At 47.6% G+C, this 57,671-nt stretch carries 46 protein-coding genes (1 of these 46 cut by a window edge); 23 read left to right on the forward strand and 23 right to left on the reverse strand.

Annotated features, from left to right (window positions below; translation table 11 throughout):
• Nucleotides 1-773: hypothetical protein (locus B3A20_RS14300; RefSeq protein ID WP_290766187.1), on the reverse strand; the 773-nt coding region annotated here is incomplete at its 3' end.
• Nucleotides 774-1,069: 296 nt separating this feature from the next.
• On the opposite strand from B3A20_RS14300, the gene B3A20_RS14305 reads away from it, so the two are divergent.
• Nucleotides 1,070-2,347 (forward strand): O-acetylhomoserine aminocarboxypropyltransferase/cysteine synthase family protein, encoded by a 1,278-nt coding sequence (locus tag B3A20_RS14305; RefSeq protein WP_290766190.1) that lies wholly within the window; start codon nucleotides 1,070-1,072, stop codon nucleotides 2,345-2,347.
• 119 nt (nucleotides 2,348-2,466) lie between these two features.
• Complete coding sequence (locus B3A20_RS14310) at nucleotides 2,467-3,468, forward strand: bile acid:sodium symporter family protein (protein WP_290766192.1); 1,002 nt, start codon at nucleotides 2,467-2,469, stop codon at nucleotides 3,466-3,468.
• Nucleotides 3,469-3,565: 97 nt separating this feature from the next.
• On the opposite strand, the gene B3A20_RS14315 is transcribed toward B3A20_RS14310, so the two are convergent.
• From B3A20_RS14315 to B3A20_RS14330, 4 genes are all read right to left on the reverse strand, one after another.
• Complete coding sequence (locus B3A20_RS14315) at nucleotides 3,566-4,498, reverse strand: Rpn family recombination-promoting nuclease/putative transposase (protein ID WP_290766194.1); 933 nt, start codon at nucleotides 4,496-4,498, stop codon at nucleotides 3,566-3,568.
• 363 nt (nucleotides 4,499-4,861) lie between these two features.
• Nucleotides 4,862-5,110, reverse strand: coding sequence for a hypothetical protein (locus B3A20_RS14320; protein ID WP_290766196.1), 249 nt, complete (start codon nucleotides 5,108-5,110; stop codon nucleotides 4,862-4,864).
• Complete coding sequence (locus tag B3A20_RS14325) at nucleotides 5,107-5,739, reverse strand: hypothetical protein (RefSeq protein WP_290766199.1); 633 nt, start codon at nucleotides 5,737-5,739, stop codon at nucleotides 5,107-5,109. Before B3A20_RS14325 ends, B3A20_RS14320 begins: the two co-directional genes overlap by 4 nt.
• Nucleotides 5,740-6,251: 512 nt before the next feature.
• Nucleotides 6,252-6,998, reverse strand: a complete 747-nt coding sequence (locus B3A20_RS14330) for a hypothetical protein (RefSeq protein ID WP_290766201.1) — start codon at nucleotides 6,996-6,998, stop codon at nucleotides 6,252-6,254.
• A 169-nt stretch (nucleotides 6,999-7,167) separates the two neighbouring features.
• On the opposite strand from B3A20_RS14330, the gene B3A20_RS14335 reads away from it, so the two are divergent.
• Nucleotides 7,168-8,376, forward strand: a complete 1,209-nt coding sequence (locus tag B3A20_RS14335) for a hypothetical protein (RefSeq protein ID WP_290766203.1) — start codon at nucleotides 7,168-7,170, stop codon at nucleotides 8,374-8,376.
• A 151-nt stretch (nucleotides 8,377-8,527) separates the two neighbouring features.
• Here B3A20_RS14335 and B3A20_RS14340 read toward each other — a convergent pair whose 3' ends face one another.
• Nucleotides 8,528-10,192, reverse strand: a complete 1,665-nt coding sequence (locus B3A20_RS14340; RefSeq protein WP_290766205.1) for a putative transporter — start codon at nucleotides 10,190-10,192, stop codon at nucleotides 8,528-8,530.
• Between the two features lie 199 nt (nucleotides 10,193-10,391).
• On the opposite strand from B3A20_RS14340, the gene B3A20_RS14345 reads away from it, so the two are divergent.
• The 5 genes from B3A20_RS14345 to B3A20_RS14365 all read left to right on the forward strand — a co-directional run bounded on the left by B3A20_RS14345 (nucleotide 10,392) and on the right by B3A20_RS14365 (nucleotide 15,210).
• Nucleotides 10,392-10,940 carry an NUDIX hydrolase gene (locus B3A20_RS14345; RefSeq protein ID WP_290766208.1) on the forward strand — a complete coding sequence of 183 codons (549 nt, stop codon included), beginning with the start codon at nucleotides 10,392-10,394 and terminating at the stop codon, nucleotides 10,938-10,940.
• A gap of 65 nt (nucleotides 10,941-11,005) precedes the next feature.
• Nucleotides 11,006-11,872 carry a patatin-like phospholipase family protein gene (locus tag B3A20_RS14350; protein WP_290766210.1) on the forward strand — a complete coding sequence of 289 codons (867 nt, stop codon included), beginning with the start codon at nucleotides 11,006-11,008 and terminating at the stop codon, nucleotides 11,870-11,872.
• 379 nt (nucleotides 11,873-12,251) lie between these two features.
• Nucleotides 12,252-13,118 (forward strand): TIGR02147 family protein, encoded by an 867-nt coding sequence (locus tag B3A20_RS14355; RefSeq protein ID WP_290766213.1) that lies wholly within the window; start codon nucleotides 12,252-12,254, stop codon nucleotides 13,116-13,118.
• The gene (locus tag B3A20_RS14360) at nucleotides 13,115-14,407 is read left to right on the forward strand and encodes a carboxypeptidase-like regulatory domain-containing protein (protein WP_290766216.1); all 1,293 of its coding nucleotides are present in this window, start codon (nucleotides 13,115-13,117) and stop codon (nucleotides 14,405-14,407) included. The genes B3A20_RS14355 and B3A20_RS14360 overlap by 4 nt, the downstream gene beginning before the upstream one ends.
• Before the next feature lie 89 nt (nucleotides 14,408-14,496).
• On the forward strand, nucleotides 14,497-15,210 hold the full coding sequence (locus B3A20_RS14365; protein ID WP_290766219.1) for a methyltransferase domain-containing protein: 714 nt from the start codon (nucleotides 14,497-14,499) through the stop codon (nucleotides 15,208-15,210).
• Nucleotides 15,211-15,328: 118 nt separating this feature from the next.
• Here B3A20_RS14365 and B3A20_RS14370 read toward each other — a convergent pair whose 3' ends face one another.
• Together B3A20_RS14370 and B3A20_RS14375 are read right to left on the reverse strand one after the other, a co-directional pair.
• Entirely contained in the window at nucleotides 15,329-16,543 is a 1,215-nt protein-coding gene (locus B3A20_RS14370) for a hypothetical protein (RefSeq protein WP_290766221.1), read from the reverse strand.
• 79 nt (nucleotides 16,544-16,622) lie between these two features.
• Nucleotides 16,623-18,284 carry a hypothetical protein gene (locus B3A20_RS14375; protein ID WP_290766224.1) on the reverse strand — a complete coding sequence of 554 codons (1,662 nt, stop codon included), beginning with the start codon at nucleotides 18,282-18,284 and terminating at the stop codon, nucleotides 16,623-16,625.
• 328 nt (nucleotides 18,285-18,612) lie between these two features.
• Here B3A20_RS14375 and hisE point away from each other — a divergent pair, with 328 nt between their 5' ends.
• The 9 genes from hisE (at nucleotide 18,613) to B3A20_RS14420 (ending at nucleotide 25,508) form a co-directional block, all read left to right on the forward strand.
• Nucleotides 18,613-18,873, forward strand: coding sequence for a phosphoribosyl-ATP diphosphatase (gene hisE, locus B3A20_RS14380; RefSeq protein WP_014545870.1), 261 nt, complete (start codon nucleotides 18,613-18,615; stop codon nucleotides 18,871-18,873).
• Nucleotides 18,870-19,709: an ATP phosphoribosyltransferase gene (hisG, locus tag B3A20_RS14385; protein WP_290766227.1), complete on the forward strand. Its 840-nt coding sequence runs from the start codon at nucleotides 18,870-18,872 to the stop codon at nucleotides 19,707-19,709. The genes hisE and hisG overlap by 4 nt, the downstream gene beginning before the upstream one ends.
• Before the next feature lie 202 nt (nucleotides 19,710-19,911).
• The gene (locus B3A20_RS14390; RefSeq protein ID WP_290766230.1) at nucleotides 19,912-20,775 is read left to right on the forward strand and encodes an EAL and HDOD domain-containing protein; all 864 of its coding nucleotides are present in this window, start codon (nucleotides 19,912-19,914) and stop codon (nucleotides 20,773-20,775) included.
• Entirely contained in the window at nucleotides 20,730-21,368 is a 639-nt protein-coding gene (gene recR, locus B3A20_RS14395) for a recombination mediator RecR (RefSeq protein WP_290766233.1), read from the forward strand. Before B3A20_RS14390 ends, recR begins: the two co-directional genes overlap by 46 nt.
• Complete coding sequence (gene yihA, locus B3A20_RS14400) at nucleotides 21,365-22,018, forward strand: ribosome biogenesis GTP-binding protein YihA/YsxC (RefSeq protein ID WP_014545874.1); 654 nt, start codon at nucleotides 21,365-21,367, stop codon at nucleotides 22,016-22,018. Before recR ends, yihA begins: the two co-directional genes overlap by 4 nt.
• Nucleotides 21,999-22,877 carry an MlaE family ABC transporter permease gene (locus B3A20_RS14405; RefSeq protein WP_290766238.1) on the forward strand — a complete coding sequence of 293 codons (879 nt, stop codon included), beginning with the start codon at nucleotides 21,999-22,001 and terminating at the stop codon, nucleotides 22,875-22,877. Before yihA ends, B3A20_RS14405 begins: the two co-directional genes overlap by 20 nt.
• A 1-nt stretch (nucleotide 22,878) precedes the next feature.
• Complete coding sequence (locus B3A20_RS14410; protein WP_290766242.1) at nucleotides 22,879-23,712, forward strand: ABC transporter ATP-binding protein; 834 nt, start codon at nucleotides 22,879-22,881, stop codon at nucleotides 23,710-23,712.
• An 8-nt stretch (nucleotides 23,713-23,720) separates the two neighbouring features.
• Nucleotides 23,721-24,722, forward strand: a complete 1,002-nt coding sequence (gene pyrC, locus B3A20_RS14415; protein WP_290766245.1) for a dihydroorotase — start codon at nucleotides 23,721-23,723, stop codon at nucleotides 24,720-24,722.
• 168 nt (nucleotides 24,723-24,890) lie between these two features.
• Nucleotides 24,891-25,508: an OmpA family protein gene (locus B3A20_RS14420; RefSeq protein ID WP_290766247.1), complete on the forward strand. Its 618-nt coding sequence runs from the start codon at nucleotides 24,891-24,893 to the stop codon at nucleotides 25,506-25,508.
• A 124-nt stretch (nucleotides 25,509-25,632) separates the two neighbouring features.
• Here the strand turns inward: B3A20_RS14420 and B3A20_RS14425 are convergent, their stop codons facing one another.
• The 4 genes from B3A20_RS14425 to sbcD form a co-directional block, all read right to left on the reverse strand.
• Nucleotides 25,633-27,279: a hypothetical protein gene (locus tag B3A20_RS14425; RefSeq protein ID WP_290766250.1), complete on the reverse strand. Its 1,647-nt coding sequence runs from the start codon at nucleotides 27,277-27,279 to the stop codon at nucleotides 25,633-25,635.
• Nucleotides 27,280-27,327: 48 nt separating this feature from the next.
• Nucleotides 27,328-30,102, reverse strand: coding sequence for an InlB B-repeat-containing protein (locus B3A20_RS14430; RefSeq protein ID WP_290766253.1), 2,775 nt, complete (start codon nucleotides 30,100-30,102; stop codon nucleotides 27,328-27,330).
• Between the two features lie 68 nt (nucleotides 30,103-30,170).
• Nucleotides 30,171-33,719: an AAA family ATPase gene (locus tag B3A20_RS14435; protein WP_290766256.1), complete on the reverse strand. Its 3,549-nt coding sequence runs from the start codon at nucleotides 33,717-33,719 to the stop codon at nucleotides 30,171-30,173.
• 11 nt (nucleotides 33,720-33,730) lie between these two features.
• Nucleotides 33,731-35,047 (reverse strand): exonuclease subunit SbcD, encoded by a 1,317-nt coding sequence (gene sbcD, locus B3A20_RS14440; protein ID WP_290766259.1) that lies wholly within the window; start codon nucleotides 35,045-35,047, stop codon nucleotides 33,731-33,733.
• Nucleotides 35,048-35,222: 175 nt separating this feature from the next.
• Here sbcD and B3A20_RS14445 point away from each other — a divergent pair, with 175 nt between their 5' ends.
• Nucleotides 35,223-35,615 (forward strand): hypothetical protein, encoded by a 393-nt coding sequence (locus tag B3A20_RS14445; RefSeq protein WP_290766262.1) that lies wholly within the window; start codon nucleotides 35,223-35,225, stop codon nucleotides 35,613-35,615.
• Between the two features lie 215 nt (nucleotides 35,616-35,830).
• Here the strand turns inward: B3A20_RS14445 and B3A20_RS14450 are convergent, their stop codons facing one another.
• The 10 genes from B3A20_RS14450 to B3A20_RS14495 form a co-directional block, all read right to left on the reverse strand.
• Entirely contained in the window at nucleotides 35,831-40,336 is a 4,506-nt protein-coding gene (locus tag B3A20_RS14450; protein ID WP_290766264.1) for a hybrid sensor histidine kinase/response regulator, read from the reverse strand.
• A 105-nt stretch (nucleotides 40,337-40,441) separates the two neighbouring features.
• A complete protein-coding gene (locus B3A20_RS14455) occupies nucleotides 40,442-40,657 on the reverse strand; it encodes a hypothetical protein (protein WP_290766266.1) in 216 nt (71 codons plus the stop codon).
• A complete protein-coding gene (locus tag B3A20_RS14460) occupies nucleotides 40,654-42,054 on the reverse strand; it encodes a DNA methylase (RefSeq protein WP_290766269.1) in 1,401 nt (466 codons plus the stop codon). The genes B3A20_RS14455 and B3A20_RS14460 overlap by 4 nt, the downstream gene beginning before the upstream one ends.
• A gap of 35 nt (nucleotides 42,055-42,089) precedes the next feature.
• A complete protein-coding gene (locus B3A20_RS14465) occupies nucleotides 42,090-43,463 on the reverse strand; it encodes a sensor domain-containing diguanylate cyclase (RefSeq protein ID WP_290766272.1) in 1,374 nt (457 codons plus the stop codon).
• Nucleotides 43,464-43,707: 244 nt separating this feature from the next.
• Nucleotides 43,708-44,598, reverse strand: coding sequence for a hypothetical protein (locus tag B3A20_RS14470; protein ID WP_290766274.1), 891 nt, complete (start codon nucleotides 44,596-44,598; stop codon nucleotides 43,708-43,710).
• Nucleotides 44,599-44,802: 204 nt separating this feature from the next.
• The gene (locus B3A20_RS14475) at nucleotides 44,803-45,573 is read right to left on the reverse strand and encodes a hypothetical protein (RefSeq protein WP_290766277.1); all 771 of its coding nucleotides are present in this window, start codon (nucleotides 45,571-45,573) and stop codon (nucleotides 44,803-44,805) included.
• Nucleotides 45,573-46,322 (reverse strand): tetratricopeptide repeat protein, encoded by a 750-nt coding sequence (locus B3A20_RS14480; RefSeq protein WP_290766279.1) that lies wholly within the window; start codon nucleotides 46,320-46,322, stop codon nucleotides 45,573-45,575. Before B3A20_RS14480 ends, B3A20_RS14475 begins: the two co-directional genes overlap by 1 nt.
• Before the next feature lie 190 nt (nucleotides 46,323-46,512).
• Nucleotides 46,513-48,261 (reverse strand): ArnT family glycosyltransferase, encoded by a 1,749-nt coding sequence (locus B3A20_RS14485; RefSeq protein WP_290766281.1) that lies wholly within the window; start codon nucleotides 48,259-48,261, stop codon nucleotides 46,513-46,515.
• Between the two features lie 12 nt (nucleotides 48,262-48,273).
• A complete protein-coding gene (locus B3A20_RS14490) occupies nucleotides 48,274-49,917 on the reverse strand; it encodes an NAD(P)/FAD-dependent oxidoreductase (RefSeq protein WP_290766284.1) in 1,644 nt (547 codons plus the stop codon).
• A gap of 26 nt (nucleotides 49,918-49,943) precedes the next feature.
• Nucleotides 49,944-50,396 carry a GtrA family protein gene (locus B3A20_RS14495; RefSeq protein ID WP_290766287.1) on the reverse strand — a complete coding sequence of 151 codons (453 nt, stop codon included), beginning with the start codon at nucleotides 50,394-50,396 and terminating at the stop codon, nucleotides 49,944-49,946.
• 295 nt (nucleotides 50,397-50,691) lie between these two features.
• Between B3A20_RS14495 and B3A20_RS14500 the strand changes: the two genes are divergently transcribed.
• On the forward strand, nucleotides 50,692-52,491 hold the full coding sequence (locus tag B3A20_RS14500) for a S8 family serine peptidase (RefSeq protein ID WP_290766290.1): 1,800 nt from the start codon (nucleotides 50,692-50,694) through the stop codon (nucleotides 52,489-52,491).
• Between the two features lie 93 nt (nucleotides 52,492-52,584).
• Nucleotides 52,585-53,652: an acyltransferase family protein gene (locus tag B3A20_RS14505; protein ID WP_290766293.1), complete on the forward strand. Its 1,068-nt coding sequence runs from the start codon at nucleotides 52,585-52,587 to the stop codon at nucleotides 53,650-53,652.
• Here B3A20_RS14505 and B3A20_RS14510 read toward each other — a convergent pair.
• Complete coding sequence (locus B3A20_RS14510; RefSeq protein ID WP_290766296.1) at nucleotides 53,615-54,970, reverse strand: M18 family aminopeptidase; 1,356 nt, start codon at nucleotides 54,968-54,970, stop codon at nucleotides 53,615-53,617. The genes B3A20_RS14505 and B3A20_RS14510 overlap by 38 nt on opposite strands.
• A gap of 66 nt (nucleotides 54,971-55,036) precedes the next feature.
• Here B3A20_RS14510 and B3A20_RS14515 point away from each other — a divergent pair, with 66 nt between their 5' ends.
• From B3A20_RS14515 to B3A20_RS14525, 3 genes are all read left to right on the forward strand, one after another.
• Nucleotides 55,037-56,047 carry an MlaD family protein gene (locus B3A20_RS14515; protein ID WP_290766299.1) on the forward strand — a complete coding sequence of 337 codons (1,011 nt, stop codon included), beginning with the start codon at nucleotides 55,037-55,039 and terminating at the stop codon, nucleotides 56,045-56,047.
• A complete protein-coding gene (locus B3A20_RS14520) occupies nucleotides 56,041-56,823 on the forward strand; it encodes a hypothetical protein (RefSeq protein ID WP_290766302.1) in 783 nt (260 codons plus the stop codon). Before B3A20_RS14515 ends, B3A20_RS14520 begins: the two co-directional genes overlap by 7 nt.
• Nucleotides 56,824-57,009: 186 nt before the next feature.
• Nucleotides 57,010-57,671: the 5' portion of a hypothetical protein gene (locus tag B3A20_RS14525; protein WP_290766305.1), read on the forward strand. 142 nt of this gene lie beyond the right edge of the window; only the first 662 of its 804 coding nucleotides appear in the window; its start codon is at nucleotides 57,010-57,012; its stop codon lies off the right edge, out of view.

The raw sequence follows: 57,671 nt of genomic DNA on the forward strand, positions 1-57,671 counted from the left end.
AAGCAAATGCCCATGTCCAAACTTTCGGTATGGAGAGCAGAACAGCTTAGCGTTTCTACTCCGAAAGCTTCAAGAGATGCTCTTGCTTCTTTGTTCAACGAATAATCCGTAATAAGCCAAAAACGCCCTGCGGCTTGCGTCATAAGGGAATCATCGCCAAATCTTTTGACCACCGTTTTCTGATCTCGGGATTCCCAGACAATGCCTTCCGCCACCGTTTCATCCGCATCAAATGAGTTGTAGAATTCGTTAATCCGTGAATCGATAGCACTCTTTTGGACATCTTTTTCCGCCTTCATAAGGCAAAGACACATGTACCCCAAATCATCTCGGGAGGGACCATTATAGTCATACAGATAATACCAATAGCCTTCATAGCAACGTTGTCTGTAAATTCCAATATTTTCAAGGGATTCTGTTTCTTTTTGGTTTAGGGGATCCCTCATCACAAGCCAAAAACGCCCCGCGGCCTGAGTTTTAACAGAATCGATGTCAGACATTTGAACAGCTGTTTTCTTGTCACCATTTCGAAAAACAATTCCTTCAAAACGAGATACCGAAGAAGATGAAACCGCAGTACTAGACGTAGCCTCAACCTCGCTACTTGAAGAAATCAAGTTTTCAGACGACAACGCATCACTCGAAGAAACCACACTGTTCCCAGACATTTCGCTAGACGATTCGTTAAACGTTTCACAGCTAGAGGAAATCGCAACAATAGCATCATTTATCGCAACGGAGTCGTCACTACATGCGACAAGACAAAGTGCCAAAACACTTGAGCAAAAAATATTTCTCGAGAAGCGCATTTTTCTTTCTTTGTTCTTAATTTACAAAAAAAACGCGAAACACGACATCTTTTCATAAAATAAACGGCATTAAAAACAAAAGAAGCTGTTCAAAATACATTTCACAGTTATAACGTTTTCCTATTACCATCTATAACTTTTACCTAATTTTGCCAATACTTTCTGTTTTTCCGCCATTTTCGAAAATCTTTTCACTAGACCAAGCTATAGAATCTAACTATATTACAGGCCATAAATAATTTATAAAGGATTCTAAAAAAATGTCCAAGATCGAAACTCTTTGCATTCAGGGCGGTTGGCAGCCGAAAAACGGCGAACCGCGCGTTCTCCCCATCTACCAGAGCACCACGTTCAAGTACGAAACCACCAATGACATGGCCGACTTGTTCGACCTGAAGGCCAGTGGCTACTTCTACACCCGTCTGCAGAACCCGACTAACGACGCCGTCGCTAACAAGATCGCCGCTCTCGAAGGCGGTGTGGCTGCTATGCTCACGAGTTCCGGTCAGGCCGCAAACTTCTACGCCGTTTTCAACATTTGCGAATCCGGCGACCACTTCATCAGCACTTCCGCTATTTATGGCGGTACGAGCAACCTCTTCTCCGTGACGATGAAGAAGCTCGGCATCGAATGCACGTTCGTGGACCAGGACGCCTCTGACGAAGAAATCGAAAAGGCTTTCCGCCCGAACACCAAGTGCGTCTTCGGCGAAACCGTCGCAAACCCGGCTGGTAAGGTCCTGGACCTCAAGCGCTTCGCCGATATCGCCCACAAGCACGGCGTTCCGATGATCGTCGACAACACCTTCCCGACCCCGATTCTCTGCCGTCCGATTGAATTCGGCGTTGACATCGTGACCCACTCCACGACCAAGTACATGGACGGCCACGCCATGGCAGTCGGTGGCTGCATCGTTGACAGCGGCAACTTCGACTGGGAAGCAAACCACGACCGTTTCAAGGGCCTCACCGAACCGGATCCGAGCTACCACGGCCTCGCTTACACCAAGGCATTTGGCAAGGGCGCTTACATCACGAAGGCAACCGCACAGCTCATGCGCGACTTCGGTTCTATCCAGTCTCCGCAGAACGCATTCCTCCTGAACGTCGGTCTCGAAACGTTGCACCTCCGCATGCCGCGTCACTGCGAAAACGCTCTCGCCTGCGCCAAGTTCCTCAAGAACCACCCGAAGGTCGCTTGGGTTAACTACGCTGGCCTCGAAGGCGACAAGTACCATGAACTCGCCCAGAAGCAGTTCAAGGGCGGCCTCCCGTGCGGCGTTCTCACGTTCGGCATCAAGGGCGGTCGTGATAAGTCCATCCAGTTCATGGATAGCCTCAAGATGATCTGCATCGTGACCCACGTGGCCGACGCCCGCAGCTGCGTGCTGCATCCGGCAAGCCACACGCACCGTCAGCTCAGCGACGAACAGCTCATCGAAGCAGGCGTTGCACCGGACCTCATCCGCTTCAGCGTGGGTATCGAAAATGTCGAAGACATCATCGCCGACCTCACGCAGGCTCTCGAAAAAGTCTAATCTTTTACACCTCTATACACCAAAAAACGACACCGACATTCGGTGCCGTTTTCTTATTATCTAGCCACATCCCGCATATATGCCTATATTTAAGGCACCTCAAAAAGAAGGATATAACAATGCTTAATTTAATAAGGGCTGTTTGCCGCTTTTTATCGACATACACATCGCTTTTCGTCATCGCATGCGCGGTCATCGCGTTTTTCATCCCGACGCTTTTTGGCTGGGTTCACGGCAACACAAGCTCGATTATTCTCGGCATCATCATGCTCAGCATGGGCCTCACCATTACCATGGACGACGTCCGCAACTTGATGAAACGTCCCGGCGACATTTTCCTCGGTGCGGTTGCACAATACACCATCATGCCGCTCGTCGCATTTACACTCACGAAAGTCTTCGGGCTTGACCCGTATTTGGCCATCGGCATCATCCTAGTCGGTTGCTGCCCAGGTGGCGTTTCAAGTAACGTTATGAGTTTTTTGGCTAAAGGCGACGTGACCTATTCCGTGAGCATGACCATGGCAAGCACACTTCTCGCTCCGCTCATGACCCCGCTTTTGGTCCTTTGGCTCGCTGACACGAGCATCGAAGTGAACGCCGTCGGCATGTTCCTCAACATCCTTTACGTGACCATATTCCCGATTGCAATCGGCTTCACTTGCAACTACTTCTTCGGCAAGCGCGCAGGCTTCAAGGAATTCCAATCGAACATGCCCGCCGTGAGCGTTATCGGCCTTGCATTGATCGTCGGTGGCGTTATCGTGACCGTTCGCCCGCAACTTTTTGCGAACGGATTTGGCCTTATCGCGCTCATCCTTGCGGTGGTATTTTTGCATAACGGCCTCGGCTACGTGCTCGGCTACAATGTCGGTCGCTTGTTCAAATTCAACACCGCCAAAAAGCGTACTATTTCTATTGAAGTCGGCGTGCAGAACGCAGGCATGGCAACAGTCCTCGCCGGAGCATTCTTCGCCAACCCGGAGAATCTCGCCCTCCACCCGGAAGCAGCCCTCTGCGTTGTGCCGTGCGCCATCAGCTGCGCCTACCATTCCATCAGTGGAACAATCCTCGCCGGTATTTTCGCACACATGGACAAGAAGAAAGCAGAGCAAGGGTAAAAGCTAAAAACACAATCTTTACTTTCAATATTACAAGAAAGAGCTGTTGCATTCTTTGCAGCAGCTCTTTCTCTAAATGCAATTTCAAAACGCCGAATTATTTGACCTTCGACTTTTCTTGCATCGCTTTCGCTTCCTGAATTTTTTCTTCAGGAATTCCAAGCTTGCGCATAGCATCTAAAGCATCGTCAAAGCCTTCTTTACGTCCTTCTTCAAGCCCCTTTTTCAAGCCTTCTTCCCGACCAGCTTTTTCAGCGGCACGGCGGGCATCCCCGGCGCTTACAAAGCCCATTCTCTGTCCGATACTTTTCCATGCCATCTGAAGTTCCTCCACGGTACCTTCGTCAATATACTCTCCTAAATATAGTATGATTTTCTCAACAAGGGTAGCCTGCTCAGCGCTAGACATTTTACGAAGAATAGTTTCGACATTCGAGATAGCCGACTTAAAGCCTTCAGGACTGAAAGCGTATTTCATCGCCATTACCCCGACAGCCGCCGCAGGGGATTCGGATTCAACACAGGCAACATCGTCAGCTGCGCCAAGATTCACAAGCACGCACTCAAAAGGAAGCTCATTACCCTGGAATTTGGCACGAGCCCTTTTGCGAAATTCCGCCAAAGGATCCCATCCGGTAGGACCATTATAAATGATAATCGCCTTCGTCGGAATCCAGCTGAACACTTCGTCTTCGTGATCCAAGATGACTCGAAGAGCGTAACGCCCAACCTGATTAAGCATGCTCTTCTCCTGTTTGGACTTATGTTCCAAAAGAATGCCGACATTAATTTCACCGCCTCCCGAAAGATGCGCCTTGAACGCAATGTCCGCCTCGCCGCGCTCGCCAACTTCGCTGTAGGTGTCCGGCAGACGCACAAGCGTATCCAAGTTTACACCTGCAAGAATCCTATCAAGATCGCTATTGTTTTTACTGCAGATGTTCAACAGCGCCTTGGCATTCTTGGGAATGCTATACACATAGCGGAAGAATCCATCGTGGTCACGCGAGCGTATTTTTTCTTGACTCATTTAGCCTCCTAGTTTTGAAAAAAAGAAAAAGCATCCGATTTTTTTCGGATGCCTGAGGCCTTTTCAAGGGTTATGCATTAATGTATCAATATTTGAATATAGTGGCAAGCGGCGATTTGTAACTTTACTGTAAAAAAGTCTAAAAACGTTCACCCAGCCTCTTCAAAATAATTAGCACCTCCACGTACACCAACATCTGTGCGAAATACCAAATTATTGCCATACCCACAAAAACAATAAAAAGCTTGAAGCGCACTACAGGAGCCAACGGAGGTCTTTTTTTGTTCATTTTAAAATCCTCGTTTTTAAAAGAAAAGCGGGGCCCCCAACCGGAGTCCCGCCCCACAACACATTTATTAGGATTTATTTCGTTTCCGCCATCAATTGACCATCCAATTGCGACAGAGAACGCATCTTAAAAGCCCCAAACGTCCCCGCACGACAATCCAAAGCGATGCACGTGCTAGGGTTTTCTCGAGCCATTCTTTCAATATCTTCGGCAAAGGCACGAACCGCCAAAACGATTTCGTCAACAGAACCAGCACGGATGCAATCCGCAGTCCAGCTATGTTCAACGACTTCATTTTCCACAGTTACATTTCGAGCTGTCATGCAGCCTCCTTTGCGCCAACTTTACCAACTTTATACACAATAGACTTTACTAAAAGCCTCAGCTGCGTTAGCGGATGTTCTGGATAGAGATCATCATAAAACTGATCCTCGCCCATGCTAAAGCAACACCCCTCACGTGGCGTCCTATATATGTAATCATACCCGGTATTCTCTGAGGAGGTTCCGAAAATGTCAGCGACAATTTTGCGATACTCGTCCTCGTGAATAGACCTTCGTTGGTATGAATCACCACGTTCCACGCCAGACACAAACAAGCAAAACATCTTTCGGCCTTTACACACATACAAATTCAGGAAGTAGCACACTTTTTCCTTCGCCTGATCCTTCGTAATGTAATAGCGGCAAAGCACACCGTTTACCACCACATCGCGAAAATCGACGATACAGGAGTCATGTTTTTCCAAAGACCTAAGCCAATCTGCGCCACCAAAGGAACGTATCTCAGGCAGGAAATTCCTACGAGTTATTTTGCACGCCATCGCAAGAATCAAAGATTCCTCCGATTCACGGGCAAAATAGACCTTCTTTTCATCGCAGGTCTCTTTCTCTACCTTACGATACTCGGGAGGCATAAGTTTTTCGAGCCAATTCAAAAGAACCGGATCCACCTTTACCTGCCCTTTCTCCAGCTATACCGGCCAGAAGAATTTAACAGTTCTCGGATTTTCCAGTACTCCGGATTCCCCTTTCGCTGAAAGAATCTACAGGCGTCCGCAACAACACGGTAGAAACCGCGAGCGCCGGCTTGGTACGTTTTACCCTTTCGCGTTCTAAATCCAGCATCATTCGCCATGACCGTTACGTCCGGGATCCTCGTCGGGCGGCCAGAATCAAAACGCTCCTTAGCGATGGAGAAGATGAAATCAAAAATATTTTGTGACATAAAGTTTCCTATAATTAGTTTGTTTAAAAATCCTTTACAGGAGGGCTTTAAGAGCCCCTGCAAAGGCATTTTTGTTGGCTACCTCCTTCCCTTGAAGAGGGCTATCACCTCTGACACATATTGGAGACCTGCAAATACTAAGGTTCCAACGGATATGAATTTATTGAATGTAACCATATTTACTCCTTGATAATTTTTTTCGGTTTGGATTGTTTGTTTAAGTTTTTTTCAGCCACTTTATGCAGCTTTTTTCTTTAAGAATTCTCGTGGCAGGGAGACATCCAGCAACACTTGCTCCCGCGTCAAAAAGGTAGGACAATAAACTTCAGCCCTTCCATGGAATCGAAGAACAAGAAAGATCTCAGAATGTAGTTTATATTCATTATCAAAATCACCAACCACCGGAATTGCCAGCTGAACATCACGGCGATAAATCATTAGCTTAACAGACGACAAGCAGCCAGCAGCACACCGGACGGACTGATAAACGACCCGTTTAATCAGCGCCACAGATTTTTCCCGATTATCAGGGACCTTCAATCCCCAAAGTCGATCGTGGTGTTCCAAAGCATGATGACTTGCGTAAGCTAGGGAATCGCCTTGTACAGCCTTCACTGCAATGTTCATCAACGCCCCAACGTCCACACCCTTAGAAGACCGATTGGGTTCAAAACGACTCCAATCGACATCCTGAAACCTCAGCACGTCTTTCATAATATACGGGAACGGGCCTGAACCTCGTCGTCGGCACGCACGCAAGAACACCTTCTCCCCTAATCCATCAACGGGCAAAATCACCTCAGTCCTATCATTGCTGCAAAGCTGCCGCTCCAATGCAATTGACTGTTGGATTTGCCGCCAACCGATTCGTATCAACGAATCAGTGACCTCGACTGCGGGATTCGCCACTTCAATCACACGACGAGCATAGCAGTTCCACTTCGAACTAAAAACCAAGTCGTCCCATTTACAATTCTGAGCCATTTCAAATCTCCTTGTTTTCACGCTCCAAATGTATACATACATTTTAACTATGTCAATACCTCAAACTGTTAAATTTTAATTACTTTAGATAGTGTTATAATTATTTATCACCTAAAATAGTTCCGTAATTACTATATTCTCCTATAGACTTTGAGCATAGGAAAACGCCATGGAAACAACTACAGGGTTAATTCGCAGTATAGTCGCACAAAAAGAACTCAGCAACTTATTCAATCCCTTCCCCAAATTCATCCCCTATATAGGCGAAAACTACTTCGACTCAAACAAAAGGGTTTTAACCGTAGAATTTGCCTATTCCGAAGATACCCCAAAAAACATTTCTATAGCGAACAATATTTTTTCATCAAAAGAAAGCTTACTTCAGCATGTCGAAGAATTCGACTCTGTTTCTGTACCCCAAAAAACCCTTTTAGGCAACACACCCGCCAGTACAAGATTACGTAAACGAATCCGCATGCACCTTCCCAAGCACAATATAGAGGACATCGCCTTTTACTACTTTCTACCCTTTTCTATAGTTCGAAACAGCACCAAAATCAATCCAAATGACAAGAAAATAGCCACCGAACTATTCGAAGAAATCATCAAGATCCTAAAACCCCAACAAATCGTATTCTTTGGGAACGTAATTCTCAACAACGATATAGCCGCATTTCTCGAACAACAGAAAATATCATTTGAAACAATATCCTTAAGAGCCGACTTTTCAAGTCGAAGTTACAACGCAGAAGACATATCGGATTCACCATCAAAAAAGCATGGTTTGCAAAAACTCGTTCAAATAAGCAGCATCATCAAATCCAAAATAGATTTCATTCCTAACGAAATCAGAGATTCCGTAATAGAATTACTTGACGAAATCGACTTTATGAACAAGGGAACATCCAGAGCAAACGCTTCTGATGTATTGCAAGACAAAAAAATTCAAAAATACATCTTCTTAAAAGACATTGTCCAAGAACTCAAGGCAATAAACAAAAAAATGTATATGAAAGACTTAGGACGGTTGCTCAACGCCAATGATTTCAGAAGCGCAATCGGCAAACAATTTGACCCCTACAGCAGAGGAGTGTATAAACTTGTCGACGCTACAATCAATTACTATAGCACAAATAAAAGCACCAACGATTTGGCACAAGACATAAAGGAACGATTCATCCCCAATACGCAAACAGATGATGGGAACACGATTTCAGCAACGCTTATGGCAATCCCGCTAGAACGAAAATACGGCTACAAATCAGTAAATCTAAATACCAGTTACGGTTACGATAATATACAAGAAGAACGTAATCGTATTTTTGGCGACAATATTCCAAGCGATTACGCACCGAAAAATGCAACAAACAACGATTAAAAACTTTTGACACATTTTTGGATATTGTCTTGAACATTTATGAAAAGGGCGACTCTTTCGAGCCGCCCTTTGTTATGACCAGGAAAACCAAAAACTGTTATCGTGCCGCGCGCATCTTGATATACATTCAACCGCGCATCTCGCCAACGCTTTAAGAGATTAGCAGTATCGCGAGCACTTGCCCACTCAAGATTCTTAGCAGCATCGTAAGCGGATAGACAGATGCGTAACCAACGTTTGTCGCTTCGGAATTGCTGAGTCCGTTTGCGAACGCAAGAGCCGGAGGGTCTGTCGTTGCACCTGCAAGCACACCGCAAAGCGAGAGGTAATTGACCTTGAACACAGCCTTGCCAACAATCGCCACAATCATCAGCGGGAAGAATGTGATAATTGCCGAGAGCGCCATGTAGTAGAATCCGTCGCCGTTCAAGAGCACATCGAAGAACTTGATGCCGGCATTGAGGCCCACGCAGCTGAGGAATATCGTAATGCCGAGTTCTCGGAGCATGAGGTTTGCGCTGTTTGCCATGAAGAAGTTGAGCGGGCCAATCTTACGTTTACGGCTAAGGATAATCGCGACAATAAGCGGGCCGCCAGCAAGGCCGAGCTTGAGCGGGGTCGGCATTCCAGGAATCGCGACTGGGATGCTACCGACAATCACGCCAAGGAAAATGCCAAGGAATGCGGGGAGAATTTCCGGATGGTCAAGTGCCGTGAGCGAGTCACCCAATTCCTTTGCTGCAGCGGCAATGCTTTCCGGCGTACCGACCACGAGCAACTTATCCGCAAACTTCACGCGGATATCAAGGCGCCCGGTGAACTTGAATCCGCCACGCGTCACGCGGCTCACGGTCACGCCAAAGCGGTCATTGAGCGCAAGCTGCTGAATGCTCTTGCCAAGAATTTTCTTGTTCGTCACGAGAATCGTCTTGACCGCCAAATTCGACTTCTGGAGTGTAATCGGATTTTCTTGCTTTTCGCCAATAATCTTCTGCAAGCTTTCAATCGCATCCGGCATTCCGACGACATGCACCAAGTCATGGAGTTCAAGCGTCATATCGCCCTTCGGCATGTTGATCACCTGGTCGCGAGCATGGCGCGTCACCACAGCACCCGAAGAGATAAGGCCCGGAATGTCCTTGATCTTGCAGCCCACAAGATTTACGTTATCCACACGGAGCGTGCAAGAGACAATTTCCTTGGACTGTTCTGCAATTTCTTTCTGGTATTCTGCGGCAGCAACTTCCGGCTTTTGCCTAAAGAACAAGCGCACAAGAATCATCACAAGAATAATGCCAATCACGCCGAACGGGTAAGCCACCGCATAGCCAACGCCCGTGAGTGAAGCGTCCACGCCAGCCGCCGTAAGCGCCGAGTTTGCAGCACCGAGCGAGGGAGTGTTCGTCACGGCACCGCAAAGCATGCCAATCAGCACCGGCACGTTATCGTGCATACTTGTCGTGAAGTAAATAAGAACGGTAGCAAGTACACCCAGGAGGACAATGCTCACCGCAAGAATGTTGAGCACCAGACCGTGTCGCTTTATGGAGTCAATAAAGCCCGGGCCTACTTGCATACCGATTGTATAGACAAAGAGAATGAGACCAAATTCCTGCATAAAATGAAGAACGCTGGGCTCGATCCGCATTCCGATATGACCGAGAAGGATTCCCACGAAAAGAGCGCCAGCTCCCCCAAGGCTCACGCCTTTCACCTTAACCTTACCCAGCATGATGCCGATGGCAGCCGTCAAGGATAGCGCGAGTACTTGTTGCCCTACGGAGGGCTTTGCAAACAGGTCAATTAGCCAGTCCATTTTATACACCTTCTTTTTTTCGCACCCAAATGTAGCATAGGAGATTGATAATGACTAATAGATTATTCATATTAGATTAATCACAAAAAATGATAGATATACCATTCCGAGCATCGCTCCCCTGCTATAGGTAATATAAATACTTTTTCGGGAACATTGCTATATTCTTCAGCAAATCCTCAAACCGCAGGTGGCGAATATGGCAGAAGAGATGATAGACATTTTGAACAGCGACGGCACTCCGGCAGGGTATACCCGCGGTCGGACAGAGGTCCATGCAAAAGGCCTTTGGCACCGCACCGTCCACATTTGGGCATTTGCACCCGACGGCAGAATCGTTTTTCAGCTCCGGAGCCACCTCAAAGAAAACAACCCGAACCTGCTCGACACGAGCTGCGCAGGGCATATTTCGGCAGGCGACGACAGCCGTCACGCAGGCGTCCGCGAACTCCGCGAGGAGATGGGAATTACCAAGCGCCCCGAAGATCTAGAATACCTTTTTGAAGCGACCCACGAGAATGTCCTGAACAACGGAACGTATTTCGACAACGAATATTACGACACGTACAAGATAACGCTTTCCGATGAAGAATTGGGACATCTCGTTCCGCAGCCAGGCGAAGTGGATGACTTCATTTTGATGACACGCGATGATTTTTTGGCCTCACACGCTCAAAATCCCGAAAAATTCGTGGACCATCCCAAAGATTACGCTTGGATACAGTCAATACAAATTACACAAAAATAAGTTTAAAGTAATGTAAAAGCGCCGGCCAATTATATAGATTATTACAATTGGATTTGGGTCTTTTTATGAAGTACAAAAACACAGCCATTGTCGTCGAGGGCGGCGGTTTACGCGGGTCGTACGCCGGCGGAGTTCTTGACATACTCGCCGACAAAGAAATCAAGTTTGGCGGTGCCTGCGGCACATCGGCAGGCGCCACGCACTTGTGCAGCTTCCTCTCGGGGCAAATCGGGCGCAACTTTCGCGTCGATACCGTGCACTCCAAGAGCCCGCGCTACATGAGTTTCAGGAACCTGCTTTTCACAGGCGACTACTTTGCTTTTGACTATTGCTACAAGCAAATTCCGTACAAAATTGACCCGTTTGAATTTGACAAGTTCGCCGCACAGTGCCAAGAGACCGAATTTCGCGTCTGCATGACCGACGTCGAAACAGGCCTAGCCGAATACCCGCGCATTCTGGATTACCGTAACGAAGACGACATGAACCGCATTCGCGCATCGGCAAGCCTCCCGATTTTAAGCAAAATCGTTGAGATCCATGGGAAAAAATTTCTGGACGGAGGCGTCGCCGACAGCATTCCGTTTGAACCCATGTTCAAAAGCGGTTTCGAACGCGCCGTCGTAATTCTTACGCGCCCACTCGGCTACCGCAAAAAGCTTAACAAGGCCCTCCCGCTCGTTAAGCTCGCATTCCGCCATTACCCGAAATTCGTCGAAGCAGTCGCCACGCGCCATATTCGCTACAACCAGGCACTCGACAAGCTCGCCAAGCTCGAATCCGAGGGCAAAGTCTTTATCTACCGCCCGAGCCGTCTCATCAAGATTTCGGACATAGAAAGCAACAAAAAGAAAATCGCCCAACTTTACGAGCTCGGCAAGGAAGACGCGCACAATAAAATGTCAGATTTGCTGAAATTTTTGGAAGGATAAGGCTTTTTCAACTTTCCAAAACACGAAAACGCATATAAAAAAGCCGTTTTTGGCTTTTTATATGCATTACACAAGCAAAACAACCGCGCAGAATTAAAAACATGCATATAAAAATTGATTTTCTTGAGTTTTATATGCAGTAAACAGCTTTCAAAAGCCAATCCAAGGCTCCATTTCGTCCAAAGCCACACGAAAACGCATATAAAAAAGCCGTTTTAGGGCTTTTTATATGCACTGCGCAATTTTTACAGCCTTAAAATCGGCCAAAACCCGAGGGAAATGGCATTTCACAACGCTCGTTGAACATTTTACAACATTATACCACGGTTTCTCAACGGCGTTTCGCAACACATCCCTACAATAATATAGATTATAGAGTATGCCTGAAGTATTAGATTACCTGGAATACCGCGAGTACCTCAAGGACTGGTTCGTCGAGACCAAAAAAGACAACCCGTTCACCTCGTACCGCTATCTCGGCCAGAAAACCGGCGTGGACCCGGCCTGGCTTGTTCGAGTTTTCCAAAAAGAAGGACATCTGAACGAGAGCACTCTGCCCGTGTTCATCAGAATTTGCGGCCTAGACGATCGAAGGGCAGAGTATTTCAAGACCCTTTACAGGTTCAACAAGACCAAGGCAAAGCAGACGCTCTCCGAGCTTTACTACAAGCTCCTGGAGCTCCGTTCCCTTGAAACGCGCGTGCTTTCGGAACCGGAACTTGCCTACTTTGGCAGCTGGGCATGTGCGGCCCTCCGCGCCCTCATCGGCATTACGAAGGACACGAGCGATATCGCAGGTCTCGGCAAGCATTTGAACCCGCCTATTTCACAGGATGACGCCCGCAATGCGCTTGGCATTTTGAAGCAGCTTGGACTCGTCGTGCCGGACGGCACCGGCGGCTGGAACATCACCGACCAAATCATCAGCACCGGCGGCGATGTCAAAAGTTCCGCAGTCCGCAGTTTCCACAGACACACGATGGAACTTGCGCAGGAATCGCTCGACCGCCACAAACCCGAAGAACGCGACATTTCGAGCGTGGTATTTACCGCTGATGAATCCGACCTGCCCGAAATCAAGCACAAAATTGAAGAATTTCGCCGCGGACTTTTGCAGTTCGCCCGCAAGAGCGAACGCGCCGACCGCGTTTACGCACTGAATATCGCCATGTACCCCCTCTCTGACAAGGTAGACGATCCGGCAACAGGCCCTACCTCGCCCGAAAACAAAGGAGGTGCAAAATGATTTTCGGAAAGAAATTATATATTAAGGGTATGGACGTGAAGCAGAACAAGAACAGACGCATGATTTCGCTGATTGCACCATTTGCAATCGGGTTCTCGCTTTGCGCCTGCGGTTCTGACAACGTAGCGGGCGGTGGCCCGAGCGGCACAGAAGCCGGTAATGCCATCACTGCTCAGATTCTTATCGCAAACGCACCTGCGGCAAATGCACGCGTCAAGCTCGTCGAGCACAACAGCCTCGACGGTCAAGGCTACACAGCCACGGCAAACGACAGCGGCTACGTGACGATTGAAAATGTCGCCATCGGTAGCTACACCATGGAAGCAAGCCTCAATGAATCAGCGCTCCAGCTCCCTGTTGATGTCAAGGACACCGTAAGCGATGTTGCACTCGGCCAGCAGAACTTGCAGAAGTCCGTCTTTATCGGCGGCTCAATTACCGACTTTATTGGTGACACGACGGAAAGTCTGAAGAACATGAACGGTTTTGTCAAGTTCCGCGGTCTCGACCACTCCGCCGCCATCACAAACGGCAAGTTCGAAATCTTCGGCCTCCCGGCAGGTCACCTGAACATGGTGATTATCCCGACAGAAACCGCCGACACAGTCAAGGTTTCTGTTGAAACAGATGCTGGCGACTCGGTCACAACGCTCAAGCCAACGGCTCCCGAATCCGAAAACGAAACACTTCTCATCGAAGATTTCGAAGACGGAAACAACCTGCACCTTTACTCATCCAATTTCTTTGAAGGCGACTGGAACATGATGACGATAACCACCGTCATTCCTGTACCAGATTCCGAGAAGATTAAAATCTACCCGGAACTCCCCAAGGATTATCAACAACATCCGTTCCTGTTGCTCATCCAGGATTCCGAGTACGGCGGGAAGGAAGTCCACGTCCAATTCGACGTTCCTGACACACACAACTACACGCCGTGGGAATTTATCAAAATGAACATCGGGAATTCCATGGGAATTTACGACCTGAGTTCCGTTGATTCCATCGCCTTTGACGCCTGGGGTTCCGGCATTGCAGAAATCCAAGTCATCGACGAGACCCGCAAAGACAAAGATTTCAACAGCTACACCTCCGGAAAGTTCCCATTTATACTCCCAAGTCAAAAGACAACGCTCAAATTCGCATGGGCAGACATTGTTCCAAACGAAGATGACCGCAAGAGGGTAACTTCTATTTCTCTCGTTTTCCATGACGATGCGGAACTTTATTTCGACAATCTCAAGTTTATCGGGAAAGACTTGCAGAATATCTGGAAAGTCAAGGAATAATGCCAGGCGCAAATTCAGTCACATCGAACCAAGAGACTCTGCACAAAGATCTTGAAAAAGTTGTCCGTAAGTACGCGCGGACAACTTTTTTGCGTCCTATCGCAGACCACACGCGAGAAGCGTTTGCACAAGTCGAAGAATTCGTACGGAAGTTCTACGCAACAAGGAATGCCGACCCCGCAACAGGGTGCGGGGAGACAAGCGCAATTGGGAGAGGCGCCCCAGGAACTGCGCCAGTCGCCGTCATTCTAGATTCCGGTTGCGGGACCGGCGAAAGTACAATCCACATCGCACGACGTTTCCCAAGCATTCCTGTCATCGGGATAGACAAGTCCTGCGCCCGCCTGAACAAGGCCGGCAACCCATCGCAAACGGCGGGCGAAGATGTCCCTGCAAACGCATTCTGGATTCGCGCCGAACTTCTGGACTTTTGGCGACTCGCATTGGAGCACGTCGAATCTGGCAAATGGACGATTCCGTACCATGCTGTTTATTACCCGAATCCATGGCCCAAGCAGAGCGAAGCCACAAAGCGCTTCCACATGCATCCAATTTTCCCGACATTACTTGCATTAGGCGACATGACGGAACTCCGCACCAATTGGGAAATCTACGCACGCGAATTTGTAGAAGCCGCGAGATTTGTTTTTGCAGAGTGGGCTAGCAATGCCGCGCATCCAGACACTCAACCGCAAATCATCTGCGAAAGCTTTGACCCCGAGAATCCCGAAACAGCCTTCGAGCGCAAGTACAAAGAAGCTGGCCAAGCACTCTGGCGGGTAACGGTTTCGACGCACTTCTAAATTGCCGAAAGGTGATTCCGGCTTACTTCGACTTCGCTCAGCACAGGCTCCGGCCGGAATGACAATGCAACGTTTTCTAAGTTCTAAGCTCTAAGTTCTAAGCTCTAAGTTCTAAGTTCTACTTCCTATCCTTCATCCAATTCGCGATGAACTTCAAATTGCGTGTAAAGCGCACATCCATTTCAGCACCGGGCACCACGATATATTCCGTAAGCCCATACTTGTCCGCCTTGCTACCCCAGTCGTACGTATAACCTAATCGAGTCCACGGGCGGGCATCCGGACCTGTGTAAATTTTAGAGGCAAGAGCATCGAACCAGTTCTTGAACCACATCATGCGTTCCGAAATTTCGGCATCGTTACTCAGTTCGCCTTCGAACGCCGTGCGCATATCGTACGCCTTGACATCGGGCATGTACGCCGGGCGCATCAGGTCATCCGGCTTCACCCACAAGAACGCCATGTGTGTCGCATTGGAAGTTCGCGGTTCGCCAAAGAGTTGCTTGAAACGCAAATCCCAGTTACGTACACCATCCTTATGATCCTGATACCAGAGCAAGAGTTCCTTTTCGTTCACAACCCATACGACGCTATCGGACTTGACGAGTTCGCCATCTTTATAAGTCTCGGGATCGGACGTAAGCGTCACCACGAGGAGTCTTGACTTGTCGGAATTCCAGGTCACCTTGTCGCTGTACTCATCAAGAGTTACAACCGTGAACTTTTCTTCTTCAAGCGCTTCGGACGCATCCTTCACTGCAGCGGCAAACTTCACATCCAAAATAGAATCGCGATTGACCATTGAAATCTTTTGGCCTCTGTTATCGAGAATGTCGCAGTATGGGATACTGTCGGTATTCACGGCCACTTCAGCCTTTGCAAACTGTTCCCTCAAAAGTTCGCCATTATAGGTAAACAGCGTATCGCCTTCCATAAACGAAATGACGACCTTGCAGAATCCCTTTTCCGGAATCACAACCGATGTCGGAAAGCGTTCATTTCCAGCCCCCGTTGTATCGAGTTGCATCTTGTTTTCGTTTTCACCGCAAGTGTAATTGTATTCCGTAAGCGTTGCAACGCCAGGTTTCATTTCGCTAAAGAACACGTTTTCCTGTTCGCTGCTAAAGGCGGGCTTTACAATGATGGACTTGCCGCCAAGTACCATCGTATGCGGGATCCCTTCTCCGCAATAATAGGCTGGCTGGCGAAACACGCCGATAATGCCCGTTTTGCCCTGAAAATTTTCAGCCTTGGAGACGCTATCGCCTCTCGTAAATGCACAACCCAACAAAGCAAGAGCAAAAGCGCTCCCCAGTAAGCAAATTTTCTTCATCCGATTCCTCTTCCCGCAAAAGCGTTAATATAGGCGTCAACAGCAAAAATATAGTTAACTCAAAATTTTTGCCATTTTGTCATGGCAATGTTGAGATACGTTTTGCAAGCAACAATCGGCCATCCACGTCTAGCCGCACGTAAACGGGACGATTCCACCCGGAAATATCAACAGAAGCGGTCTGTTCAACAAACGAGTGTGAGCCAACCATGTTCCCGATGGCATCATATAAACGGAGAGTCTTTTTGCCCGCTACAGGCGCTTCAATACCCAGCATCCCATGTGACACGTGAATTTGCATTTTCGGCAAAAGACTTTGTGTAAGCGACACCGTTTTACTCGATGACGACACCGACGAACTCGATTCAGAAAGCGAACTTGACGATGTTGCAGAACTCGACGAAGCAATGTCGGGGCATTTATTCAAAGTCCTGGAGCGTTTTGTTGTAAAACAGACTCGGTCATTTCCGTCAAAGACGATATTGAAAATCCCGTCAACAGAGGCTTTACCGTTATTGTTGACAAAATCGAATTCCGTAAAAGATTCCTGGTTTTGGCTCAGTACCGAGCGTACTTCGACACGCTGATGATTGATATCTCCGTTCGGATCATTTGTTGCAAATACTCTAGAATTGTAATCGACATACCAAATCAGGACGCCGTTTTTTCCTTTCTTTTGGCTGTACGAGGAACTTCCGATTTTAGAATCAAAACCCACTGCCGGGCGGTACTCAACAAGATAGTACTCATTGGGCTGATTCGGATTTGAGACGGCATACGCCTGCATTTTAGACAAGTTTTTAAGTTCGTAGACGCTATCTCCATTGACGATTTCAGTCGGCTTTAGCCAGCCCATAGCCTCGCGTTCAAATGCAGAAAATGTCGCCGGATAGCCGCCGTTTCCATTGCGGAGTCCAAGCGCCATCACGTCATACGGCAAGGGGCCAATTGTCGCATAGCCATATTCATCGGCACTGTACAAGTCAACAAGCCCGATAACATGGCTAAACTCATGAATAAAGGCGCCCAGCATAGCGACATCTTTTGTACTCGTTGCATAGGGCTTGTTTTCGGCCTTCTGCGAGACAAAGGCGTATTTATTGAAGTTGTACCCGTTTTTCGAATAAATTCGACCCATGCTATTTTTCAAGGCATCCATGTGATTAAAAAAGTAACGGTCGTACTTGTTTGCTTCTTCTTTTGAGGTGGGGTGCAAGATGACAAACGGAATAACGCTTTCATACTTGCCCGCGCGAGCTTTAAAGTCACTGCGTTCGACAAGCATATCAATGGATGGTGGAATAAATTTTGCATCGCCACTGTATTCACTAAATTTTTTAGGAAGCTTGATCGGATAAATGTCAAATGTCGGCTTAAACTTTCCAGCAGAACTTTCTACAAAGTAATCGCGAACACTACCGTAAACACCATTTTCCTTGAAGCCTTCTTCATTGAACATTCTTGCAATAAGGGCGGAATCCAGAGCCTTGAAATCGGATGTTTCTACAAGCAGCACTGGGAAATAGCGTTCACCTGCAGAGAATACGTCGGCATCGTTACCAGAACGAATCATAGACAGTCCGGCAGGAGCCGCGGGCATCATCATGTTGTCCGTATAAATTATCTTTTCCATCCTGATGTTTTCTAAAGATTCGGCCACATCAGCCCACGCCACAGACGCAGTTAGCGTACAAGCCCCGAACAGGCGCATCCAAAATGTCGAACAATCAAACCAACTCATAGTGAGAATATAAATATAAATTCGTCAAAAAGGAGATGCCCCATCAAGTGGGGCATGACATTTTGCGCAAGGAGAAGCCTCATCAAGTGGGGCATGACATTTTGCGCAAGGAGAAGCCTCATCAAGTGAGGCATGACATTTTGCGCAAGGAGAAGCCCGCTCGGAGGCGGGCATGACAAATCAACTATTTTCCGTCATTTTCGCAGAAAGCGTCAGCCACGGGCCACGGCCGCATGACGTACTTTTTTGCGTTCAAAAAATAAAGCTGCGCAAGCGAAGCTAATTAAAATTTTTATCTTTGGGCGTGTAAAACAAAAGAGGTCTAATTATGACGTTTGAAGAAATGTACGCACTGGCCTGCCAGCGCAAGAAAGACATGCCGGAAGGCAAGGGCACCACAGAACTCTTCAAGAAAGGCCCGCACGGCATCGGCAAGAAACTCGTCGAAGAAGCCGCCGAAAGCTGGATGGCCGCCCGCTTTGAATCGCGCGACGCCCAGTGCCTCGAACTTTCTCAAGTGCTCTACTACGTTGCCGTCATGATGGCAGAAAAAGGTCTCACCCTCGAAGAAGTGTACGCAAAACTATGATTAAGGTAGCTCTCCCGAACAAGGGCATGCTTTTTGAACCGACCCAGGAACTCCTCAAGGCCTGCGGTTACAAGGCATCCAAGCCCTACAAGACTTTGACCCAGATCGACACCAAGAACGGTATCGAATTCTTCTTCCTCCGTCCGAGTGACATCCCGATGTACGTGGGCCGCGGCATCATCGACGCCGGCATCACGGGTATCGACTTCAACGCCGAAGCCAAGAGCCCGGCCGTAAAGGTCTTGGACTTGCCCTTTGGCGCTTCCAAGCTCTGCGCTGCAGTCCCGAACGAAAGCCCGATCCAGAGCCTTGCAGAACTCAAGGACGCAACAATTGCAACGAGCTTTCCGAACATCGTGGAAAGCTACTACAAGAAGAAGATGGATTTCGTGGTGCTCGAAGGCGCCGTCGAAATCTCAGTAAGCCTCGGTGTGGCTAATGCTATCGTGGACGTGGTTGAAACGGGTACGACGCTCAAGCAGGCCGGGCTCCGCATTATCGGAGAACCGCTCTTCCGCAGTAACGCCGCCATTTTCTGCAACCCGCAGAAGACCGAACTCGAAGAAGTCAACACGCTCATCCGCCGCATCCAGGGCAAGCTCGTCGCCCAGACGTACATGATGATCGAGTACGACTGCCCCTCCGAACTTCTCTCGAAGGCTTGCGAAATGACTCCGGGTCTCGACGCCCCGACGGTGACGAAACTCCACGGTCGTGAATGGTACTCCGTGAAGGCAATGGTGCCGCGCGAAGAAGCCAACGCCATCATGGACAAGCTCTGGGACGCAGGCGCAAGAAGCATCCTCCTGTTCGGCATCGAAAGCGCAAGAATTTAACGAATTAGATAATGGAAAGGTCATTAGTAGTTAGTCATTAGTTATTAGACAAGCATTCGCGCCTATGGCGCCATACTTTAAAACCAATGACCATTGACTAAAGACTACTGACCTAAATATTTCTAAAGTCTGCCAACTAAGTTCTTACAGCTTCCTACTAACTAGAAACTCCGAATTCCTAATTCCGCATTCCGAACTAAAAATGCAATCTCTCGCTTATTTGGCACGTCAACCGATTCTCGACCGCGATGGAAAAACCTTCGCGTACGAATTGTTATTCCGAGACTCGCCAAGTAGCGATACCGCAATAATCGCAAGCGACTTGCAGGCAACCGCCCAGGTGCTCGAGAACATCTTGAACAGCATCGGGCTTACACGCCTCGTCGGCGAAAGTAAGGCGTTTATCAACTGCAGTCGCGAGATTCTCCTCGACAACTTGTTCGGACTTTTAAACCCCGACCGCTTTGTCCTCGAAATTCTCGAAGACGTCACTGTAGACGAAAACCTCATCCGCGCCATTCAGCGCCACAAGTCTCTCGGCTTTGAACTCGCTCTCGATGACTTTATCATGAGCGACGAATACATCAGCCGCTTTGAGCCGTTGTTCGAACATGTCTCCTACGTCAAGATGGACCTGGTCGACAACTCGCCCGAAGACATCGCGAAAGCGGCACTGTTCTTCAAAGAAAAAAACATCAAGCTACTCGCCGAAAAAGTCGAAGACGAAACGACATACAAGCGTTGCAAAGACATCGGCTACGATTACTTCCAGGGATTCTATTTTGCAAAACCCGAAATCGTAACAGGCCAAAAGATTGACGCCACATCGGCCGCCATCCTAGAAATCATCAAGCTCTTGCGCACACGCCCGACGCTCGAAGTTCTCTGCGATGAATTCGACAAGCACCCGGACATTTCGGCGAATCTTTTGCAATTCGTGAATTCCGACGTGCGCAACAAGCCCGTCATTGAAAGCGTCAAAGGCGCCATCGTTTGGGTGGGCATGAAACACATCCAGGAATGGCTGACAATCATGCTGTACGCGCATTTGGACACCCGCTCATGAACGTAGAACCGCAAAGTCTGGAAAACCTGATTTCTGAATTTGCCTCCCTCCCGGGAATTGGACTAAAGACGGCCCGCCGCCTCGCCTACCACATGCTCTCGCGCAAGAAAGGCGACGTGGAACGCTTTGCCGATAGCTTGATGCAGGCCGCCGAAAAGGTCCACCCGTGCCCGCGCTGCCACGCCTTCACCGACGAAGACATCTGCCCCACGTGCAGAGCCCGCGAAGGCGCCAAGTCCATTTGCGTTGTCGAAAAAAATTCAGACATTTTGCCTTTTGAGCGTTCCTCTGTCCACAAAGGTCTTTACTTTGTCCTCGGCGGCGTGATTTCCCCGCTCGACGGCATCGGCCCCGAAGCGCTCCACCTGCCACAGCTCGTGGAACGCATCAAAACAGAAAACATCGAAGAACTTGTCCTTGCACTCGGCTCTAGCCCTGAAGCCGATAGCACAGCCCTCATGATTGACCGCATGCTCGCCGGCGTCAATGTCAAGCGCACCCGCCTTGCCCGTGGCATCCCGATGGGCAGCGACCTGGAATTCATCGACGAAGTCACCATGCTTCGCGCATTTGAAGGGAGAGTATCCTTATGAGTACAAAAGAAAAAGTCGTCCACCAGGCCCCCGTCGAAGTTGGCGGTTACACCGTCCGTTCGGCAAAGTTTGTCAAGGCCGCCGTGAGCCTCAAGGGCCTCCCCGAAGAACACCTCCCGCAAATAGCTTTCCTCGGGCGCTCCAACGTGGGCAAGTCCTCGCTCATGAACACTCTCATGGGCCAGAAAAAGCTCGTGAAAATCAGTTCGACCCCCGGAAAAACGCGCGAATTGAATTTTTTCAAAGTCAATGACGAATTTTTTCTTGTAGATTTACCAGGTGTAGGGTTCGCTAAAGTCAACAATGCAAAGCGCGACCAAATGTCCGACTTTATCCGAGAATACGTTGAGAAGTGCAAGGACCTCAAGGGACTCATCTACCTCGTAGATATCCGCCACGGAGGAACGCCCATCGACATCGAGACAGTCGAAAGCATCCGCGCCACGGGCTGCCCCGTGCTGGTCGTCGCTAGCAAGCGTGACAAGGTGAACCAGTCTGAACTCGCCAAAGGGCTCAGGGACATCCAGCAGCGCCTGGACCTCGACCAAAAGCCGCTTTGCGTCAGTTCACTCAAGAAAACCGGGCTCGATGAACTCTGGACCGAAATCCTAGAGGCAATACATAGCGATAATGGAAAAGACGCGACTTAAAAACTGGCAAAAGATGACTCCCGTCGGGCGTTTATTCCACACGCTCGGGATATTCATCTTGAAAACAAGAATGGGGCAGCTCATAGCCCTGTTTCTCCGCACAGTAGCGTCCCTTTTCGACAAAAGCCACAACTTCAAGAGCGATTCCCGCAATATCATTATGCAGACGTTCTTCACCGGTGTCGAAATTTTTCCGCCGCTCTTTGCCGTCGCTACGTTGTTCGGAACAGTCGTCATTATCTACCTATTCTCCCTCATGGGCAAGATGGGCTTTTCAAACAACATCGGCTTTCTCATCGTGGTGATTATCATCCGCGAACTGAGTCCCATCTTCACGGCATTCCTTATTGCAGGCCGTACAGGTTCTTCTCTCACGACCTACATCGGCAGCATGGTCATCGATTCCGAAGTTGACGCTCTTGCGACCATGGGCATCAACCCCATCCGTTACCTTGTCATGCCTAGCGTAATTGGTGGTACTATCGCAATGATCATCATGAATATCATCTTTAGTACAAGCGCCATCGGAGCCGGATACCTCCTCACGAAGGGAATCATTTTCATTACCGGAAACGCCCCCAACGTGCAAATTACCTGGAGCTACCTCTCTACAGAAATTATCAAGGCGCTCACCAAACCGGACTTTGTCTTTGCGATTGTGAAGCCCCTTATCTTTGGCATCATCATTACAATCAACGCATGCTACCAGGCACTGAACATCAAGCGAGATATTCGCCAAGTTCCCAAGGCAACATCCCGCTCTGTCATCATGTCCTTCCTCTACATCGTTTTTACCGACGCCTTATTCTTGATGTACTTCGTTAAAGACTACATGCAGAACCTTTCAGCAATTATCTAATATGCTAGACGAAGCCCTCAGACTTGAAGATATTTACCTTTCGACAAACGAACTCTCGGGAACGATGTTTTCGATTCCGAGAGCCGTAAGCTATTTTGAAAATATCAGGACAAGCAAAGGCAACGACGATTTCCAGCTCATCGCTGGGGCGAACCTCACGCTAAAGCTCGGCGAGACAATTTGCATCGCAGGCCCATCCGGTAAAGGCAAGAGCGCCATCCTCCGTTTGATTGCAGGTCTTGCACGCCCGCTCAAGGGGCACATCTATTACTTTGGCGAATACATCCCGTCAGAAAGGTTATCCGCACTCGAAGTAGCAAAGCGCCAAGTGGGTTACGTGCTACAGAACGCAGCCCTGATTTCAAACCTGAGAGTTGTAGACAACATCGCACTCCCGCTCCATTACCACAAGATGGGAACCGAAGACGAAATCACGAAAAAAGTCAACATGGCCATGGACTTGATGCGCGTCCGCGACTTTGCCAAGATGTTCCCGCATGAACTCAGCGTGGGCATGCAAAAGCGCGTCGCCATTGCAAGGTCCTGGGCCATGGACCCAAAGCTATTGCTCATGGACGAACCGACCGCAGGCCTCGACAACTACAACCGTCGAAACCTCCTGCCGTTGATTGATAACATGCGAACGATGTTCAAGACGTCCATCATCATCGTCACGCACGACCTCATGATTGCAAAAGAATTGGACTGCAACCTCGTATTCTTGCACCAGAAAAAGCTCACCGAGCCGCATTCCTTTGACTACTGGCTCCGCTCGGACAGCGAAATTTCAAAAGACCAGTTCCGCGACCTTCAATCCGTTTCACTCAACACCTAATTACAGCCATGTTCCTTCCATTACCAGACGATTTTCATGCACACCTGCGCCAGGGCGAACTCATGCCCGGTTACGTCCGCGATCTCGTAGCCCAATTTGGACGCGCCATCATCATGCCGAACACCGTCCCCGCGATGACGAGCGCAAAGGCGATTGCCGACTACAAAAAGCAGATTCTCGAAGCCGCCGCTAGCGTGCGCCCGGACTTTGAACCTCTCATGACATTCAAGTTGAACCCGAACTACACGGAGCAGGATTTGAAGGACATGATGGCCGTAGGCGTTGTCGCAGGCAAGTACTACCCCGCAGGTGTCACCACCAACAGCCAGGACGGCATCAGCGATTTCGAAGCGGTATTCCCGGTTGTCGTGATGATGGAAAAGCTCGGCCTTGTACTTTGTGTACACGGCGAAGAGCCAGGTGAATTCTGCCTGGACCGCGAACCAGCCTTCATCAAGCGCGTCGAAACGCTCGCCGAAAAGTTCCCGAAACTCCGCATTGTTTTTGAGCACTTGAGCAGTGCCAAATCCGTTGAAGCCGTCAAGCGCCTCCCCGCAAACGTTGCAGCCACCTTCACGGTACACCACCTGATGATGACCCTCGATGATATCGTCGGCGATGCACTGCGCCCGCACCACTTCTGCAAGCCCTTGCCGAAGCGTCCGGAAGACCGCAAAGCCATCCGCGAAGCCGCCTTCAGCGGAAACCCGAAGTTCTTCCTCGGTACCGATTCCGCCCCGCACCAGCAAGGCAAAAAAGAATGCCCGTGCGGCGCCGCTGGCGTCTACAGCGCTCCGGTCGCCATCCCGCTTTTAGTGCAGGAATTTGAACGCGCAGGCGCCCTCGACAAGCTCCCGAACTTTATTGCAGGTTTTGGTGCAGATTTTTACCACCTCCCGCGCACGACAAAGCAAATCGAGGTGGTCAAGGAATCGTGGACAGTCCCAGCTGTCGTGAACGGCGTTGTGCCGCTTGCCGCCGGACAAACGCTCGAATGGAAGCTCAAATAACGTTTTTGGCACGTTATTTCAAACAAAACGCCCAAATTTCATACAAAAATTCGCCGTAAAAGGCGAATTTTTTTTGTACAAATAAAAAAAAATTACCTCTTTTGTTTTTTTTACTTATATTAAAAAACGATCCAAGGATTATACCACTTTTCAATCGGAGGTTTTATAATGAATCTGGTAAAAACAATTGGTCGTATTCTTCCGGTAGCACTCTCGCTCTCTGTCCTCGTCGCTTGCGGCGACAAGAAAACTGAAAAGCCCGCTCCGGTCAAGCAGCCGGAACCGGCCAAGGTTGAAGCCCCGGCACCGGAACCAGAACAGCCGGCACCGTTTGACTTCTCCAAGTTCGCAGCTATCAAGAACAATTCCCAGGTTTTCTTGACCACGAATGCCGAAGTCGAAGCATACCTCAACGACGCATTCGCCAAGGTTGAAAACGGCCAGGCCACCTCGATCGAATTCCCGAACGTGAGCAGCCTCTTCGAACTCGCTAGCGCAGAACTCAGCAGCGAAGGCCGCGCCGTCATCGCAACAGTCGGTTCCAAGTTAGCACAGACCAACATCGATGCCGCATCCCTCCTCGTGGAAGGCTACACCTGCGACCTCGGCTCTGTCGCTTACAACGACGAACTTTCTCAGCGCCGTGCTGAAACCGTCAAGGCTGAATTCTCCAAGTACATTCCGGCTTCCAAGATCACTGCCAAGTGGTATGGCAAGCGCATGTTCAAGAAGTTCAAGTACGGTTCCAGAGAAGAATACCGCCGCGTGAACATCCGCATCCAGTAATTCATCGAAACGCACAAGCTTAAACGTGCAAATATTTGAAAAGGCCTCCGCGATGCGGAGGCTCTTTCATTTGTTAAAGGAACTGTAGTCGCAACGCGAATGCCGCGACAAAAGGAAAGTCGCACTACCCGTTCATTATATATTCGGCATTCTCGAGAATGTACGAGTCTTTGGACTTCTGGTCTTCGGGAAGACGGTCAAACGGGATAATGTCATGACGCGTAAACGTGCGCTCATCGGTCGGACCTGAGCGATAGCCCATCAAGAGCATGGACATCATCCAACGGCGATGTTCCGCTTCACGCAACAGATAGTCATCGTCCGAAATTTCAAAACAGCGTTTGCGAAGCGGGAGTGCATTCGCACAGTAAATAGCAGACGTTTTATCGGCTTCGCTCAAGCGGTACCACATTTTTTCTTCGGTGTCACGGGTATCGGGATTTTCATTGCGTTCTCGAACGTAGTTTGCACGCTGGCCACGTTCTACGCGCTTGGAATGCACGAATTCCTTCATTTCATCAATATCACCCATAATACGCACATAGCCATACATGCCACTTTCGTTGATATGCTTGATGATATCGTCGTTCGCTTCGCGCCAGTAAACGGCGATGTCCGCGTTATCGTAAACCGCACGCGGCAAGTGTACGAGCGTCGAAATAGCCTTGGAGGCGTCTTCCTTACAAATGCAAACGACAAGGCGTTCCTTCGGGCTTGCAGCCACGGCAGCAATAAAATTACGAGCCAAATCAGCTTCGCAGTAAGCATCGACAAAGTTCCATTCGACATCGAGGTAATCGCCACGCGCTGTTTCCGGGTCGTGCGTGACTTTGTTTCCATTGGCATCGACATAGGTGTACTTCGAGAGTCTAAAAAGTCCCATGCGGGAGACCACTAGGCGATCCACCCATTTTTCGCAATCTTCATCGACAAATGTAATGCAGGTTTTTAACCCTGTGCGGCTGAAGTTCGGGTAATGGCAAATATTTGCGACCGCAAACGCAACCGCCTGGGCAATCGGACCTGTACCAATCAGCACGACATGCAAGCGTTCATTTTCTGGTTCACGAATCGTCGGCAAAAAGTCCGTACCCACAAGTAGCTGCTCCGACATGAATTCGTATTCGTTAAAGACGTCAACTAGCAAATGTCCCTTATTCTGTTCGGGGGCCTTCAGGTACCACAAAATTTCTGAAGTCGAGGGATCGCTCAACAGCAAATGGCAATGGATATCTCGCGGAGCCTTTTCGCAAACGATACGCAGCACCTCAATGCAGTGCAGGTTGCGCGAATCGCGTTCGGGGCCGTCTTCACCAATCACTAGAATTTGGCTTGCCAAAAGAGCGCCTGCAAAAAGCAAATCTTCTTCGTTCTCGTAATCTTTCTTATAATGGATAAAACGCCCATCAATATCGCGACGGCTCACAACGACTATCGGGCGCTTATCGTCTTTGAGCGCACGCAAGATACTTTTGAGCTGATGCCCCGCACCAAGTACAAGCACGTGGCCACGCACATCGACATGCTTTTTGCCTTCGCGCATGGATTCGGACGTATTCTTGAAAACATTGATCATCACGCTGATGAAGAGCACCGCGAAAACGACATAGCCCGACAAGAAACCTTTCCAGCCAAGCGTCTTTTCGCCAAGCACCCACGAGCCGAGGAAAACGCCGATGACAAAAATAATCAGGGACAAGCCCAGCAAAATCAGAATTTTTTTTGCTAGTCCGTTCGACCAGGCGCCTTTAATAAGTCCGTTATAATTCATGAAACGCTCCCGAGAAATCCAACTATATTATAGCTAATTTCTCGGGATTTATGGCGCAAGGAATTTCTTACGGTAATATGCACCCCGAACTTTGCGGCCATCATTGATAATACGACCCAAGGCGTTATACGTTTTCTTCAAATTGACCATACGGGGGTTGCCGCCAATCGTTTTGGAGCGTGCAATATCGACCGGACCAACATCAATTATGGTGGTATCCTTATAACCGCGGCCATAGTAAATAAACGGTTTTTCTGTACGGTAGTCCCATTCTTCGCCATCGATGATAAGCTTACCTAACGTGCTGCCATAAGAAGCTGTCCCCACGCTATAAGGACTATCGTCTGCATGTTCCGCATCCACATCAACGTACACCATCACAACATCCGGTGTAATTATAATGTTCCCACCATGGCTATAGATTCCTGCCCCGAGTCCCGAAGAATACCTACCGCCCGTGGATTTCACCGTTCCACCAGTGATGATGATATCGCCAAAAGTTTTGTACTCGCTAGCAACGAAGCCCACGCCTCCAATACCCGGAGCATCACGGCCACCGACAGCTGTAACAGCACCGCCTGATATCACCACAGAATCTTCACTGCAGATTCCCGGGACCTCATAAGTTCCTGTTGCAGTCACGTCACCACCGCTAATCAAGACAGCGCCTCTGCCACCGCCAATCGCAGCCCCAGCATTCGTTCCTGCCTCAGCGACAACAGACCCGCCGCTAATTTCAACAGTAGCACACATTGCCCCAAATCCATTATAATCCGAAACCTTGCTACATCCAATCCCGGCACTAGCATAACCGCCCTTTGCCGTAATATTTCCGCCACCAATCTTGATAACGTTGTTCACACTGTACAAGCCGCCACCAATAGCAGGAGCATTTTCTCCGCCCTCGGCAATAACAGTTCCCCCCGTAATTGTAATGGCACTATTTTCGCCACTACCACTGCTATAGCCACCGCCAATGCCAGCTGCGCCTCCATTTCCTATTGCAGTAACAAAGCCGCCCTTAATTGTGATGCTACCATTTTGGCCGTCATTGCTACCACCAATCCCAGCCGAGCTGTGTTTACCCGTAGCCTTAATGGTTCCGTCAAGGATTACGACATTACCACTTTTAGAAGATTGACCCACACCGCCGATACCCGCACCCCATCCACCTGCAGACGTTTCCAGAGAACCCTTACCATCAATCGTGAGCGTACGGCCCTGTGGCACATAAATACCGGCACTCGTCCAGCAATGTCCCTTTGCAATATTATCACCATCCAAAATAATCGTGCAATTTCCTTCGCATGTAAGGCCAGACCAGCTGGGTTTATCCCAGCCACACTTGTACACGCCTTGATATTCGTAGCGCTCTTCATCAACACTATCGATTACCGCATCCTTGATTTTTATCGTCGCATCGGCCTCAACCGAGACCTTGTAAGAGTCCGCAAGCTTGCCCATAAGGATATCACCTTTTCTCGCAACATAGTCACCCGTCAACGAAGACAAATCAACAACCTTCCCCTCACTCACCGTAAACTTGAAAGACTGCGAGCCCTTATAGTCGCCAACGCCTTTAACCGTAAAGACATAATCGCCAGCAGAAGTTATAGCATTCGCCCCGAATTCATTTTGACCTTTCGTAACAACGACTTTGTAATCCGTACCTTCCTTCAGATTTTTTCCGTCTAACGATGTCACAGAATAAGCCACCGGAACAGGATTTTTTCCATCAAGGAAATAATACGGCCTGACATCGTCAATGGTAGCCCATGCAAGGTCAGCCAGCTCTTTCCACTGAGCGTAAAGCGTCACCGTATCACCGACATTGCGTGCATGGCAATTGACTTCGGCACGGTCGCCATAAGAAACGCCTTTGCCATCGGCAGATGTATTCCAGCCGACAAACATCCAGCCATCACGAACAAACGCATTTTTTGCAAGTATTGCGGTCGCGCGATAAATAGCCTTCTGGTTATCCATCGTTCCCGTTGCGTCGTCATGATTCTTGTCGAACTTGATCGCCCAAAAATTTCCTGGAACAAAAGTAAAGACACTGTCGGGCGCTTTTTCTATTTCAACGCCATCAATAGTCACCTTGCCGTGAATGCCGATGTCACCCAGACCAATTCCACTCACAGCACCTACGCCTTTTTCAGCAACAACTTTTGTCACTCCAGACGTAATCGTGACATCGCCACACTTTCCATGGTGAGAGCATCCAATAGCGGCGGCTTCACCACCACCTTTAGCAGTCACCTCGCCACCGCTAATGACAATATTGCCACATACACTACCGACGTGACCACCACCGATACCCGCCGACGAAGACCCGCCAACAGCTGTAATCACGCCACCACGAATTTCAATATTGCCACAATCCGAATAATAGTAACCGGAACCAATGCCCGCAGCAAAGTCGTCGGAGCGGACGTCAAGGGAACCAGGGCCATCAATAACAAGCGTGTGGCCTTCCGGGATATGAATACCGGGAGAACTCTGATTAGACTTAACAAAATTAGAGTCTTCAAGGAAAATCGTACAGGAACCTTCACAAATTATACCTGCACCACCTTCATACCCTTCCCTGACAACAACCGCATTTTTGAGCACCACTTCGGCACCATCAGCAATTGACAGCATATAGGCACTACTCAACGTATCCGTAAGGGTGTCACCGGACTGCGCTACATAGTCCTCTTCGAGCTGCGCAAGATTTATCGGTTCAGCCAAAGCTGCCGATGAAGCGAACAACGCCATCCATAAAAGCACATAACGTTTAAACGGAACCTGGGCTTTGAATTTTGGCAACATCGGCATACTTTTCACTCCTTCTCAACGAGCTACGAATTATAGACTTTGTGCAAATTATAGCAAATCCCATCATTTCAATGGCCGTTTTTCACACCCGCCCCGCTCAAGAAGCTACGGCCACCATTGTGTGTAACTTCGATATGTGTTCTGAGTTCACTTTTGACCACATCCACGTGCGTAATGACACCCAGGAGCTTGCCTTTTTCCTGCTGCATTTTCTGGAGCACGATAACCGTTTCCTGGAGCATCTTGGAGTCAAGCGTTCCAAAGCCTTCGTCGAGGAACATGGAATCAATACGCACATTGCGGCTGGCAAGCGTCGAAATTCCAAGCGCGAGAGAAAGACTCACGAGGAACCCTTCGCCACCGGAGATGTTGTCAATCGGGCGAACGGTATCGCTATTGTCATGGTCCACAAGCTGGATGTTGAGCGTATTCGGCTCCGTCACCATCTCGTAACGCGGGAACATGTCGCGCAGGTAGCCGTTTGCGATTTTCAGCAAATTGCGGAGCGTAATCGTCTGGATGAACTTGACAAATACATCGCCATTGCCTGTATCAAGCCTGTTGCCGTTAAACCAGCGCTGCATCTGTTCCCAGTCGCTACGCTTGGACTTGAGTTCCACAAGCTTTGCCTGCATGTCGTTGAACTTTTGACGGAGTTGTGCATCGTTCTTCCGCTGTTCCGTCCAGGTCGCAAGATTTACGGTACATTCGTTCAGCTTGGACTTTGCGGAATCGCGATTCTGCTTTGCCACATCTTCGGTTTCTTCGAAGTTGCGCTTCTGCTGATGTTCCGCGAGCTGGTCGTTGAAATTCTTGACCGACGTCTGCGCCGTCGTCAGGCTATCATCCACAAGCTTTTGCTTTTGCTGGAGCATTCTGCGTTCTGATTCCGGGAGTTTTGCATCCATGAATTCCTGCTCATTCGCAAAATTCTTCGAAGCGAGATTCTCGAGGAAAAGCGCCTGGAGTTCAGCAAGTTTCGGTTCAGCATCTGCAATGTGGCGGTTCAATTCCGCAATGGAATTGTCAAGCGCAATTTTCGCTTCGCGCATTTGCTGTTCCAAACGGCGGGCTTCATTAGACACACGTTCAGCCGTGTCGCGCAAGGTTCTCGCCTTGTTGCGTTCATCATCCACAGACTTTTCACCAAAGAGCTCGTTACGGTTCTTTTCGAGCGTGGCGAGATTTTCGCGAAGGCCGTCTAGCTTGCGCTTGGTTTCATCGAGTCTCGACTGAGCCTGTTCAAGATTTTCCTTGAGTTGTTCCACATTCGAGCGGAACGTTTCCAAGTCGCTTTCGACCTTGACCTTTTTATCTTGAGCCTTGCTCCACCAGTCATTCTTCTTTTCGAGTTCGGCAAGGAGCGCGTCCAGATCTTCCATGCGGATATTCGAGAACCACGGTTCAAGCAATTTTTCGATTTTCTGCGAGAACTCCTGCACCTTATCTTGCGCCTTTTTAAGAGTTTCCTCTGTACGGCTCAGGTTGCCCACGAGATTTGCTCTTTCAACAGCGGCACTGTTGACCTTGTTTTGCAAGTCATCGGCATTCTCTTTTTTTTGCAAATACGTTGTCTTAAGCGTCTGCAGATTCTGCAAAACCTCACGAGCATTTTCAAGAGTCACGCTTCCAAGAGTCGCGCTTTCCTTCCACGGCTCAAGTTTAGCGTTCAAAAGTTCAAGCGAGGCCGCTTCGGCAATGGACTCATCATTCTGCTTTTGCGAACTTTCGCGAAGCAATTCTTCAAGATTCTGCTGTTGCGTTGCAAAGCCATCCAGTTTGCGCTGGACCTGTTCCATTTCACCATTGATCTTACGCAACTTGGCGGCAAAATCGTTCAAGCGTTCTGCGCCATTTTCAACCTTTGCCGAATCGTCACACGAGAGGTGTTCACGCGAGCCGCAAACAGGGCACGGTTCGCCCGGCTTCAACGCGTGACGGAGTTCAGCAACAACAACGGGAATATCATCCTGGATAATCGTTTCCTTCTCATTCAGGAGCGTTGACAATTTCGTCTGAGCCTGTTCACGTTCACCTGTCAAACCTGCAATTTGCTTTTGCTTAGATTCAACATCACTCTGCAAACGCACAGATTCACCGTGATGGCGTTCCGCATCGCTAGCACAGCCATTCATTTCGGGCAACAAATTCACAAGGTCCGCATCGATCTGATGTTCGTTCAAATAATCCCGCAACGCACTCAAATCTTGCTTTTGCTGTTCGCTTGCTTCATCAAATTTCTGCAGCCCTTTTTTCAGGGCATCGAAATGCAGAGATTCAACAGCAACTGTAGCGTTTTCATGGTCTCTTTCCAGGGCAATCGCTTTCAAGAGAGGCAACAAGCCATCAATCGCATCATCTTTTTCGTTGTCTTCAATGTACTTTTTGACTTTTTCAAGAGCGCCTTCATTTTCAGAAATTCGATCACCGAACTCCTTGATTTTCGTCTGGGTCGTGCTAATTTCAGATGCAATTTTTGCGACATCAGCATCCGCATTTTTTACCTGCGTACGTGCATTTCGGATATCGCCATCCAGCGTAGAAACCTGCTGCCAGACAGATTCATTGGCAACATATTCTGCCTTGCATTTTTCAAACGCAGCTTGCTTTTCGCCATTATCCTTTGCAGCACTTTCGAGTTTTTCTTCGGCTTCGGGGAGTCTGCCATTGCACTCGCCGAGTTGCGTTTTCATGTGTTCAAGATTTCCACGCACAGAATTGAACTCTGCATACGACGATTCGACTTCTTGCGCACGCAACGCCCGTTCCAGTTTTTCGCGGTCCGGTTCAAATTCAGCCTTGGCGCGTTCTGCAGTTACGAGCAGCCCCTTGGCCGTGTCCAAATGCGATTCAATGCCATGCAGAGTTTCGAACCAAGTGCAAATGTTGCGGAAGCGTTCTTCTTCATGAGCGAGCGTATCCTTTTGAGAAGTCGCCTCTTCAATTTTTTTGCCCAATGCATCAAGCTCTTCTTCAGTCAGCAACGTGACTGCGCCCATCTTGGTTTCAACGTCTTCGACAGCCCTGTTTGCATTGGCATACAAGTCATGAACCGCCACTGCAATTTTTCTGTAGATTCCATCGCCCGTCAGCTTTTCAAGAATCGCCGCACGTTCATTTTCATTGCATTTCAGGAACTTGTTGAACTCACCCTGCGCAAGCATCATGGACTTGGTGAACTGTCCAAAGTCAAGACCAATCACGCGTGTCATCGTCGATTCGATTTCGGCCTGCTTTGAGAAAGACGCTTCAATAGTCTGCGAAGTTTCATTCGTCAGCGCCCAGGAATATTTCTGCAACTTATTCGTTCTCGAAGAGCGGTGCTGATTCCAGCATGCCGAATAGACAACGCCCTTGCATTCAAAAGTCACTTTTGCAGAACAGCTCTTGGCCCCGTAAGTCATCACCTCATTGGAATCGCCCACAATGGCACCCAAGCGCGGCGTCTTGCCATAAAGTCCAAGGCAAATCGCATCGAGAATCGACGTTTTTCCGGAACCAGTCGGGCCCGAAATGCAAAACATGCCACTATTCGCAAAATCCGGCGATTCAAAATCGATCGTCCATTCGCCGGCAAGGGAATTGATATTACTGAATTCAACCTTCTTAATCTTCATCGAGCACTCCCTTAAACATTGTCCTGAGCTTTGGCGACAGCTTCGTTAAACAGACTAATAAACTTATTGTACTGATTTTTCACAACTTCAGATTCATCGCTTTCTTGAGCGTTCGATGCAATGAGCATTCTGAAATAATCTTCCTTGGTGTACTGCTTTGTAGATTCCACGCAGTCATCAAACGCATTAGCACCTCGCAGAACCTCTCGAGAAACGCGATGGCGCTTGACCACAAAATGCTTGCCCGATTCTTCGGCTTCGAGCGCATCGTTCAAGTTCACAAAATTGCCCGTTGTCAAAAGCAAGTCGACATACGTTTCCATCGGATTTGCAACGAGCTCTTTTTCAAGATTTCGCAAATCGCGCTTGAGAGTTTCAAGATCGCCCTTGAACTGTTCAAAACGCATCGATTTCGGGACTTCCGCCTTTTCAACAACAGGCGCCTCATTCGGCTTCACATCGACCGTAAGCACAACGCGCTTGCAATTCGATTCATCAAAGCCCATCACGAACGGCGAGCCCGAATAGTGCACCTTCGGATTCTTGGCAACCATCGAAGCATAATGAATATGCCCTAGCGCCACATAATCGAGTTCACTCGGGAACGTCGAAATATCCACATTGCCAAGCGTCCCGATGACTTCACGGACACCATCTTCTACAGAATTTTCAGGAACTGTAGCATTGCCATCCGCGCTAGATTCTCGCTCATCGCCGTTACGGCCCGAAAGGTTCGAAGCGTACAGATGCCCGGTCGCAATAATCGGGATATTTCTATCCCCGCGCAATTCTACGGCGTAGCGGTACACATCAGCATAAAGGCGTTTCAGCAAATCTTCGTCAGACACATCAGCACTTTCGCTAGATTCACGTTGCCCGGCCACCTTAAAAAAATGCTCCAGTTCCAAATTGCGCATGAACGGCACGGCGCAACAAATGCCAATCACCTTATCGTCACCATCCTTAAGTTCAACCACCAAATCTTCAACCTTGCGGTCGTTAATCGAGCCCACCACCTTGATATTCAGCGCATCGAGTATGCCCCCCGGCGCATCGAGAAGCGAACCCGAATCGTGGTTACCGCCAACGACAACGACATTGGTGCAGTTCGTTTTCAGGAGTGATGCCAAGAATTTGTAATACTGCGTTTTTGCCACATTCGAAGGATTCACGACATCAAAAATATCGCCAGCAACGATAAGCGCCTGGGCTCCAACTTGTTCAATTTCACTTTTCAGCCATTTCAGGAATGCAGCCGTTTCATCCGTGCGGTCAATGTCATGCATCATATTACCAAGATGCCAGTCTGCAGTATGGATAAATTTCATCTTCTAAAAACCTCTAGTTCTTTATCGTTTCAAATATAAAAAATGTAAATGTCTATTTATGACAAATCTAGAGCTTTCAGCTTGAAGGCATTTTATAATGCTGAAATGAAAGTTATGCGGGCGGGGCCCCAGCTCGGAGTTGCAACGAAGTTCTAGGTTTTACTATAATTCAATCATGGATTACGAATATAGTGTTATCGGGTCGGTTTATTGTAATGCAGAGGCGCTCGCATCGGCGCCAGACACCCCTGTTGAATACACATACAAGGGCTACAAGTTTTTGCTCCGCAATTTCAGCGAACAGATAAGCGTCAGCCTACGCGGCATCACCGACCGCAACTCCAAAGGCGATTCCTGTAGCATCCAAGAAATCTGCAAGAACATCCCGGAATCCATCGTCATCGAAGTTTGCAGGAACCTCTCCGAAAAATTCGCCTGCACCGTATCCATGCGCAAGGGTTACGAAGTCTACGGAAACGCAAACGTCTTTAACGGCGGTTCCGACTACGAAGTTATCGAAGAGAAATGGTTTAAAGTCCAGTTCGAAAAAGGAATTGAAAAAAGATAACACATCTTTTTAAATCTTTTTCGAATCTAAATAGTACATCATGCGGGCGGGGCCCCAGCTCGGAGTTGCGAAGGCCGCACGGGCCCCTCCCTGCACCCTCCCCATCCTTGGCCGACGCTTTATTCTCACGACGAATTACAAAGCTTCCGCTTTTTCATTTTTCTCGCAATTAACAAAATTGCAAATCAATATTTTTTAGAACAGTGATAAAAAAATCACTTAAAGAACTTGGCGAGGGTGGCGCAGAGCACATCAACGTTCACGGGTTTTGCCACATGGTCGTTCATGCCCGATTCTAAGGCAGCGCGCTTGTCTTCCTCAAACGCGTTTGCAGTCATCGCAATAATCGGCACATTCGCCACATCCTTATTCTCCAATTTGCGAATCCGGCGTGTCGCCTCGTAACCGTCAATACCTGGCATCTGGACATCCATCAAAATAGCATCGTACTTGATGGAGGAATACTTGAGCTTTTCAACAGCCAAGTCGCCACGTTCCACAGCAGTCACTTCTATGCCACGGTCTTCTAGAATTTCCGTCGAAATTTCGCGGTTAAGTTCATTATCCTCAACAAGCATCACCCTGCGGCCCGCAAAGCCATACGTCTGGGGTCGCCGAGAAACACTCTTCAGCGCAAAATCAGGATCCAGCGAACCTCCCGACGAAACGACACTGAACTTGCCAAGCATTCGCTTCAAATCCGAGGGGAACAGCGGCTTTGCAAAGAACGATGTCACGCCCGCTTCATACGCTTCCCTTTCGATATCGAGCCAGTCATAAGAAGTGAGCACCACAATCGGCGTTTTCGCCCCTATCACCTTGCGAATTTTTCGCGTAATCTGAATGGCCTTCATCTCCTGCACATTCCAGTCAATCAGAATCAGTCGGTATTCATCTTTTGCCACGCGCGATTTTTCAATGCAATCAAGAGCGCTAGCATCAGAGGAACAAATATCATAACGCAAGCCCGCACAATCTAAAGCAGCGGCAACGGTTCTGCAAATGTTCGGTCGGTCATTGACGACAAGGCAATGCAAGCCCTTGAACAATCCGCTTTCCTGAGCGGTAAGGTTTTCGCCAAGTTTAAACTTGAACGTCATCAAGACTTCGGTGCCGACATTTTCTTCACTCGACACTTCAATCGTCCCGCCCATCATGTCTATAATATTTTTCGTGATGGACATGCCAAGGCCCGTCCCCTGAATGCCGCTCACCGTAGAAGAATTCACGCGGGTAAACGGATCGTAAATCTGTTTCAAGAAACTCTCGCTCATGCCGATGCCGTTATCTTTCACCAGGAACTCATAAACGCCATACCCCACTTCGGCAGGCAATTCCTTGACATTCATCGTAATGAGTCCATTTTTCGGCGTGTACTTGATTGCATTGGAGACAACGTTTAAAAGCACCTGGTTCAAGCGCAATTTATCGCAAAGAATCGTCTCGTTGTAGATATTTTCAAGTTCCACAAAGAACTGTTGTTTGCGATTGCGAACATCCGACTGCACAATGCCCTTAAGTGTGTGGACAATATCCGAAAGACTTTCCGGGCGATTGACAATATTCATCTTGCCCGATTCAATACGGCTCATATCAAGAACATCGTTAATCAGCGAAAGCAGATGCTCCGAGGATTTCCCGATTTTAGCAAGGTAATCGGCAACCTGTTCCTTGTTGTCAACATGTTCAGCGGCAAGTCCTGTAAATCCGATAATGGCGTTCATCGGTGTGCGGATGTCATGACTCATGTTGTTGAGGAACGTCGTCTTCGCGCGGCTAGCAGAATTCGCCATCTGTAGCGCCCGTTCCAAAGCTTCCTGGTCTTTCTTCTGCTTACGCGTTTCTTCGTCAACGCTATGGAAACCCGCCACAATCTGCACTGGGTTTGTAGCCGTCAGCACAAACTTGATTTGCCAATATTCAACGTGTCCAAAGACATTCGCCTTGAAGTTCACGTAATAGGCGTTCTTGTTCTTCAGATTTTCGAGAACAACTTCTCGACGTGTCGCCTTACAGAAGCCTTCGCGGTCCTCTTCGCAGACAAACTTTTCGACAATGGCATCAATTCGATTTGCAAAGCCTTGAATTTCGTTCCAGTTCGGGAACAAACGCAAGAAGACGTCCGTACAGCGGTACACGTTTTCATGCATGGAAACAGTATCTATATAGCACACCAAGTCAAAGTCTTCGGCAAGGCCTTGAATCACCGCCTGCTGCTGGATTTCCTTGCGAAGCACATGATCCTTGTCGGCAAAGCCAAGCGCCGCAAATTTCGGATGATCCGAATCGCCCACCTTCACGAACTTCATCTCGCAATAGCGATTAAGGAAGTTCACGTACATCGTATTAAAGCTTTTCTGGGTTGCAAGTTGCTCGCGGATATTCTTGATAGACCCCGCCTGGAGCATCCGATTCTTGTAAATGCCACTCACAAACTTGTCGACGTAAACAGAGTACGCTGCCGAATACTTGACGTTACGCTTGAACGTTTCGCCAAACGAATTGGCAGTTGTCTTGTTCATGGAATAAGGCGTAATCTCTTCGGTTTCGAGATTGATGTAGTACACCGACGTGTATTCTGACGATAGCGCTTCAATAATGGAAATATTGCGTTCGAGTTCTACTTTCTGTTCTGCAATTTTCTTGTTCAGCTGGATTCTTTCGGCGCGTTTCTTGTCCACTGCGGCAAACGTCATAATCACAAGAGTCGCAACGCCATTGCGGCGTTCCACGACCTGCATCACAAAGCTTATCCACGGATTCTTGAAAATCGAAGCCTTAAAGAGCAATTCGCGACGGTCATCGTAAGCAAGGAGACGCTGGATATACCGCGGGCTTGCAAGGCGCATCCATTCTTCCTTGTATTCGCTATCGACAATTTGCACCATCCGAGAAGCGCGATAAGAACATGTATTGCGTTGCAGTTCGTTGCCAAAATCAACATTTTTCGAGGGCAAAATTTCACGAGCCGTATCGTTCGACAAATCGCAAAGGAGAATCGCCTCGTACTCCGCCATAATCTTTTCGTGAACAAAGCGTGCGCTAACCTCGTCATCACGGTTTGCAAAGGCGACCACCATTGCCGTCGGCTCTTCATTTTCATCATCGACCTTCACGAACTTCATTTCGCTGTAGCGGATTTGCCCCGCAACATTCGAACGGAACAACGTCACATAGGTCTTATTGTTCTTAAGGTAAGCCTTGATGTTGTTGAGTTCACCAGCCTCAAACATTTTTGGCTTATCGGCGTCATAAACAAAGTCTTTTACAAAGCTCAGGTACACTTCATTGTAGAGCGCACCCTTTTTTATCATCGTCTCATAATAACGCTGCGACAACTCGTTCATGGAATATGGAATCACCTCTTTGGTCATGAGGTTCACATACATCACCGAAGAATATTCCGACGCAAGCACATCGATAATCGAAAGGTTGATTTCCAGTTCCTTTTTCTGCTGCACGAGCTTTTCGTTTAGGCTGAGCCTTTCGGACTGGTCCCTATCCACAACCGTAGCCGTCATGACAAGCGTTACCGGAACACCGTCAATCCTATCCAGGACACGAAACACGTTGCGACACCAAAAATACGAGCCGTCACCCGTCAAATGCTTAAAAACAATTTCCCGGCTATCTGTAGTCGCAAAAATACGTTTCAAGTTTTCAATACTTCCAAACTCATTCCACTGTTCCCTGAATTCCTCATGAACATATGCAGACGCATTCTTGAAGCCGACTTCAAAAGGAATAATATCCTTTTCTTTTACGCCATTGTAATACTTTGACCTGCGAACAACCTGTATGATATTCTCTTCCAGGTTGATAAGGTCAATGTTTGCAAATTCTTCACTGACTTTTTCGTTGATTTTTTTATTGATGACTTCATCGTTCTTGTTGACAAAGCCCACCAAAAATTCATTATCGTCACCGATATCAAAGCGCATCACGCGCGCTTCGTACCAGCGGGCATAACCATGAGCAATATCACGGAACAGGTAGCGGAAACTACGCTCACGAGAAAGGCGGTCAAGGACATTGTTTATGTCAAGGCCTTTCATCATCATCTCACGATCAGCGGGATGAATGACGTCCATAACAACAAGCCCACCAATTCCATCGAGCTTGCCCTCGGCCGGAAAAAAACCTTTGAGTTCGTCCTTGCAATACAAAGTCCTGAACGTGCTCTTTGTCGGGTTGAAGACAAAAACGGATTCCACCTTTTCGCCAAACTTCATGACGATATTTTCATTGAGGTGGCGTTCAAGTTCGTAGCGCTGCTTGGAACGGATGTCGCGGTCCACATTGCGCAAGCGGAGCACAAAGCCCTTAAGCCCTTGTTCATCGCGGTCAGCAAAGAAGCTCATCTGGAAATAGACTTCCGTACCGTCAAAAAGGCATCTGAAAGGCACTACATACTGCGAGTTTTTTTCAAGATTTTGGACAATGACATCGCGAAGAGTGCTCCTGTCAAAAATATCACGGTCTTCGTCACAAACAAAATTATCACGGATTAAAATAAGACGCTTACGGAGATTGCATTCTCCACGAAGCGCAGGAACGCGTGCCACCAGAAAATGACTCGCATGAAAAATTTCTACATCATCGCCATCGGGATTCTTCGATATGTCCACATAGCAGACACAATCAAATTCATCAGCTATGGATTCAATAATCGCATTGCTCTTTTCGATCCGAGATTGTTGGTTCAAATCCTTATTTATCATCCTGATCCCGCCATAGTAAATATATCAAAAAAAGCAAAAATGCAAATACATCCTGCCAAAACTTGCGATTATGGTCACAATCGGCAAAGAACTCTTAAAGTAAACCTAAAAATCCATATTTTTGAGCCTTTTCACGTCGCGATTTTCTTCCAAATGACGTTCAGCAGTTTCTGCAATTTTTGCACTATGGCCACGCAGCGCCGCAAACGGGCTGAAAATTTTTGCACGGTTCATCACAGACATTCTTGGGTGTTTCATCAAGAAATTCCAATCGTTCCGTGGGTACGGCAAGTCGATGATATCTTTGTAATCGTCTATCACGCCTTGTGTCCTCCGATTTGCTGGTTACGCTCGCGGGTGGTCGCGCCTTCCTGCATATCCATTCCCTTGAAAATGGCATTATTGCCAAAGCGCTTCTTGATGGCAATCTGCGCCTGCATCATCTTCTTTTCGCGTTCAATCTTTTTCACATCCGTGAAAAGGTCATAGCTTTCTTGCGTTGCCTCCAAGACGTTATTCGCCGTGAGGTTCAATCGCTTTACCGTGAGCGACGGATTCATGATGCGGTCGGCAAGTTTCATGACCGCATCAGCAATTGTCGAGGCCGACGAAGTGTAATTTAAGAGAGGCGCCGTTCCGTGTGCAGGTTTCGGAATTTCGCGACCATAGCCATCAATAACTGTTTCACCGTGATAAATTCCCTTGTCTACATTTTCGCGGTCATAGCCCACGTGGAGCGTAAGGCCGTTTGTGACTAAGCCTTTTTCTACAAGGTCAAGCGCAAGCGTATCCACCATTTCGCGGATGACAATTTTCGCCTTGGCACATTCGTACGCACAACTTAAAACCTGCCCGCCACCAATGCTATGCGATTTTGACTTGTAACGCTTGATTTCGGCAATGCCGCAGGGTTCGTAGCCCCACGCATGGTCAATCAAAATTTCTGCATTCACGCCAAACATCTTGTACAGCGCATCAGGATTCTTGACACTTGCACGTGCGAGGTCGCCCATCGTAAAAATTCCACGCCCGTTGTTCAAGTAACAATGTTCCAAGCGCTCCGCAATGCCGCGGCCCAACTGCCAAAAGTTCGTCAGTGGCCTGTGCCCCCAAAGTTCCTTGCGGTACGTCATCTCGTCAAGTTCCGCAATGCGCACTCCATCTGCATCAGGAGCCACATGCTTTGCCATCACGTCCATCGCAATTTTGCAAAGGTAAAGGTTCGTCCCAATACCAGCCGTTGCCGTGATGCCTGTCGTTTCAAGCACATCCTGAATCATTTCTTTTGCAAGCTCGCGCGCCGACTTCTTGTACATCGAAAGATAATGTGTCAAGTCGATAAAGCACTCGTCAATCGAATAGACGTGAATATCCTCCTCACTCACGTACTTCAAATAAACTTTGTAGATTCGGGTCGAATATTCCACATACTTCGCCATCTGCGGCGGTGCGATGATAAACTGGATATCTTCACCTGTTCGGCGTTTCACCTCTCGCACTTTTTGGTTGACCTCGAACAAGCGCGCACGCCCCGGAATCCCGTAAGCCTTGAGGCTCGGCGTTACAGCCAAGCAAATCGTCTTCTCCGTGCGGCTCGCATCGGCCACCACAAGATTTGTCGTCAGCGGATCAAGTCCACGCAGCACGCACTCCACAGACGCAAAAAACGACTTCAAGTCGATAGCAACATAAGTACGTGTTTCGCGCGGCAATCTCATACGTCAAATATAGAAATTACTGCACAAAAAATCACTCACCGATATTTCAATTCCGGATGCGCTTCGTAGTACACGGCCTTGTTGGCGTACATACGTTCATCGGCAAGTCGCATCGCCTTACGGATATCCTTCTTGCCATAGCAGACACCGATAGAGAATCGGACTTCTTCCGTTTTTCCGGACAAAAAATGAACTTGCGCCACGCGGTTCTGTACCTCTTCTTCAGAAATTTCGGTCACAAGAATCATGAACTCGTCGCCACCGGCACGGTACACCTCGCCATCGCGGAACACGCTCTGTAATATCGAAGCTGCCGTGCGCAACATCTTGTCACCTGCGCTATGCCCCATTTCATCGTTCACACGCTTAAGCCCATTTAGGTCCGCAAAGAGCACTGCCTGCGGTACAGGTTCTCCGCCATCCAGAATGCGATCCACGCGGTTGTTCATCTCATTACGGTTCTTGATTCCCGTCAAGGTGTCAATCGCGCTCAGGATTTCCAGTTTTTTCAAAAGCTGGTAGCTTGAAATTTCGGACGCAAGAAAGTACGTCGTGAGTTCAAGCGTTTCCTTGATTTTCACAATGTCATCGACATCAAAATTGATGACCCACATGTAGCCGAGCAGTTCTCCGCCATGACGAAGCGGGAACAGCACAATCTTTTTCACCCCAGCCTGGTCCAGAGTCGAAACCCAAAATGGATTTTGCTCTCGCATTTTTTCCACATCGCGTTCATCCTTTAGAATGATGCACGTACTGCCGGCAAGCGTATCGGGCCACGTCCGCACAACATCGTAAAACGAGTCAATGTAGCGCGACATGGGGAAAAGTCCCGAACCTTCCCGAAGCGATTCTGCAAATGTAGAACAAACGCGTTTTTCGTCATCAATCAGCAAGATACAGCAATGATCCGAATTACAAATGGAGCGGACATCCTCGACCACTTCACTAAAAGCCTGCTTTATGTTGTTTGTTCCGCGCAACTTGATACACGCCTTGAGCACATCGGCTGCGGTATCCGCAGAAAGGTCCGCCATCGCCGAAGAATCCGCCTTGGGCGCCACATCGTAACAATAAAGGCAATAGCCGATGTTTTCCTGGTCAGATTTCAGCGGAAGAAGGAACATGTTGAGCCAAAGGTTCATCATATAAAGGTTTACGTAAGCGTGGAGCGGCACGCCATCGTGTACGCAACGGAAACAGTGTTCCTCAAAATTCGGATTCTTCGGGAAGCAGGCTTCATAGGGGCAACCGGGCACAAACGGGTGGTTCAGCGCCGCCATGTCGTCATAGTGCGCCTTATTTCCCGCGACAACGCGAATGTTTCCATAAGTTCCATCTGAAAAGAATTCAACGGAAACAATGCAGGTCTTCGCCTTATAGCGCGATAAAATACTGTCAAAATCCATACTTTAACTCCCCACGAATCTTTAGGCAGGTTTTACTAATATATATCTTTTTAAAAGGAATATATCGCCTCATGGGATTCCAAAGCCTAAAATGCGCAATTTTGAGCATTTTTTCGCTGTCTTCCCAACAACAGCAAATTTACCGTGCGCGATTAGTCCATAAACTTAGACGCCCCGCCGTCCAGACAAAACAAAAACACCCCGCAATTGCAGGGTGCATTGTACCTATTAAAAATAGCGTTGATTACTTACCGTGGCGGAGCTTGGAACCCACGGCGCGGAAAATATCCTTAATCTGCTTCTCCGTCATCATCGGCGTAGCAGAAGACTTGGCAAGACCCGTTCTATTATGGAAATTGCTAATCAAGTCTACGAATTCAGCGGATGCAGAAATATCCTGATCATAGAGATCAAAATTGAAGAATTCCTGCGTTTCGCCACTTTCATATTCCTGCTGATAATCCTTGAATGCCTTTCGGCAGTCGTTTTCAACAAATGCATAGCGGAAGGCCTGCTTGACATTGCTTGTCACGCCACCATACGACACCGTATATTCAATAGACCCCTGCGTATGGGAGACGTAAGTCATTTCAAGGCCTTCGATGCTAAGCGTCTTGCAGCTCATGTTGATAGAACTCTTCGGCACCTTCGCAATCAAAGCGAGCGTTTCTTGCATTTCTCCAAAGTTTTGGAAAATGCAATCCGTATTGATATATACAACATCGCTGTAATACGGATCTTCAAGGACAACTCCTTCAATCAGCGGGTTGTTAAGCGAAGCGCTCTTATAGTAATTGCCTTCCGGGAACTGCTCGCCGAGAGCAACTCTAAATTCATAAGAGTTCTTGCCGGCACCATCGCCCAAATCCATTTGAGCCGTACCATTGCCGGCATCCGTCAAGGAGCCATTCTGCGTCGTCTTTTTCCAAACAACTTCATTTGCATAATCTGTACAAGTGGCCTTGGTTATTTCCAAGGTGCCATCGGCAGCATAGCTATATTCACCCATTTCAGAAATGATATAGTCCGTCGGGAGAGCTGCAGGAGTAGGAGCTGCCGGGCTACTTTCAGAAGACGAGAGGCAACCCGTCAAAGCAAGGGCGACCGCCGGAAGAGCAATTAAAACCTTTTTCATATATCCTCTTTATTAAATTGTCCTTACTAATGTACAATTTTTTTAAGCATTACACAAGTAAAAGTGAGTACAAAGTGAATATTTATTTACTTGAGTTGTAAATTCGCTAATAAAAGTTGTTTAAAAAAGGAGATGCCCGCGCAAGGCGGGCATGACAGGTTTGCGGCGGACATGACAAGATGACGCAAAGTTGGCTGGCTTAATTTACCAGTCCTTCGCCGGGCGGACTTGGCCGCGGACAGGTTTCCAGGGCTTGCGTTCGCCATTCTGCTCGTCAAAGTCCTTGAGGAGCTGGGCCGCTTCTTCGGGAGTCATTTCACCAGGTTGAAGCGGCTGCTGTTCCGGTTCACCGCCGTTACTGTCACTGGAATTCCCTTCGGACTGTTCCGGCTGCGGTTGCTCTCCGGCACCACCATTGCTATCGGAACTATCGCCTCCCTGGCTACTGCTAGACTGACCGTTTTGACCTTGATTCTGTTGATCCTGGTTCTGGTCATTCTGGGCGCTAGAAGAGCTCTGGTCGCCATTCTGGTTCTGATTTTGCTGATCCTGGTTCTGCTGATCTTTATTCTGGTCTTGGTTTTGCTTGTCCTGATTCTGATCCTGATTTTGATCTTGATTATTTTGGTCTTGATTCTGGTCGTTCTTAGGATCGTTCTTCTTATTTTCGTTTTGCTGCTCGTTTTTCGCTTCGTGAATGCGGTCGAGGAGCATCTGCAATTTCTGATCGTTCGGATAATATTGCAAGCCCTCGTTGCAAGTGATTTCTGCCGTCGGCAAGCGATTTTCAATGTACTGGAACGCAGCGTCGCCATAGTAGGCCGAAGCAGATTTCGGAGCCGCGAATGCGACCACCGCAAAAAGCAATACTAAGCACAAAGCAACAGAGATCCTTCGACTCCGCCTAACGGCTCCGCTCAGGATGACACAATTCTCTCGTCTCTCGTCTTTCGTCTTTCGTCTCAGAATAGCCATTAGATCACCTCCAGGTCGTTGTCGGTGTTGCTGGCGTCAATCTTAGTCTTGGGCTTGCGGCCGGCCTTGATTTCAATGACGTCGTCAATGCGCTGCACGTGGCCGCTCAACTGGCTTGCGGTCTCGTCTTCGGCAATCAGGTTCTCGAGCATCTGCTTGCCTTCGGCGTACTTGCCATCCTTGCAGAGCTGGAGCGCACGAGCCAAGACCTGCTTTGCTTTATCGCTCAGCGGAGGTTGTTTCTGGTCGTTCTGATCCTGGTTCTGGTCCTTGTTTTCTTTTTGCTTGTCGAGTTCTTCCTTGAGCTTGCGCTGGACGATTTCGACATTCTTCTTGGCATTTTCAAAATCGTTGTCGAGGTCTATTGCTTTTTTCAGATAAGCAACCGATTCACGCCAAGCCGCAATGCGGGCACTCGGTTCTTGAGCCTTCTCGCCCACGCGGAAATGCGTATTTGCCAAGTTGTACGCCGCCTTTGCCGCCATATTCTTGTCCGGCATACGCACTGCACTTTCAAGTTCCTTCTTGGCTTCTTCAAAATTGCCGAGCTTGTACTGGCACGTTCCAATGTTGTAGAACAAAAGCGGGTTCGCAGGCTCTGCTTCGCGGGCCTTCATATATTTTTCGAGCGCACCGGCATAATCGCCTGCAGCAAACAGCTTGTTGCCATCGTTGATGGGACGGGCAAACGAAGCCACAGCCATAAGCATCGTCAAAGAACAAATCTTAAATACAGTAGAAACTCGCATATTCACACTTCTTATTCTTTTTCGAACACCAATATATCAAATTTCAACTTCTCAGAGTAATTTTGCGGGGTATGCTACAATATATTTTCCAAAATTACGGATAATCGCATTTTCTGCCCCTTATCTTTAAATCCTATCAGTCGCCTACGGCTACTTACTGAATCACATTCTAGTAGCGTTCTAATAGCTATTACACGGCAAGAATATACAAAAACACCGTACTCAAGGCAAACATAAGAACAAGTCCATAGCCCAACACTTTCCACTTAAGAGAACCCCCTTCAAGAGTGATTCCCCAAGCGACAAAAGGCACAATACTAGAGACTACCGGCGCAATATATCGGAAATCATTACTGCACGAAAAAGGGACCTTGATTCGCAGAAACATCAACGCTGCAAAAAAAGCCACGGTCTGCATTAAAAGAATCCAATGCATTACCTGCAGTTTAGTCTTCCAAAATCCTCGAGCCGCATATACCAGCAGCCCCAAAAGAGCTACGCTCATCAATGTTGCAAGGGTACGCCCCATTTGAGTCCGAACCAATTCAAATTCACCAAACATCGCTGTTTTTAATGAATAGTTCCAAAAATACTCTCGCCCCCATTCTCCATTCCATGCACTCGTATAAGGGTTGTTTATAAAGGATTTCAAATCAAAAAAGATATAGTTAGACGCTTCATTCCCCACCTTCAGCAATCCATTCAATCCACTTGAATTGCCAACCAAATCCGCATTGCCGAGCAATTTCTGCAAAACGACGCCCCCAACCAAAGCAACAAAAAGACTCCATGCCACAATCTCTGATTTTGTCGGGCGAAGCGTTTTCGCATTACACACGAAACCACAAACAGCAAAGAGAAACACCATTCCAAGCGTCACTACGGCCGTCGTTTTAGTCCACATAGCCAATGCTGCTGCAATCACAGAAACTACCAAAAATTTACCGTGTCCACCTTTTAAATAATTTGCGCCTCCCCAAAGGCACAACATATGCAACATACAAAACATTTGATCATTACCAATTCGAGGAGACATCAAAATCATCACAGGCCAAAAAGCCCACAAAAAAGACGCTATTCCAAGACTGCTTTTAGACAAAAAGGTTCTGAAGAACATTATCCCAAAGAAAAGCGTCAAAACAGACAGTAACAAACTGAACGCCTGCAATCCCGTAGTTCCCGTAACGCCCATCCAGTCACCGATCATAAACGAAGGCGCCGCCGATGCATAATAGACAGGCGGGTGGTAACATGTCCAGCAATCATCAACACCCGGAATGGAATGATTTTCAAGAATAAAATTTACGTAAGCAACATGCCCATCAACATCATTAGCGAAAGAAGTATAAGGGATATTCGAAAAAAAAGCAGTCCTTATCAACACGCCAAGCAAAACGATGAACGCAAGCCCCCAACCAAAGCCTAGCCTACGAGCAAATAACAGACACAGTACGGCAAAAGACAATATTGCCAGCACTTTCATAATCGTCGAAAGTAAAGACGACTGAAGAACAAAAACATTCAGACCTCCGGGGCCACCATTATTTTTTAAAAAGAACGTGTAATGAGCCTTGGCACCATCATGGTTTTGCGCAATCAAGCTTTCAGGCAATACAAAGCCCCTTCCAAAATCGCACAAAGAGGAAATACCATTCAAATTCAACGACGATTCACCCACAACAATGTTTTCGACGCAATCATCGGGAATCACTTTCAGGCCATAGGGAGAGCCCCCTATAACATCTAAATCAACTTGAAAGTGTTCTCCATCACCCATTTTCTGGAGAAGCGGGAACGATATTTTTTCTTCAACCCCACCTCTAAAAAGGGTTACATTTTCAACAGTCACTCTGCATGCAAGCCCCACCACAACTGTAGCGATTAAAATCAAAAGACAGTACAGTTCCGGGAGAGCAAAAAATTTCTTAACGAACTTCATAGTTGGGCTCAATCACTTTTTACCTTCGTGATAATCTTCTTCGCTATTGACGTTCCAAAGAGCGGTCTTGTCCGTAGAATTTTCACGGATGCACTTTACCACTTCCATGGCAGCGAGCATACTGTGGTCCATGTTGTTGTACTTGTGCATACCATTACGTCCCATCAAGAACAGATTTTCGATGGGATCAACATACTCGCGAACCTTACCGAATTCGCCGTAAGTACCGAAATAAGCGGGGTATGCTTTCTTGATATGGAACACCACGGAGTCACGGACCGCTTCTGGCCTTGCCACGTCAATCTTGTCGAGTTCAGCAATGGCGAACTTGATGAATTCGTCATCGGGCATGCGCCACATTTCGTCGCCTTCAGTAGCAAAGTATTCGAGACCGATCCAGACCTTTTCCGGATTGGCGACAAGATAAGGGCTCCAGTTATTGAAAATCTGGATACGACCAAGCTTCACGTCGGATTCCTGCACATAAATCCAGTTGTCCGCCACGAACTTGAGCTTGCTTTCGGGAGTACCAGGTTTTGCCGGATTCTTGATAAGGAGCTTGTCTAGCAACAGACCCACGGTAATAAAGTCACGGTAAACAAGGCCTTCGGACACGCGCTTGACTTCGGCCGGGACCGGAGTCTTTTCGTTATCCATGGCAACCACGAGTTCCTTTACCGGCATGGTCGAGAGGAAGTAATCGCAGGCGACCGTTTCCTTCACGACAGAACCATCAGCAGCACGAGATTCCACAACGACACTTTCTACGCGCTTGCCGCTTTCATCGCGGTTCACGCCCACGACCTTTGCGTTCATGCGGATTTCACCGCCCATTTCCTGAACCTTTTCGGCAACCGTTTCCCAAAGCTGGCCGGGACCGAATTTCGGGTAAAGGAACTGACCGATAAGGCTTGTTTCAGTATCCTTCTGGCGGATGTCGGAACCATTAGCAGCAGATTCCTTTTTCTTGCCCGCGAAAATTTGCTTGAGCGCATGGACCACGGTCTTCGTGATCGAAAGGCCCTTGATGCGCTGTCCACCCCAATCGGGGCTGATCTTGCTGCACGGAACACCCCACACCTTCTCGGTGTAGTCGCGGAAGAACGTGCGGTAAAGTTCTACGCCGAAGCGGTTGATCATAAAGTCTTCAAGACTTTTTTCTTTACGGGCAGGGAGCAACTGCACCTTGAGATAGCTCATGCCAATCTTGAACATGCGCCACAGACCAAGGTTACGGATAGTGTCTCCATTCAAGCTCACCGGATAGTTAAACAACTTGCGCAAAAAGAGGATTCGGGAAAGGCGGCTACGGCAGAGCATCACGTAATCCGTTTTCTCCGGATCCGGGCCACCTTCCGTCAGCGGAACCGTACGCCCGATAGCGATATCGTCCTTCGAGGCCGCACCTTGAAGCGGCAAAATCCCCTGCCACCAGTCCATCACAGTGTCGCTCTTGCTAAAGAAACGGTGACCGCCGATATCCATGCGGTTACCATTGTAGCGGGCCGTGCGAGAAATACCACCAATCACATCTTCTGCTTCAAAAATGACGGGCTTAACATCTGTCGTGCGCAAAAGTTCAAGCGCAGCAGTGAGGCCTGCAGGGCCAGCACCAGCGATAACAGCTGTTTTCTTAAAATCTTTTTCAGTAGTCATTTAATCCTTCCTATAGTCTTAAAATTTTATGCAACTTTTTGTTTCCTGAAAAGCATCAGCTTTCGAGCACCAAAATTCCACATCAAAACCAAAATAGCCGCTACCATTTTCGACAGCATTTCATTCCATTCAAGACGTCCCACCATCAAATACATAAGCAACTGGTTGATACCGACACCGGCAAAACCAACAATAGCGAATATGCTAAACTCGGCGGCCTTTTTGTTTTCAAGAACGCGCTTGCATTCCGAGAACACCCAAACAACGCTCAAGACATAATTAAGCACAAGTCCCGCAACAAGCCCCACCAAGTTTGCAAGCAGGTAATGCCACTCTAACTTATAAAGGCAAAGAGCAAAAAGCCCGAAATCAACCACAAAGGCAAGTCCGCCTGTCACCAAATAGCGAACGAATTGTCCAACCAAGGATTTACGAGGGCATTTCTTTCGAATTGACGCCCAAAAAGATTTATTTTGCATACAACAATTATAACAATTATTTGTAAGTTTCTTTGTTTATTCTGAATAAAAAAGTTCCTTTTTCATCATTTTCAACAAACACAAAAATAATTTTACAATAAAAAGACTTTCTTCATTTTTCATCATTATCAGCACACACAAAAAAAAAACGCCCGATCCCAACAACAAATTCACTAACAATATTTACAAACTATTTTTAACTTATTTATTTATGTTTTACAGACAAACAAAATACAAATTCGAAATTTTAATACTAAATTAATACATACAAATCATTTCAAGCAAAGGAGAAGAAATGAAAAACACAGCAATATTGTTAGTTGCAGCATTCGGATTAGGAATGTCTTATGCAGCTGAAGATAATTATAAAGCATCAAATTCAAGTATATCAAAAGAAATTCAAGATTTCTTAAACGAAGAAGAATCTTACGAGCCCCAAGTCACGCCATCAAAGACCTACACAGTTGATATTCTCGGTCGTAAGAAAAGTTCTAACAAAATAACACTTTTAGGAAAAGCCAAAACATCAAAGAAACGTAAGATTCACGTCGACATTACAAATTTAGATATTCCCGATTACAAAGTCAAAACAACATCAAGTAAGATAGAAATAGACGAAGAAACAGGAAAAGCCCGTCTATGGCTAAATGACAAAGAAGTATCTCAAGAAGAGTTCGAAAAAGCAAACGAAAAAGCCATGCGCGAGAGACCCACCTTCGTCGCCGGCTACACAGACTCCTTAAGCGCAGAAGAGATCAAAAACTTACTAAAAAAGAACCAACGTATTTACATAAAAAAGCATGTTGAGCCAATCAACCAAATGGCATACACGTCCATTCTAAATAAATCACAAATTTCGACGCATGCGTTTACCAATACTGCAAAAGGCAACGGAGTCGGCATACATTTCGCAGAATCGGGCTGTCCGCATCCTTATTTTCGCACATCAAAATACGTTCCGATAAACGACTGTGAACACGGCGTGCAAATGCACCCCACTGGCGTATTCCAAATTTTGTCAAACACGGCCCCTGAAGCAACCATATATGGGCAAGACGAAGGCGCCATGAATGGGGATCAACAGCCTTGGCCTAACCCTGGGCAGCACCCCACCGGTTCAAACAATCCCGACATATTCATTTCTTCGCACTCATGGGCATCTCCAGACAGCCCCGCAGGCGAATACGTCGATGTCGACGCCAAGATGGATAACTATGTATACAACACCCGAATAGTAGCCGTTGTCGCTGCAGGCAATTCCGACCAACCAGGCGACAATTTCTATGTCAGATCCCCAGGAAAAGCCCTCAACGCTATCACAGTCGGAGCAGTCGATCCCACTAACGACAATTACGTATATTATTCCAATTGGAAAAATTCTGAAATTGGCAACGAAAAACCGGAAGTCGCCAACTACACAGACTTCGAATTCAACAACAGCTATACATTCCAATATCCATGCGACGACGAGACATGTACATACGATGGCTTCTTCAACGGAACTAGCGCCGCAACGCCCTATACAGCAGCAACGATTGCAGACTTGATGTCGCATCATCCGTATTTGAAAGGACATCCAGAATTGGTCAAAGCAATTTTGGTTTCTGGCGGAAAACGCCCTATCCCTAACGCGGCTTCATTTGATCCACAAAACTCCACCGTTGCAGCAAAGGATATTCCAGTATATTCAAGTTTAGCATGGAATCGAACTTTCCGTACATGGGAAGGCGAAAACAACGAAGTTTTCAACTCAAGTCAAAAAATCACATTCACCGAAGCTGGAATCAAAGATGCCCATTACCGTATAGGCATAGCATGGCTGACTTCCGGAACCTACATCATCAAAAACAAAGGACTAAATAACTCTAATGAAAAATTGCCTCAAGATATAGATTTGAAAGTTTTTCAGAACGGGAAAGTAATTGCCCAATCACAAAGCTACAATAACGCATTTGAAGTCGTTGATTTCACGCCCAAAACAAATGGAGATTTAACCATCGAAATTCATCGTTGGCGTAACACGCAAAATCAATCTAGCACATATATGCCTCCCGAAAAAGTCATTCTTGGCTATTCATTGTGGGTTGACAGGTAAATACAAGACTTCTCTTTTTTCCGCCATGGCTTAAATGCCTTGGCATTTTTTATATTTCACCACCAACACTCCTTTCAACACAAAAATACGAAAATGAAAAGAATTGAATTCATCGATGTCGCCAAGTTCCTTGCCATGATTTTAGTCGTGTTCACGCATGGAATCAAGGAATGCAACTTTGTCGCTCTTGTTTTTTCTTTCCATCTGCCCGTATTCTTTGTCTTAAACGGCATGACCCTAAAGGTCGAAAACCAGACCTTCGGCGATTTCCTTGTAAAGAAGCTCAAGCGTTATATCATTCCCATGTTCGGGCTCGGTTTTCTCTGCGTTCTTTTCGAACTGCTTATCAAGTGGTTGTTAAACCTCCCAATTCCCGAGCACTTTATAATAAAGAGCATCGCAAACCTCATCAATCAAATCAGGACTTTCGCCATCTGGTTTTTGCCGGCATTGTTCTTTACCGACATCATTCTCTTTGGATTCCATCGGCTTTCCAAGGGCAGGCTTTCTATAATGGGAATCCTTTCGCTCTTGGTGCTTGGCATTGGAATCATTTTCAACCTGAATCATAACGTTCCACTTGTCTGGAATTTTGATGCCGCTTTATTCGGAACAATTTTCACTTATACAGGATTCGCATTCCGCCACAAGAAACTTTCGGGATTATACAACTTTCTCACTAAGAAGCGCCTGTGGGCATTCCTTATCGGAACAGCCCTGATGACAGCTACTTATTTTATCAGCCAATACGTTTATACGAACACCCATTTTCATCTGGAAATGTTCTTCCGCATTTACAAGCCATACTATATAATGATACCCAACGCGATCATCGGCTCTATCGGGTTCATCCTCATCTGTCGCGGAATCACCAACCCGATTCTAGCAAAACCGGTCGAAATGAATCTCGCTCTGCTGCCGTTTCACCAAGTTTTAGCATTCCCAATTTTTAGATCTATACTTTTTCCCGAATGGTGGGCAAAAGTCCATATGTTACCAGCAAGCGATTTTCAATATATTCTCTTCGCTACCACGATGACTTTATTCTCTATCGCACTAATTGCGGTCATTCACTTTGCAATAAAGTATTCCCCGTTCAGCATCATTGTCAACCAGCCGTTGGCTAGTTTTTATCACAGAAAAAAACGCTTACAAGCTTAATCATATCCGCGTGGTCGCTTGCTGCCATCATCTCGCGGATGCTGTGCATGCTAAGCATGGGCTCGCCAATATCGACTGTCGGGATTCCGAGATTTGCAGAAACCGTAGGGCCGACCGTCGAGCCGCAAGGCATGTCGTTTCGCATAATGAAAACTTGAAGTGGGATTCCCGCTTTTTCACAAAGCAAACGGAATTGCGCAGAACTCATCAAGTCGCTTGCGTAACGCTTTTGCGCATTTGTCTTGAGCACAATGCCCTTGCCCAACAGCGGCGCATGATTCGGCTCGTGCTTTTCCGTGTGGTTCGGATGCTCGGCGTGGGCCATGTCGATAGAGAGCGCGAGGGACTCTGCAAGGTACGAAGTAAGAGGTCGGGCATGTCCCTTTGATGTAAAGGTTTCATGGATCCTATCGGGGCTTTGCCCCTCCAGGATGACATCCCTAGCATTGTCATTCTGAAGCGAAGCGATAGAATCCAATACACTTTTCAAGAAGTTGCCGGCAGCACCTTCGCGGGTATTGGAACCGACTTCTTCGTTGTTGAAGAAACACGCCACAAGGCAATCATTCTCAGCGGATGTCGCAGACACCATCGCTTCGGCAATGGCATGGCAGCTGCTCAAATTATCAAGCCTTCCAGAATAAATCCATTCGTCGTTAAAGCCGCCACGATTTGCAGGCTGAGCATCAAACAACTGCACATCAAAATCAATCAAACGAGCCCCCGCCGGGAGCTCCTTTTCAAGCGCCTTCACAAACAAGTTCTTGCGGTTTTCAGAAACATTACTTTCCGAGGCTCCCGCCCACAGCGCATTAAAATCTATCTGCGGATTCACCTTAAGGCCGTCTTGATTCACACCACGGTTCAGGTGGACTGCCAACTGCGGAATCCTGAAAAGTTTTTCACCACGAAACAGTTTTGTTTTGAGCGTCATGGACTTGTCCGCCGAATCTACGTACGCAAGCATCCCTGCATAGCCAAGGTCGCGGTCGAGCCAACTCGTAAAAAGCGGAGAGCCGTAGACCTCCGTATGGAGCGTACACACTCCCGCATTCATGCCATCCGGATTCGGGGAAATCTTGAGCGTCGGGAAGTCCGTATGCGCAAGCGCAATCCTGAACTTTGACGTATCACACCACTTTTTCGGCGTACGGAACGCAATCACCGAAGCCCCTCGGCACACGAAATAAGCTTTTGCAGGTTCGAGATTTGCACCAAGTTCAATTTCAGCAAAAGAATTGGCCTTAAAAAACGACTTCAAAGCGTCTACGGTATGGTACGGCGTTACGGCAGTATTCAAAAAATCAAAAAATTCCATATTTCCTCGAAAAAAATCAATTAAATTCAATTTGACAATATAATCTATTTATATTTCACGAAAGCAATGGCATTTCAAAAGATAAAACAGATTAACTGGATGGAAATGTCCGGCCTTTTGGTCGGCGTCATTAGCACTGTTGCCGTCATGATTTTTTCGTTGGTGCTTTACCATTACCTTTACGACAAAACCTACGGTATCACCAAGGAAAAATACAAGCTTTACAGTACATTCGAAAAGGCGCTAGGCCTTAAAAAGGGAACGAGCGTACAAATCAACGGTGTCGATGTCGGACAAGTAACCAACGTATCGATTGAACAAGATAATACAGGAGCCATGTCCGATAGCGTGCTCATGGAATTCACCATCGAAAAGAAATACCAGAATCTCATCACAGACAGCGCTAAAGCTTTTGCCATCCGCGACCAGAACCTGATTTCGTCCCGAGTCATCAATATCGATATTAAAAAGAAAAAGGGCCGCGTTCTCGAAGACAACGACACCTTAGCGGCAGGCAAGGCTCAAGATATCGAAACCGTCATTGAAACAGCAAACCAACTTTTGGGCCGTGTGAACCGCCTTGTGGACGCCGCCGACGAACTCGTGACAATGGCTCTCGATACAGGAACGACCATGGGTGCATTGTTCGGTTCCCGTGCCCTTTACGACAACTTAAACCGCCAGCTTTACCGACTTGACGAAATCACATTCCTTGGCAAGAACGTGCTGAAGAAGACATCCTTCTTGCTTGATACGATGAAGACGGACGTTCCGACACTTATTAGTCGCGCGAACGAAGTCACAAACAACGTAGGAAACTTGCTTGATGACTTCAAGCCGCTGCCGGGCCAAGTCACCTCGCTTTTGAACTCCATGGATTCCACCGTCGGACGCGTAGACAATCTTGTCACCAATTTCGGTACAGTCACGACCGGCCTGCAAGACTTCATGAACACGACAGAAAACACATTGCAGAGTGCTGACGACTTGATTAACGGCATGTCCAAGATGTGGCTTTTCAGAAGCAATATTCCAAAGCATGATTCCGTTCCCTTTGTCGTGGAGACTCTATGGTAATGCGCAACGCTATTAAACTTGCGCTTTGCATCGCCTTGAGCGGATTTGCAGCATCATTCGCCTCGGAATCGGGGCAGCTTGCCGCACGCGCCCAAAAGTCTTTTCACGCAGGAAAATTCGCCAAAGGCTATTCGCAGCTGGAACGCGCCTTGGTCGCAAGCCGCAAAGAAGGGAACCGCCACGCCGAAAGCCGTATCATGATTGCCATGGGGCAAATCCGCACCATGAGTCTTGACTTTGAATTGGCGGATTCGCTACTGAGCCATGTCAAAAGCAACTGGCTGGACGTCTCTACGCGCATCATGCTCGTCAAGGCAAAAGCAGGCCTGAAGAACGCCAAAGAAAACTTTAGCGAAGCCGTTTCACTTTGCGAAAGCGTCAACGAAAACGAACTCGATAAACTCGACGACCAACTGCAGGGCTCATTTTATTCGGAATGCGCCATCGCATACGCAGGCGCCCGCAATGACGAAAAGGCCAAACAGGCCCTCAAGATGGTCGCCAAGCGCACTGACGACGATACGGGAATTTATTACTGGACGGATGCCCGCCTAACAGACCTACAAAAGTCAGGCGATGCCGATGCTCTTTACCGCAAGGCAGAAGCCAAGTCGGTCGAAGCGAACACGCCCTACACCACCGCAAACATCCTTTACCACCGCGCAAAGAACCTCAGCAAAGCAGATCCAGCCGAATCCAAGGAACTGTTCAACCGCTGCAAAACAGCATTCGAGCTGATGGGACTCCCCAAGAACGCGGAACGCTGCGGGAAGTAATTCTCGCCATCCCCAAAACTGGTAATTCACGAACTCGTCATCCAGAAACCCGTAAGGGTTGATGGATTTAGAGGCATTTTCATTAAGCAATGCTTCTTTTGTAAGAAAGAAATATTAAGATTTTTATCCTTTTTACAAAAAAATTATCTATGTGTATTACACAAATTAAACGAAAGGAAAAAAAACATGCCTATATGCGCCTATTGCGATCAAAACAAGAAACTTACTCGAGAACATGTTATAGCCCACAAATTTTTATCAAAATACTATCCTGATGGAAAAGGGAAAAACAAACAAGTCGGATATCAAAACAAAACAGAAACAATTTCATCAAATTTTCAAATAGTTAGAGATGTCTGTTCAGATTGCAACGGTATTCATTTATCACAGGTTGATGAATACTTTTTATCCTTTTACAAAGAAAATTTTGATTTCAAAATAAAAAAGCCCGGACAAACATACACACTATCTTACGACTATAACAAGTTATCAAGATGGCTACTAAAAACATTATATAATTCAGAAAGAGCAAATAAATACGATTCCACACCAGCTTACCTATACAATTTAAGAAAATACATGTTGGGAGAGCCAAATAACAGTGATATGGTATTCGAATTATACTATGAATGTTTAAGCGACCATGAAAAAATTCCCACATCAATAATCTATCGCAATTCGTTAAAAAATGGATTACTAAAAATGGGAAACGCAGTTTTTGCATCAAGTACTGGATATCCTAATATCAGATCAAAATATTTTATATCGGGCAACAACGCATTCTTCTTATTTTTCACCAACAAAAAAGAAATAAAAGATATAGAAGCGTTCGTTTCAGATTTAGATTA

It is taken from the genome of Fibrobacter sp. UBA4297, assembly GCF_002394865.1.
Lineage (GTDB): Bacteria > Fibrobacterota > Fibrobacteria > Fibrobacterales > Fibrobacteraceae > Fibrobacter.

Coding starts and splice junctions, on each gene's coding strand:
- B3A20_RS14520 (WP_290766302.1), top strand. CDS start 56,041: ATGGTAATGCGCAACGCTATTAAACTTGCGCTTTGCATCGCCTTGAGC.
- yihA (WP_014545874.1), top strand. CDS start 21,365: ATGAGTACAAAAGAAAAAGTCGTCCACCAGGCCCCCGTCGAAGTTGGC.
- B3A20_RS14355 (WP_290766213.1), top strand. CDS start 12,252: ATGCCTGAAGTATTAGATTACCTGGAATACCGCGAGTACCTCAAGGAC.
- B3A20_RS14495 (WP_290766287.1), bottom strand. CDS start 50,396: ATGCAAAATAAATCTTTTTGGGCGTCAATTCGAAAGAAATGCCCTCGT.
- B3A20_RS14340 (WP_290766205.1), bottom strand. CDS start 10,192: ATGGACTGGCTAATTGACCTGTTTGCAAAGCCCTCCGTAGGGCAACAA.
- B3A20_RS14445 (WP_290766262.1), top strand. CDS start 35,223: ATGGATTACGAATATAGTGTTATCGGGTCGGTTTATTGTAATGCAGAG.
- B3A20_RS14465 (WP_290766272.1), bottom strand. CDS start 43,463: ATGGATTTTGACAGTATTTTATCGCGCTATAAGGCGAAGACCTGCATT.
- B3A20_RS14515 (WP_290766299.1), top strand. CDS start 55,037: ATGGCATTTCAAAAGATAAAACAGATTAACTGGATGGAAATGTCCGGC.
- B3A20_RS14430 (WP_290766253.1), bottom strand. CDS start 30,102: ATGCCGATGTTGCCAAAATTCAAAGCCCAGGTTCCGTTTAAACGTTAT.
- B3A20_RS14305 (WP_290766190.1), top strand. CDS start 1,070: ATGTCCAAGATCGAAACTCTTTGCATTCAGGGCGGTTGGCAGCCGAAA.
- B3A20_RS14435 (WP_290766256.1), bottom strand. CDS start 33,719: ATGAAGATTAAGAAGGTTGAATTCAGTAATATCAATTCCCTTGCCGGC.
- B3A20_RS14330 (WP_290766201.1), bottom strand. CDS start 6,998: ATGGCTCAGAATTGTAAATGGGACGACTTGGTTTTTAGTTCGAAGTGG.
- B3A20_RS14320 (WP_290766196.1), bottom strand. CDS start 5,110: ATGACAGCTCGAAATGTAACTGTGGAAAATGAAGTCGTTGAACATAGC.
- recR (WP_290766233.1), top strand. CDS start 20,730: ATGGCTGACAATCATGCTGTACGCGCATTTGGACACCCGCTCATGAAC.
- B3A20_RS14310 (WP_290766192.1), top strand. CDS start 2,467: ATGCTTAATTTAATAAGGGCTGTTTGCCGCTTTTTATCGACATACACA.
- B3A20_RS14420 (WP_290766247.1), top strand. CDS start 24,891: ATGAATCTGGTAAAAACAATTGGTCGTATTCTTCCGGTAGCACTCTCG.
- hisG (WP_290766227.1), top strand. CDS start 18,870: ATGATTAAGGTAGCTCTCCCGAACAAGGGCATGCTTTTTGAACCGACC.
- B3A20_RS14460 (WP_290766269.1), bottom strand. CDS start 42,054: ATGAGATTGCCGCGCGAAACACGTACTTATGTTGCTATCGACTTGAAG.
- B3A20_RS14490 (WP_290766284.1), bottom strand. CDS start 49,917: ATGACTACTGAAAAAGATTTTAAGAAAACAGCTGTTATCGCTGGTGCT.
- B3A20_RS14410 (WP_290766242.1), top strand. CDS start 22,879: ATGCTAGACGAAGCCCTCAGACTTGAAGATATTTACCTTTCGACAAAC.
- B3A20_RS14450 (WP_290766264.1), bottom strand. CDS start 40,336: ATGATAAATAAGGATTTGAACCAACAATCTCGGATCGAAAAGAGCAAT.
- pyrC (WP_290766245.1), top strand. CDS start 23,721: ATGTTCCTTCCATTACCAGACGATTTTCATGCACACCTGCGCCAGGGC.
- B3A20_RS14500 (WP_290766290.1), top strand. CDS start 50,692: ATGAAAAACACAGCAATATTGTTAGTTGCAGCATTCGGATTAGGAATG.
- B3A20_RS14375 (WP_290766224.1), bottom strand. CDS start 18,284: ATGAGTTGGTTTGATTGTTCGACATTTTGGATGCGCCTGTTCGGGGCT.
- B3A20_RS14360 (WP_290766216.1), top strand. CDS start 13,115: ATGATTTTCGGAAAGAAATTATATATTAAGGGTATGGACGTGAAGCAG.
- B3A20_RS14405 (WP_290766238.1), top strand. CDS start 21,999: ATGGAAAAGACGCGACTTAAAAACTGGCAAAAGATGACTCCCGTCGGG.
- B3A20_RS14315 (WP_290766194.1), bottom strand. CDS start 4,498: ATGAGTCAAGAAAAAATACGCTCGCGTGACCACGATGGATTCTTCCGC.
- B3A20_RS14390 (WP_290766230.1), top strand. CDS start 19,912: ATGCAATCTCTCGCTTATTTGGCACGTCAACCGATTCTCGACCGCGAT.
- sbcD (WP_290766259.1), bottom strand. CDS start 35,047: ATGAAATTTATCCATACTGCAGACTGGCATCTTGGTAATATGATGCAT.
- hisE (WP_014545870.1), top strand. CDS start 18,613: ATGACGTTTGAAGAAATGTACGCACTGGCCTGCCAGCGCAAGAAAGAC.
- B3A20_RS14475 (WP_290766277.1), bottom strand. CDS start 45,573: ATGGCTATTCTGAGACGAAAGACGAAAGACGAGAGACGAGAGAATTGT.
- B3A20_RS14480 (WP_290766279.1), bottom strand. CDS start 46,322: ATGCGAGTTTCTACTGTATTTAAGATTTGTTCTTTGACGATGCTTATG.
- B3A20_RS14335 (WP_290766203.1), top strand. CDS start 7,168: ATGGAAACAACTACAGGGTTAATTCGCAGTATAGTCGCACAAAAAGAA.
- B3A20_RS14345 (WP_290766208.1), top strand. CDS start 10,392: ATGGCAGAAGAGATGATAGACATTTTGAACAGCGACGGCACTCCGGCA.
- B3A20_RS14470 (WP_290766274.1), bottom strand. CDS start 44,598: ATGAAAAAGGTTTTAATTGCTCTTCCGGCGGTCGCCCTTGCTTTGACG.
- B3A20_RS14485 (WP_290766281.1), bottom strand. CDS start 48,261: ATGAAGTTCGTTAAGAAATTTTTTGCTCTCCCGGAACTGTACTGTCTT.
- B3A20_RS14510 (WP_290766296.1), bottom strand. CDS start 54,970: ATGGAATTTTTTGATTTTTTGAATACTGCCGTAACGCCGTACCATACC.
- B3A20_RS14370 (WP_290766221.1), bottom strand. CDS start 16,543: ATGAAGAAAATTTGCTTACTGGGGAGCGCTTTTGCTCTTGCTTTGTTG.
- B3A20_RS14425 (WP_290766250.1), bottom strand. CDS start 27,279: ATGAATTATAACGGACTTATTAAAGGCGCCTGGTCGAACGGACTAGCA.
- B3A20_RS14505 (WP_290766293.1), top strand. CDS start 52,585: ATGAAAAGAATTGAATTCATCGATGTCGCCAAGTTCCTTGCCATGATT.
- B3A20_RS14350 (WP_290766210.1), top strand. CDS start 11,006: ATGAAGTACAAAAACACAGCCATTGTCGTCGAGGGCGGCGGTTTACGC.